Genomic DNA, 41,940 nt, shown 5'->3' with positions numbered 1-41,940 from the left:
GCGGCATCGCACTACAGGAAAAGAAAAAAGTTCTCCAGCGCCCTGTCTTGAGCGATGCCCAAAGCACTGCCTCTGCGTTTTTCAACGAAATCAACCCGTTGCGGCTGTCGGAGACGTCCGCATCCCGGCCCTCGGCCGGCCAGGAACCTCGCGGTCTGGGCCGGTGAATGTGCGATGGTGCGCTCCCGGGCGGGTAGAATGCGGACTCCGGCGCCGTCGGTCCGGCTTTCTCTACGGCTTGATCACTGCGAGAACGGCTATCGCGATCACGGATGGGACGACGAGAGCGGCAGCCCACACGGGCTTGAAGTCCGTCCCCTCGGCAAGCCTTCGGATCTGTCCCGATTGCAGGCCGTGGATGGCGGACAGAAGCACGACCAGAGCCAGCTTCGTCTGAAGCCAGCCGTAAGTGAACCAGCCGCCCGAGATCGCAAGGCCGATACCGAAGGCCCAGACGCCCAGCATCGCCGGCACTGTGACCGTGCGATCCCATCGCCCCAGGACCGGCGCGGTCCGGGCTCCTGCCGCACGCCCTGCGGCAAGGAGCAAACTGTTCGCGAAGACACCGCCGACGAACAGTAACGCGCACGCGACATGCAGCGCCTTGAGCCATGGGTAGGCGTGCAGCGGGATCATCTTGCCAAACCCCGATCCGGCTGTCCCGAGACACGGCGAGCGAGGAAGCGGGCCGCGAGGTAGCCAGCCAGGGGAACGAGCGCGGAGACGCCAAGCCGGGCCGCCTCGCCGCGCGACAGGAGGCCGGCACCGAGCAACCGGAGGAGCAGCCAGAGGTAGGCCACGAAGGCGAAGCCGTGGACCGGACCGAGGACACGGACCGCCAGGGGCCAGTCGCCGAGGTGCTTCAAGGGGACTGCCACGCCGACGAGGAGCAGCAGCGTCGTCGCCTCCACGAGAGCGGCGATCCCTAGCCATCGCAGCGACTTAAGGTCGGCATATCCCCTCTCCACGGTCGGGACGGCCGATCCAGTCGGTTTGAGTCCATCCAGCCATCTGTTTCGCCGACGATCCATGCTCACGATCTGTCCCTGCGTTCGATGCCGATCGTGGGTACTGGACGCGACGGACGCGCCGTGAGTGGCGGCAACGACGTTGACCGATCGCTTTCTGCCAACCGTCCGATCCGTTATGGACGGGAGGGAAGCGGAGAGGCATCGGTGTCATGGCTCACGTTGTCGGCGTGTTGGCGGTGGATGGGGTCGTCCCCGTCGACCTCTCGATCCCCTGCGCGGTCTTCGAGCGGGTCGAACGGGCGGATGGCCTCCCTTTCTACGAGGTCCGAGTCTGCGGTGAAGCACCGGAGGTTCGCGCCCGCGCGTTCGGGCTACGGGTTCGCTACGGACTGGACGCACTCTCTCAGGTCGATACGCTCGTTGTCCCTGGTATCGACGATCCGACCGCGCCAGTCGCACCGGCCGTGCTCGCGGCTATCCGCCAGGCCTGGGCAGCCGGCGCGCGGGTCGCATCGATTTGCTCGGGCGCCTTCGTGCTCGCTGCAACCGGCTTGCTTGACGGACGGCGTGCGACGACGCACTGGCTCGCCGCAGGTCTCCTCGCCGAGCGTTACCCCGCCATCGACGTGGACCCGAACAGGCTGTTCATCGACGAGGGGCGAGTCATCACGTCGGCCGGTGCCTCGGCAGGCCTGGACATGTGTCTGCATCTCGTGCGGCGCGACTTGGGACAGGCGGCGGCGGCTCAGGCTGCCCGGCTGGCGGTCGCTCCGCTCGACCGCGACGGCGGACAATCGCAGTTCATCCGCCACGAGCCACCCCGCACGAGCGCCTGCCTCGCCCCCGTGCTCGAATGGATGCGCGAGAACGTCGACCAGCCCCTGAGCATCGGAGCCATGGCTGCCCGTGCAGGCATGAGTAAGCGGACCTTCGCCCGGCGTTTTCAGGCGCAGACCGGCACCACACCGATGCAGTGGTTCCTCTCGGCTCGGGTCAGGCGTGGCCAGGAACTGCTGGAAAGCGGCAGCGCGTCGATCGATGACGTGGCGCTGGCGAGCGGCTTCGGATCGACGGTCACCTTCAGGACGAGCTTCCGCAAGCTGACCGGGGTCAGTCCGGCAGCCTATCGCGCACGCTTCAATGCCGGGCGCGGGCTGGAGCAGTAGGCGCCGGGGGCCGGCCATTGCGAGAGGCCGTTCGGGAGATCGCTGGCCGATGGGGTGGAAATAAAACGTCCGCTTCAGGGCGAAAGGTCAGGGGCCGCTCTCGACCCTCAGCAGGCCCTCACAGGGTCTGCTTACCGGCCGACCATTTCAGCGGGAGCAACGGAGCTTTGTCTAAAGCGGTCTGTCAGGTTTGGAGCAGGTTGCTTGGGGAGGCGGACTAATGGTGGCCTGATTGTCGTTGGCTGCTCAAATGGCCCGAGCAGCAACGGTTTGCGCGAGCCACAGCTCCATCGCGCCCACACCTCACCTAGCATAGCACTTCGAAGCGCAAGAGGCGGGCGATCAGGCGATTGACGTACAGGCCGATTCTGCTCCCCGTGTCGAGCTGGTCGAGCTGACAGCATGTTGAACGGTAGTCCGGCGGTGAGATGCCGCCGAACTAAAGCTGTTGGACAGGATCTACATGAAATCCGAGCCATGCCGAAATGAGCGCTGTCTCCGCCGCCGGCTTGGCGACCGAAAGCTGCTAGGCATCAGAAGCGAGCCTGCAATCGGACGCTGCCGTTGTGGGAGAAGAAGTGATCCCCAACCTGCGACTGATATTCGCCTAGCAGTTCGAGCCCGTTGCCGAATTTGACCTGCACACCGAGGCCGGCGTCTCCCACGAGGTCCGGGATGCGTGAGGCCGTCGAGAATAGTCCGAGGCCATTGCTGCCCTGGAAGCTGGCTCGCCCGATAAACCTGTCGTCGGAGAACATCGTGACGCCGAACTTGCCGTAGGGTCGGATCCAGCTCTCCGCGTCGATGTCGTAGCGGCCGCCGATCTCCACGTTGGGGCTGAAGGCAAAAAGCGTCTTGTGCGACTCGCGGACATCGAGGTTCAAGGCCTGCGCGCCGGTCTCCGAATAGCCGGGGCTATGGGTGTAGAGCACGTCGACCTCAGCATAGGGTCTGATGTACCAGCCATCGAACAGGAACTGGTAGCTTGCTCTCAGCCGGCCGGCTGCCGTCAGCACTTCAGACTTGCTGCGGGCGAGCCAGCTGCTGTTGCCGATGTTGATTGATCGACGGTTGTCCGACCAAGCGTAGCCGACATTCGTCGAGGCGGCGAACAGCCAGGGGCCCACCTGATGCTTGAGGGCGACGGCGATGTCGGCTGCATCCGCCATCGAACCGCTGACCTGATCGGCATCGCGTAGATACGCGCGGGTGTAGGCGCCCGTCAGTCCAAAGAACCAGTCACGGGCGAACTCGGTCTGCATGCCGCCCTGGTAGCTCAGTGAACTCTGCCGGAAGCCGCCGTCGTCTGGCGTGCCGAACATCGCGGTGTGACCCGCGGCCACCCGGCCCCACACGCAGTCGCCTTCCTGTTGCAGGGTGCCGGTCCCCGTGAAGGTGGGGCAGCTGTTCGCGCGGTGCAGTCCGGCTCGGGCGTCGGACGCGCGGCCATGTAGTACGTTCTGAATGGATTCGGGATTGAGGGCGTCGAGAGCGGCGGCGTAGCTGGACTTGCTACGGACCGAAAGGAAGTCGGCGAACACTGTGGCCTGCGGGCGCGAGCCCACGTTCCACAGCTCCTGTAATGCCCCGGCTGCTGCCCGCTGGTCGCTGGTCAAGGTCATGCCAAGGGGGGAAACGAAGTTTGCGCTCGGCCGGAGGGCCACACTTTCTCCGGTCCGCACGATCGCCCAAGACACCGGTACGGAGTCGGACTGGATCGCCGTATTCGGAGCATCGGCACTCAGCGCCTGGATCTTGCCGGCGGTCAGGAAGGTGTAGTCACCCGGAAGTAGGCTGCCCATCACGTTCGGGCGCACCGCTCCTCCCAGGTCGACTGAGCCGCTCACGTTCAAGCGGTCGTTCCGCAATGCGCCGTCGGACGCCAGGGCATCGATATCAATGAGCAGTTGGCCGCCCTGCGATTGGGTGAAGTTTCCGGTCACTTTCAGATCGGCGACCCTGCCGGCTCCGCCGATATCGATGACGCCGTGGTTCGTCAGACGGCCGGCCGAACCGAGATCGATGATTCCGTGCAATCCCGTGAAGAGGAGCGCCCCGCTCTGGCCGGGAGCGCCGTTCACGAAGATGTCGCCCGCGCCCGGACCTGCGCCTCTCAGATCGATGTCTCCTACGATAATGCCGCGGTTGGTCAGCGTATCCTGTGTCTGCGATCCGACAATTGCACGTCCCGACCGAGCGCTGACGTTGCCGTCCTCGGAGACGGTGATCGTGTTGTTCACGCCGCCGTCGAGCCGGATGCCAGCACCGCTGGCGCTGCCGCCGCTGACGATACCGTTGACCATAATCTTGATCGTGTCACTCGTCCTGCCCGGATCGATCGAGCCGTCGGTGCGCTGCACCCCGCTTTGTGCAACGATTGCGTAAGCGTCCGCCCCCAGGGCCGCGATCGACCCGTTCGAGGTGATGTCGATCGTCCCGCCCTTGCCGGAGGCCTGAGCGCGGCTCGTTCCCGCTGTGGTGAAGTCGGCCCGATCGGACAAATCGGTGACCCAACCTCCGCCGCCGCCAAGACTTTGCGCGAAGACGCCGTGCGCCTTGGTGCCGCGCGTCATCACGATCGAACCCTCGGAAAGTTTGATCTCGACCTTGCCGCCGTCGCCGGTCGTCTTGTCGACCGTCACGAAAGCTGGCGTGTTCGGCGTCGTGCCGCCATACCCGCCACCGCCGCCGATCGACTGGGCGAAGATGCCGTGGGAACCGAAACCGCGGGTATTGATCGAAGCGCTTCCGTCCAGGTTGACGGACACCGTGCCTCCATTGCCGTTTGTGTCGTCGATTCCGCCGATGCGCCCGGCTACCATGGCAACGTCCGCCCTCCCGCTGGTCGAAAGACCGCCGCCGCCGCCGATCGACTGGGCCAGGACAGCGAAGGCCGCTTCACCATCGGTCGAGATCGAGCCGGTGGCATCGACCTTGACGGCGCCGCCATTGCCGATTGCCCCCTTGCCGCCAAGGCGGGCGTCAAGTTTTGCCTGCGGCGTCTCTCCGCTCTTGGCCTTCTGCTCGTCCTTGGCCTTCTTGGAGGTTTCGAGAGCGGACACCTCCTTGTCCACGTCGATTCCGAACGCGTCGAGTATCGCCGCTTTCTCTTCGACCGTGAGCGCGCCCTTCAGGCTGAGCATGTCGTAAGGATCGTTGACGTTCAGGAGAGAGAGACCACCGCCGCCGCCGATAGATTGGGCGAGGATGCCGTGGGATTCCTTCCCGTGCGTCGTGATCGATCCGGAATTCGTGACCTGAACCTCGCCCCCGACGCCCTTCGCCCCGTTCTGGCCACCCACCACCGTCTGGTATCCGGCGAATTCGCTGACGAGGGTCACGGGATCCCAGCTCTCGGATTTGTCGGCGCCAGTGGTGGCCTTCCCGCCGCCGCCGCCGATCGACTGGGCGAGGATGCCGAAGGACGATGCTTCGTTCGTGATGATCGATCCGCTGTGCCGGACTTCGATCTTGCCGCCGTCTCCGTTGGCGCCGCCGTCGCCACCCGTCACGCTCTTCAGATTGATGATCTTGCCGCCCGACACATTGGAGTTGCCCGCGTCGCCACCTCCTCCGCCGATTGATTGCGCGAAGATGGCCGTTGCGGATGCTCCATAGGTCGTGAGGTTTCCGGTGTTGGAGATGGTGACGGCACCGCCCGTGCCCGCGGCTCCGCCGTTTCCGCCGATCGTAGTGTTGTACGAGACGGAGAACGGGATTTCAGGCTTGAGATTCAGCTTGCTGAGAAGCTTCGGCATGATGCCTCGGCCGCCTTCGGAGACTAAGCGGTAATAATTGTCGATGAACTTCCAGGCCTGGAACGTATGGGCGCCAACATATTTGCCTGTGCCCTTGAGAAGTTCGTTCTGGAAAGAATTGCCTGCCGAACTGGAGGCGGAGCCGCCGCTGCCTCCGCCACCGCCGACGGATTGAGCCTGGATCGCGTAGGCGCCGTCACGGAAAGTCTCGACGGTGCCCGTGTTGCGCACGACCACGTCACCGCCCTTGCCGGCCGCGCCACCCTTGCCACCGACGACTTGGCTCAACTGCACCTTGTTCGACAGTTCTGCGTTGCCAGCGGGGGCCGCGCCGCCGCCGCCGCCGATGCTCTGGGCGAAAATGCCCCGGGCATCGGCGCCCCAGGTCTCGATACGTCCCGCGTTCATGACCTCGACGCGGCCCGCGTCGCCGCCCGTGCCGCCGTCGCCACCGACGATCCCGTTGATGGACAGGGTCTTGGGCTTGACCGGGATGTAGCCGGTCACTTTGTCTGCATAAGTCTCCGCATTGCCCCCAAGGCCGAGGTTGGCCGCCTTGATGCCGGTAATCGTCTTGATCTCGCCCGATCCACCCGCGCCGCCGCCGCCGCCGACGCTGAGCGCATGAACGCCGTTCGCCGCGTAGCCCTCGGTCGTAATGGAGCCGCCATTGATGACGTTGACACCGCCGCCCTTGTTGCCGGTCCCGCCCTTGCCGCCGAGGACGGCGTTGACCGCCATCCCGTAGCCCTTGCCGGCCGCTTGCTGCACCACGTCGGCGCTTCCGCCCACACCGCCGCCGCCGCCGATGCTGTAGGCGGCGATGCCAGCAGCTTGGGCCTTGGCCGTCGAAATCTGGCCAGAATTGGTCACGGTTACCTTGTCCGCGGAACCGCCGGTCCCACCGCTTCCGCCGAGGCCGGTATTGACCGAAATCGACACGACCTCCGGCCCCGTAATCGACAGGCTGGACGTGTCCGCGAAGCCGCCGGCACCGCCGCCGCCGCCGATGCTCATGGCCAGAATGCCGGACGCATCGCTGCCGGTTGTCTTGACCGAGCCTGAATTCTTGACATCGACCGGGCCGCCCTTGGCGCCGTCCCCGCCGACGCCGCCCTGAGCTGAGGCAACGATGATGTTGATATCCGCAACGTAGGCGGCGGAGGCGCCGATGGCGGTAGCGATGGAAGTTCCCCCGGCACCGCCTCCTCCGCCGATGCTCACCGCCTCGATGCCGTAGGATCGGGATCCCTGAGTGGTGACTTCGGCGGCGTTGTCGACATCAACCTTGCCGGCGCTGTTGCCCTTGCCGCCGGACCCGCCGTTCGATGTCGCGACGGTGATGACGAGGCCAGCTGCACGCGACACGGCATCGCCGCCGATTCCGCCGCCACCGCCGATCGATTGCGCCAGGATGGCGGCAGCCTCGTTGCCCCGTGTCTCGATCGTGACGGGATCGCCCTTGGCCGTCCTCGCCCTCGTCGCGACACTGACGTCCTGCCCCTTCCCGCCGATTCCGCCGTCACCGCCGAGCGCGACGTCGAAGAAGAAGCCGAACGCCTGGGCCTTCCCTCCGCCACCGCCGCCGCCGCCGATGCTCTGGGCCAGAACGCCGTAGGCCTTGTTGCCAGCTGTCAGAATGGATCCGTCGTTGACGACATCAACCCTGCCGCCGACGCCGCCCTGCCCACCGACTCCGCCCGATCCGAAGAACAGGCCGCCGCCGAAACCGCCGGCCCCGCCGCCGGTACGCTCCTTCACCGGAACGACTTGGAGCGCGTCGAGGGGTTTGCCGCCGCCGATGCTCTGCGCGATCACGCCAATTGCGCCGAGACCGCCGGTCTCGATCGATCCATGGTTCGTGACATTGACGGCGCCGCCGTCGCCGGCATCACCGCCGTCGCCTCCGCTGAAGCTTGCGCCGCCGCCCTGGCCGCCCTTGCCGCCGACGGATTGAGTCAGCACGCCGAAGGCGTACTCGCCGCCCGTCTTAATGCTGCCGTTGTTGGTCGAAGCGACGGAGGCTGCATCGCCACCTCTCTCCCCGGGCCGACCGCCCCCGGTCGTATTCTGCGCACCGCCGGTTCCGCCGACGCTCTGAACGAGAGCGCCGATGGCGTGATCGCCTGTCGTCTTGATGTGCCCGCCATTTGTGAAGGTGGCACTGCCGGCCGATCCGCCCTTCGTCACGAAGGGGTTGCTGTAGAAGGTTCCATCGCCGCGGACGGAGCCCGCCCCGCCGAGGGACTCAACAATGACGGCCGTCGCGCCCTTGCCCGTTGTGGACACGCTGCCGGACTGCAGGATGTCCAGGGTCACGTCGCCGCTGGCGCCGCCCTTCTTGGCCTCTGTTTTCGAAGCGTCGGTTCCACCATAGCCTGCGTTTCCGCCGATTGAGCTGACACGAACCCCGAGGAAGGAAGCTCCCTCCGTCGAAATGGTGGACGACAGCGTCAGGCCGACAGATCCGGCTGCCCCGCCAGCCCCAACATCTTTCTGTGCTCCGCCGCCATTGCCACCTTGCGAATAGATCCAGATGCGAGGAGCAGCCGACTTCTGATCGCCGCGGCCGGACACTTGATCGGTGAGCGAGACGGTAACGTTGCCGGCAGAGCCGCCATCGGCTCCAGGTACCGAAGCGGTCCCACTGGCGTCGCCTGAGCCGCCGCTGCCACCTTTCGATCCCATCTCGATAGTGCTTGCTGGATTTTTCTGGGCGGCACTGACATCGACGTTGGCGAGATCGACGTTGCCACCCGGCCTGCCGGCGACTGCATCTCTTGTCCAGAAGCCGAAGATGCCGGCGCTTCCTCGCGGCCCGTTCTCCCCTTTAGCCACGAACGGGGTCGGCCGATCTGCTGCAACTGCCGGCAAGACGACGGCCATCGCGAGCATGCTCACGCCGCCGAGCAGAGTCAGACGCTTTCTATAGGAGATCAGCGAAGACTGCGACGACGACGTCGACGGGAAAACGGATGACATTTTTGCGACTCTTGAGACCGCCGCTCGCGCAACTGCAAATCAGCCGACGAGATGAGGAGAGGTTGTTCCCGGGGATCGGGACCGGATCGCCGCTCAAATCCGGCAACGTTGGTTAACCGATAATTAATTCGAAGAAGGTCCTTTAACTAAGAAGCGCGTCTTGTCGCCAAAAAAGCACATCCAAGCGCGTAGATGTGGCGCGAGGCTCCGGCTAGCAGTTAGAGATGTGCGTCTGGTGAGATCGAATAGCTTGAGTTTCCGAATCGAGGCTCATGTCGCCCATCCCGTATCAACAGATGGGCGGTGGAGCGTCCGCTTGCGGCCCCACCATTAAAACTCGCTACCTACCCATTGCGGGCCAAAAACAGGCCGTAGGCGTCCAATCCTCATTAAACCTTCCCAACGGAACCAACCTCCAGATAACTTTCGACAATCGTTCTTCTCGAAAGTTTTGGACAGCCCTGTTCGAAATTGATGTGAAAGAGTAGAGCTAGGGCTATATCGTTTCAAAATGCACGCCGGGAGCCGTTCTGCCGGCGCGGTCGCTTCACTCGGCGCTCTGGCTTAGCGAGGGGAAACGATGGACCCAGAAGCTGACGACCGCAAAACGAAGATGGCACAACGGGCAGGTTGGCTGAAGCCGCAGCCGGAGATCGTCAGACTCGTGCGCTCTCTCGCGATCGACGACGCGCGCCGTGATCATGAGGCAGCGATTGAAGCCCTGCGCCGTCAGCGGAAGATCGACGATGGCGGCAGCAGTTGACGCCATGCCGGCGGCGATTTCCACCGGACCGGGGGAGAACCTGCCGGCGGAGGCGGCCGAGATTGTTCGGGCCTATCAGCGCGCCAGCAAGGCCGATGTGACGGTGCGGGCCTACAAGTCGGACTGGCGGGAGTTCCAAGCGTACTGCGCCCGCACAGGCTTTCCATCTGCGCCGGCCAGCCCGGAGGCGGTGGCAGCCTTCCTCGTCGCCGAAGCCAAGGTGGGTCGCTCTGCCTCGACCATCGGCCGGCGGTGCGCCGCGATCTCCTACGCGCACAAGCTCGCGAAGCAGCCCGACCCCACCGGCGACGAGGAGGTGAGGGCGACCATGAAAGGAATCCGGCGACGGATCGGCGTGGCTCCGAAGCGGAAGGCTGCGGCAACGGACGAGATCGTCGCAGCCATGTTGATGCGGATGCCCGACACAATGACGGGCAAGCGCGATCGGGCGCTGCTGGCGCTCGGCTTCGCGGGCGCCTTCCGCCGTTCTGAGTTGGTCGCGCTCGATGTCGCTGATCTGGTCGGGCATGCTGACGGCCTGCGCGTGATGGTGCGGCGCTCGAAGACCGACCAAGAAGGGCAGGGGATCGAGAAGGCCATCCCGCACGGGCGCTTCATTCGACCGGTCGCCCTGATCCGCGAATGGCTCGACGCGGCAGGAATCACCGAGGGGGCAGTGTTCCGGCCGGTGTCCCGTTCGGGTCGGGTGAGAGGGCTTTCACTCAAAAATGAGCGAAAGGGTACGCCCGCCTCGCTCGCGGCGGGGGAGCGGCCAGAGCTTCAGAAAACTTCAGTCCCGTCCCGCCTCACGACCCAGGCCGTTGCAGACATCATCAAGCGGTACACCGCGGCGGCTGGGCTCGATCCGGCGCTGTTCGGGGCGCATTCGCTGCGGGCCGGCTTCATCACCACCGCGGCCGAGCGCGGCGCCGATCTCGCCCGTATCATGGACGTGTCGGGCCACCGCGATCCGCGTACCGTCGTCGGGTACATCCGCCGGGCCAACGCCTTCAAGGATCATGCAGGCGGGGGGGCCTATAATGGCGACGGTGCGGCTGACGTTCTTGGTTGATACCGCTGAGGATGCCAGCGCCGTTGAAGGCTCGGCCTATGCAACGGGCGGATGGGTAACCGTGGAGGTTCATCCCTTCTGGACCGCGAGCCCGGTTCCCGCCGTAGTCGTCGCGAAGTGGGACAAGGATACAGAGGCGCGCGTTCGCCAAGACATGTCCGATTTTCTGCCAAAGCACATCCGCCCCATTTGAGCGGAGGAACGGCGCCGAGACTGAGTTTGGGGACCAGTACGCGTGCACGCGCGAGATCCGGCATTCGGCCAGCCTGGGGATGCTGTCAGATGTAGACATCGCCGAGCCCTGCGGATGATGACATCCTCGACCATGTTCGCTTCCCGGCCGAACCTTAGAAAACCTGAAGCCGGATGCGTTCGAATGAACGGAAATGAGATGGCTCGCCCCCTCTTAGCGCCGGGTTCGGACCTGACAAAACCTGACATCACTTCGCGATCTGCGCCTATTGCGCAGCGGGTGATGGCATCGCGTCAGACGCCAAGCCGCTGCCGCCGCGCCTGTTATGGAATGTTATGATCAGGAGAGTTTCCAGACATACTATGCGAGCACTATCCGAGCATCTTCTAATCGCTTTGGGCGGTTTTGGTTCGCTTTAAGCGGCTGATCTGGCCTTTGCTCGGGGATATCCCGCAAAATAGGTCGAGGAATTTTCGGTAGCGCTATAGACGAGGGCCACAAATCCGATCCGCACACTCCGCACTAGTCCACGCGCGGGAGAAGCAGACCGCGGCTTGCAAGGAGATTTTCGGGAGAAGTACCCGCGCCGGCGGGGGCTGACCTGTTGAGAAATGTTTAGATCTGCGGGAGGTTTCTCGTAGCCGCATAGGGGCGGGCGGTTGTTAGCAAATGCTAGCACGCGCGGCACTGGCCTGTGGGGTTTTGTCAGGCCCTAAAGGACGGCACATCTCGGACAATTCGGACGACTTCACGCGCGGGCGGGGCTGTCTGCCGATCGCGGTAGGATCGTCGGGGGTTCGTAGGCCGGTCGCAGGCCCCTCGCCAGGGGATCGAAGCGCTTTTGATTGGCGACGATCTGCGGGCCAGTCCGAGTTTCCGGGAGCGGTATCGCGCGCAGGGCCTGTTGGTGAATGTTGGTCCTCGGCTTTGATTTCCGAAGGGGTTTCTGCCAGCGAGCCAGACCTTTGATTGTTTTCAAAGCGGTCGCGGCATCGAGCCTCAGGAATTTCCGGCAACCGCCTGCGGCACCCTGTCCGTACAATCCGTACCACTCCACGCGCGCGAGGGGCGCCTCGCTACTTCTGGTCAGCCTCTATCTCAGCACCCTCACTTTTGATCGCAAGTCTACGCTGCTCAACTTGTTCATCGAAATATCTAATCAAGGCAGCCTGCGCATCCTCTTCACTTGGACCTTCGACCTTCAACCCAAGTCGAGCAGCAAACTCTTGGGGTGTTTCTGTCTGAACTTTAATCCTATGCAAGACCATATCAATCACTACGTCTGGAGCACGCCTTAACCTAAGGCGCATTTCTTCTATGCCGCTCGCGTCTTTATGCCATGGCTTGCCGCAAAGCCGTTCTTCCACAATTTTTGCGGCAAGACTGAACCCCTTACCGAACTCCTCACCCGCGAACCGGCCATGTTCGCCGCCAAACATTTCTGTTGTTTGACGATCAAGTTGAAAGACGATGCTAGATATCGTCTGCTCTGTTGTCGCGTGAATGATTGTCGGATCACGAAAGCTGGTTTCTAGACGAGCCTCGATCTCCTCACTTACAGGTTTACCTGCCTCTGCTGCAGCGGCCTCAAGCTTCGCGCGCAGTTCCGCCGTGACGCGGAATGAGAAGGTGCCTCGCTTTTTGCTCGGGGGCCTGCCGCCTCGGCGCTTCACGACGCTGTTCGGTGCTTCTTCTGTCATCTATCGGCCCTCAGATCTCAATCGTAGTCCATACAAGCGACGATGGGTTGACGCAAGCATCCTCTCTCTTCTACAACGGCAATCGTCGCGTAAATGGATGACGTTTGGCGGGGTCGAGATGAGCGAAGACATCCTTCGGGTACTGACGCAGCCAACTGTCGATCTACCTCTGGCCGGTCGGGTTCTTGGGATTGGGGAAGCAGCCGCTCGCCGTGCGGCTAAAGCCGGAGAGATCCCAACGATCAGGGTTGGGCGGCTCTACCGCGTCCCGACTGCAAAGCTTCGCGAAATGCTGGCGCTACCGCCTGCACAGCCCTCGGCGCCCGTCGCGGCCTGAGGGTTCCCGCCGCTGGCGGGCTGATGCCCGTCGGCTTCCGCAATGCCCCAAGCAAAAAACGGCCCCGCACAAGCGGAGGCTTGCCGGGGCCGAAAAGGTCAAACTTGCATGACCGTCAATAAGCGAAATGTTCGTCGTCGGCAATCCGTCCCAACGCTTCCGCCTGATCTTCCTTCTCCCGAGAGTCAGCGCACCCGCGCCGTTCTTGGTCGGGTTCGGAGTCCAGAGCTTGCCGCCGTCATCGCAGGGCACGCGTTCGGGGTGCCCGAGCACTGGAGCGTTGCCCGATGAGCACCGCTTCTGACTTCATTCGCGAGGAAATCGCGCAGCAACTCTCCCAGGTCGCGGCATTCGCCGCGGCCGGCTCTGCCCAGGCTCAAGTCGGCAACGATCACGCCCTTGCCTTCGAAGTAAGATGTGCCGCCGCCGCGCTGATAGCTGTGGCTAGCTTGGTCGAACACCTTCGGCCCTCCCGCCAGCAGCGCGGAGAGCGGGCAGCATGAGTGGCACCGTCCTCACTTTTCCCCGTAACGAGTCGCGGATCGATCGCCCCCGGCCAGCCGCGCTTCTCGGCGGTGACGTGTTCATCCTCGATACCGAGGACGGCTGCTTCGGTGTTTTCGATGAGAGCCCGAGCGGCGGTTCCGCTGGTTGCCACGGCTACTTCGAGGACCATGCCGAGGCGATCGCCCGAGGTCGGGAGATCGCGGAGCGGATCAACGCCCGCAGCTTCGCGGACCTTTCGAAGGGAGGCGCATGAACAATGGCGCGCCGTCCTCCCTACCGCGACCAGGGGTTGTTCCCCTCGGAGGCCGAGATCGCTCGCCGTCTCAGCCAAGATCCGACCGATTGGATGGCCAAGGCCATCGTGCTGGAGCGTGATGGACTCCCGCGCATCGATCCGTTGATGGGTGCCCGCTACTGGCCGGCTGTGCTGGGTTACTGGAATCGGCGCTACGGTCTCTCCCACGTCGAGGCGTCCTGCCTCGACGGACAGGAGAACCTCGATGCCCTCTGAACTCAACGCACCCGGCCTCAAGCGCCGCAAGCGCAAGAACGGCCCCGATGTCGGCTACTGGGTCGCTCGTGCCGACCTCGTGAAAGCCGGTTACCGGCCGGAGACCGTGCGGCTGCCCTACAGCCTCGACGATCCGGCGCAGCACACGCTCATCACGGCGACTTGCATGCGCCTGCAGGCCGAGATGCTGGAGTGGTCCTCCGGACGTGGGCGCGAAACGAACCGCTTCGATGGCACGATCCGCGGCCTCTCGCGCCGCTATCAGGTCGATGAGGCGAGCCCGTTCCGCCGGCTCAAGCACACGACGCGGGAGAAGGACGTTCACGTCCTCCGCATTATCGAGAAGGCATTCGGTGACCGGGCGCTCGATGCCCTGAAGCTGGAGGACTTCTGGCGCTGGTACAACGCGGCCAAGCGGCCGAAGTCGCCAGGCGGACCTGAGCGGGTGCGTCGTGCCTGGGGCATCATGAAGAAGCTGCGGGAAATGGTCTCCTACGGCGTGTCGGCCGAGTTGGCTGGATGCGCCAGGGTGAAGGCGATCCTGACCGAGGTGCGCTTCCCGCAGCCGGCCCGACGGCGCGTTACGCTCGATCTTGCCCATGTCGAGGCCTTCATCCCGAAGGCTATTGAGATGGAGCGGCTGTCGCTGGCTCTCGCTACAGCCCTGCAGTTCGACACGGCGCTTCGGCAGAAGGACGTGATCGGGGAGTGGGAGCCGATCCCGGCCGGACATGCCGCCACCGGCATCGTCCTCAACGGCCATCGTTGGGTTGGTGGCCTGACGTGGGCCGACGTGGTCCTCGACGGCATCACGCGAAAGGTGACGTCGAAGACGGGCGCCATCGCGGCTCACGATCTGACGCTCTGTCCGCATGTCCAGACAGTCGCCGCGCAAATCCCAGCCGAGCGCAGGGTTGGACCTCTGATCGTCGATGAGAAGGCTGGTCGGCCCTACGCCGGAGACGCCTTCGGTCGCGAGTGGCGGGTCGTAGCACGCGCAGCCGGCATTCCGGACGCGGTCTGGAACATGGATGCGCGGGCTGGTGCCATCACGGAAGCCGAGGATGCGGGCGCCGATCTCGACGATGCCCGAGCCGCGGCAGCTCACACACAAGCTTCGACTACGGCGCGCTACTCGCGCGGCGCAGTCGGCAAATCACGCAAGGTGGCGACGCTTCGCATCGCCCATCGAGGCGTGAAGAACGGCGCCTGAACAGACCATAGGGAACGCGGTGGGGAACATGGGGAACGCGAGGTCAGCGGTAGAGCGTTAAAAAGGCTGACGCTTCAGCAGGTTAGTTGGAGCGGGCGATCGGGATCGAACCGACGACATTCAGCTTGGGAAGCTGACGTTCTACCACTGAACTACGCCCGCATCCGGCCGCTCGCGGAGCGGTGACGCGCCCTCGAGCCGGAGGGTGCTTTCGGAGCGGCAAGGCTTCGAAAAGCACCCCATTTTCATAAGCGATGGCGGGCGCCTGTCCACCCCTAAAATGCGTCCGCGCCGCGGTCCGGCGCCCGCGCGCCGACGCTGCGGCCGGCGATCAGCCAGTAGACGAACCCGGAGACGGCGCCCGCCGCGAGGAGGATCGCGGCGAGCCGCGCTTCCGCGCCCGCGGCCGCGGAGCCGGCGGCTGGCGGCGGGCCGCCGCGGACGAGCCAGGGCAGGAGCGCCGTGGAGAGGCCCGTCGCGCCGCCGTACCAGACCGGGGAGCGCAACCGAAGCGTCTCGCCGACGAGGGCGGCGAGCGTTGGCGGCAGGATCAGCAGGAGGCCGAGCGCCTGGGCGAAGAGGATCACGGCCATCGCCGCCATGTCCGGCGGAAGACCCTGCGCGAGATCCGACAGGCCGGACAGCAGCCCGACGAGGCCGAGCCGGCCCAGCGTCTCGCGGAAGCTCGGATCGAGGAGCACCCCGGCGGCGAGCGTCAGGGCGCCGGCCGGAATGGCCAGGATCAGGGCGAAGGCCGCGAGCAGGAGGCGTCCCAGCAGCCGCATCGGCAGGTCGGATCCCTGTCCCGCGGCGGGTGCCGGCGGGGCGGGGCGAGCGATAGGTCGCCGGGCCGGAACGGGCAAGCCGCCGGCCGCGGATCGCGCCGATCCCCTACGCCCCGCGCCCCGCGCCGTCCGGTTCGGCCCTCAGCGCCGCCGCCTCCGCCGCGAGGTTGGCGCGGGCGCCGGCCTCGAACCGCTCGCGGAAGAGGTCGGTCTGATAGAGCTGCGGGCGGGCGAGGAAGCGCTCCAGCACCAGCGCCCGCCCGACCCGCCAGACCGAATCGGGCACGGCGGCGTATTCGCGCCGGATCGCCGCGGCGTAGGTCTCGTAGTCCGGGCGCGGCGCGCCGAGGATCGCCAGATCGAGGTCGAGCATCAGCCGCACCGCCGGATCGGCCTGCGGCGCGTGGTCGGCGGTCGCGCGGATCATCGCCTCCGACCGGGACAGGAGGTCCGGATCCGCGGCCGTCCCGGCGCAGGTTCGCAGCAGGGCGGCGCTGCGCGCCTCGTTGTCCGGCCGGGCCGGATCGTAGATCGCGTCGTGGAAGACGATCGCGAGATCGATCGCGTCGTGGACCGGGCCGGCGAAGGACGCGTGCGGGCGTACGGCGTCGTGCCCGTCGAGCAGCGCCGCGACGTGGCGCCAATCGTGGTAGTGGCGCGCGGCCCCGCCGTAGCCGGCATCGAGCGCCCGCCACGCCTCGTCGATCCCGACGGGACCGACCGCACGGGTCCACAGGGCCTGGAAGCGGCCGCGAAGGTCGGCGGGCACGGTGGGGGTCTCCGTCCGGACAATCGCCGTGCCCTTACCCCGGCCGGGGGTGGGGGCTCAACAGTCGAGGGTCGTGTCGCGCTCCCACTGGGTCAGGTGGCGGCAGTAATCGTCCCATTCCGAGCGCTTGAGCTTGAGGTAGCTCGGCACGAAGGCGCCGAGCGCCTCGTTGAGAACGGGGCTCGCCTCCAGCGCGCGCAGGGCGTCGAGCAGGTTGAGCGGCAGGCGCTTCACGCCCTCCACGCTGTGCCCGTCGGTGTACATGTTGATGTCGAGGCGCTGACCCGGATCGCGCTTCTGACGGATGCCGTCGAGGCCGGCGGCGAGGATGCCGGCCTGGAGCAGATAGGGATTGGCCGCCCCGTCGGCGAGGCGGAACTCGAAGCGCCCGCCGTCGGGGATGCGGATCATGTGGGTGCGGTTGTTGCCCGTATAGGTCACGGTGTTGGGCGCCCAGGTCGCCCCCGAGGTGGTGCGCGGCGCGTTGATGCGCTTGTAGGAGTTCACGCACGGATTCGTCAGCGCTGCGAGCGCATCGGCAGAGTGGATCAGGCCGCCGATGAAGTGGTAGCCGATCTGCGACAGGCCGATCTCGTCCGAGCGGTCGGCGAAGACGTTCTGGCCGTCGCGCCAGAGCGAGACGTGGGCGTGGCAGCCCGAACCGGTCAGGTCCATGAAGGGCTTGGGCATGAAGGTCGCGCGGAAGCCGTGCTTCTCGGCGATCGAGCGGGTCATGTACTTGAAGAAGGCGTGCCGGTCGGCGGTGATCAGGGCGTCGTCGTAGTCCCAGTTCATCTCGAACTGGCCGTTCGCGTCCTCGTGGTCGTTCTGGTAGGGCTTCCAGCCCAGACCCAGCATCGCGTCGCAGATCTCGGTGATCACCTCGTAGCGGCGCATCAGGGCCGACTGGTCGTAGCAGGGCTTGGTCTGCTTGTCGGCGGTGTCGGCGGGCTCCGAGCCGCAGGGCGTGATCAGGAAGAACTCGCACTCGACGCCGCTCTTCATCTGCAGCCCCTCGCGGGCCGCCTCCTTGATCAGGCGCTTGAGGATGTTGCGCGGGCCCTGCTCGACCGCCTGGCCGCCCATGACGAGGTCGGCGGGCAGCCAGCCGACCTCCGGCTTCCAGGGCAGCTGGATCAGCCCCTCGGGATCGGGCATGGCCAGGAGGTCGGCGTCGGCCGGGCTCATGTCGAGCCAGGTGGCGAAGCCGGCGAAGCCCGCGCCGTTGCGGCAGGTGCTGGCGATGGCGGCCGCCGGCACCAGCTTGGCGCGCTGGGTGCCGAACAGGTCGGTGTAGGAGACGAGGAAGTACTTGATGCCGCGTTCCCGGGCGGCGACTTCGAGTTCGTGCGTCATTGCAAGAATCCTCCCGGCTTGGTGGTTCGGCCCCATCGCCACAAAAGAAACAGGGCCGCCCTCGACGCCTCGGGAGCAGCCCTCGCAGATCACATGCCGGTCTTGCCGGGAATCCAGCCGGTGCCGGCGAGCGGCACCTGCGCCATCGCCGCGGCCTCGATGGTGAGCGCCACCAGATCCTCCGGTTCGAGGTTGTGCAGGTGGCTCTTGCCGCAGGCGCGGGCGATGGTCTGGGCCTCCAGCGTCATCACCGCGAGGTAGTTGGCGAGGCGGCGGCCGGCGAGTTCCGGATCGAGGCGCTTCGAAAGCTCCGGATCCTGGGTCGTGATGCCGGCCGGGTCCTTGCCCTCGTGCCAGTCGTCGTAGGCGCCGGCGGTGGTGCCGAGGGCCTCGTACTCCGCCTGCCAGCGGGGATCGTTGTCGCCGAGCGCGATCAGGGCGGCGGTGCCGATGGCGACCGCGTCGGCGCCGAGCGCCAGCACCTTGGCCACGTCGGCGCCGGAGCGGATGCCGCCGGAGACGACGAGCTGCACCTTGCGGTGGAGGCCGAGATCCTGAAGCGCCTGCACCGCGGGGCGGATCGCGGCCAGCGTCGGGATGCCGACATGCTCGATGAACACGTCCTGGGTCGCGGCGGTGCCGCCCTGCATGCCGTCGAGCACCACCACGTCGGCGCCGGACTTGGCCGCGAGCGCGGTGTCGTAATAGGGGCGCGAGGCGCCGACCTTGACGTAGATCGGCTTCTCCCAGTCGGTGATCTCGCGCAGCTCCTCGATCTTGATCGCGAGGTCGTCCGGCCCGGTCCAGTCCGGGTGGCGGCAGGCGGAGCGCTGATCGACGCCCGGCGGCAGGCAGCGCATGCCGGCGACGCGCTCGGTGATCTTCTGGCCGAGCAGCATGCCGCCGCCGCCGGGCTTGGCGCCCTGGCCGATGACGACCTCGATGGCATCGGCCTTGCGCAGGTCGTCCGGGTTCATGCCGTAGCGGGACGGCAGGTACTGGTAGACCAGGGTCTTGGAGTGGCCGCGCTCCTCCGGCGTCATGCCGCCGTCGCCGGTGGTGGTGGAGGTGCCGGCGATGGTGGCGCCGCGCCCGAGGGCTTCCTTGGCGTTGGCCGAGAGCGAGCCGAAGCTCATGCCGGCGATGGTGACCGGCGTCTTCAGGTGGATCGGCTTCGAGGCGAAACGGGAGCCCAGCACCACCTCGGTGCCGCAGCGCTCGCGGTAGCCCTCCAGCGGGTAGCGGCTGATCGAGGCGCCGAGGAACAGGAGGTCGTCGAAATGGGGCAGCGCGCGCTTCGCGCCGGCGCCGCGGATGTCGTAGATGCCGGTCGCCGCGGCGCGGCGGATCTCGGACATCACGTCGGGGGTGAAGGTCGCCGACAGGCGCGGCTTGGTGCGCGGCGTGTCCTTGCGGTGCTCGGCCATCAGTAGGCTCCGGCGTTGTCGACGTGGAAGTGGTAGAGGGTGCGGGCCGAGCCGTAGCGGCGGAACTCGCTCGGGTTCACCTCCCCGGCGAGGCCGGCGGCGGCGAGCTTGTCGGCGATTTCCCGGAGGTGCTCGTCGCGCATCTCCTTCTCGACGCAGTCGGCGCCGAGGCTTTTGACCGAGCCGCGCACGTAGAGCTTCGCCTCGTAGAGGGAGTCGCCCAGCGCCTCGCCCGCGTCGCCGAGCACGGTGAGCGTGCCGGCCTGGGCCATGAAGGCCGACATGTGGCCGATCGAGCCCTTCACGACGATATCGACGCCCTTCATCGAGATGCCGCAGCGGGCGCCGGCATTGCCGTCGATGATGAGCATGCCGCCATGCGCCGTGGCGCCGGCCGACTGGCTGGCATCGCCCCGCACGTGGACGAGGCCGGAGATCATGTTCTCGGCCACCCCCACGCCCGCATTGCCGTTGACGAGAACGGTGGCGAGCTTGTTCATGCCGGCGCAATAGTAGCCGACATTGCCCTCGATCTCGACCGAGACCGGCGCGTCGAGACCGGCGGCGATGGCGTGGCGCCCGTCCGGACCGGTGACGGTCCAGTGGGTCTCGTTGGTGTCCGGCCGCAGGGCGTGGAGCGCTCGGTTCAGCTCGCGCAGGGGCGCGGATCGCAGGTCGAAGCTCGGCATTACTGGCGCTCCCCGGAGGCGTGATCGGCGCCGCTGCGCTCCCACGCGTAGACCTTGGCCGGCTCAGGTTCGAACACGCGGGCGGTGTCGATGCCGGGCAGGCCGACCAGCGCCCGGTACTCGGAGCCGAAGGCGACGTAGTCGTCGGTCTCGGCCATCACGGCGGGCTTGCAGGCGATGGGGTCGCGCACCACGGCGAAGCCGTTCTCGGTGCCGACCACGAAGGTGAAGAAGCCGTCGAGGTCGGTCAGGCTCGATTCGAGTGCCTGCTTCAGCGAGGCGCCCTCGCGCATGCGCCAGCTGAGGTAGCCGGCGGCGACCTCGGTGTCGTTCTGGGTGGCGAAGCTCAGGCCCTCGTGCCGGAGGCGGCGGCGCAGGTCGTTGTGGTTCGACAGCGAGCCGTTGTGGACGAGGCACTCGTCGGTGCCCGTCGAGAACGGGTGGGCGCCGTTGGTCGTCACCGCGCTCTCGGTGGCCATCCGGGTGTGGCCGATGCCGTGGGTGCCGGACATGTTCTCCAGCGCGAAGCGCTCGGCGACGGAGGCCGGCAGGCCGACTTCCTTGTAGATCTCCATGCGGCGGCCCGCGCTCACCACGTCGATGCCGGGGGCGTTGGCCTTGAGCCAGGCGCGGATGTCGTCCTCGCGCTCCGCGGGCACGGCGAGGACGGTGTGGGTGTCGCGCTCGGTCGCGTCGGCCGAGAGGGACAGCGCCGCCTCCATCTTCGCGACCGCCTCGCGCAGGGCCGCCGGGCCGGGGCCGCGCAGGGTCAGCTTCACCGAAGCCGAACCCGGGACGCCGTCCGAGCCGTAGACCGCGAAGCCCGCGCTGTCGGGGCCGCGATCGGTCATCGTCTCCAGCATCTTGGACAGCATCGCGCCGAGCTGCGGCTCAAGCTTCGGATTCTTGAGGAATAGTCCGACAATACCGCACATCGGCGTCGCCCCGTCCGTTCGTTCCCTTGGGAAAGTGATCGCACGGGGACGCGGCGGCGTCAACTTTCAAGCACGAAAATTTCCTCTCATGAAACGATCCAGGGTCGGCCGCGCCGAGGCTGCCCCGTCTCGGGTGCCGCGACGCGCTGGTTCACATCAGCCATCCGCCGTCATCGCGAGACGACGCCGAAGCGACCCAGGGCGCGGCCTGTCCGGACAGCTCGCGCCGTCTGGATGGCTTCGCTTCTGCTCGCCATGACGGTGTGAGACGGACGAATCGCTCGACCGGCGCTCAAGCCTTCGCCCGCCGCTGCCGTCGCCGCTCCGCCCGCGACAGCTCGTCCGCGCTGGCAAAACCCGTCGCGGTGGCGATCTCGGCCCGGCTCAGCGCGCTCTCGCGGCCGAGCTGGTGCGCCCGGTCGAGGCGAAGGTGCAGGTAATGCCGGTGGAGCCCGCGCCCGAGTCCGTCGCGGAACAGGCGCTCCAGCTGCCGCACCGAGACGCGGGCGAGATCGGCCAGGGCCTCGCGGGTGAGCGGGGTTTCGAGATTCGCCTCCATCGCCGCGAGCACCCGCAACAGGCGCGGGTCGCGCACGCCGAAGCGCTGGCGCAGATCCATCCGCTGCGGGCTCAGGCCCTCGCGGATCTGGTTGTGCAGGAACCAGTCGCTGACGCCCGCGGCGAGCCCGGCGCCGTGGTCGCGGCCGATCAGGTCGAGCATCAGGTCCAGCGCCGCGATGCCGCCGGAGCAGGTGATTCGGTCGCCCTGGATCTCGAACAGCGAGCGGACCACGTCGATCTCGGGGTAGCGCTCCTCGAAGGCCGGGACGTGCTCCCAGTGCAGCGTGCAGCGGCGCCCGGCGAGAAGGCCGGCACGGGCCAGCAGGTAGGGGCCGCCGGAGATGCCGCCGAGGGTCACGCCGTGGCGGGCGAGGCCGCGCAGCCACGCGAACAGGGACGAATCGTCGAACGCCGCCGGGTTGCCGCCGGCGCAGACGAAGACGCGGTCGGCGGGGATTCCCTCCGCGCCCACGGTGACGTCGGTGAGGATGCCGAGCCCGTTCGAGGCCTGCACCAGCCCGCCATCGGGCGCGGCGTGCCACCAGCGATAGAGCTCGCAGCCCGACAGGGTGTTGGCGGCGCGCAGGGGCTCGACCGCCGCGGTGTAGGCCATCAGCGGAAAGTCCGGCACCAGCACGAAGCCCACCGTCCGCGGCGCGGGGGTTTCCGCCCGCGGAGGTTTTCGCCCGGGCCGGGTGCGTCCGGTCGGTTCGTCAACGTCACGCATTTCTGCGCGATCTGCCGGAATCATGTCGCGAAATGCAAGCCCGCCGTTTGCGCCGTCGGCTAACTCTGGAGCGGCAGACGCGAGAATCCTTCGGCGAAGAGCGGATCACCCCATGCGCTATTCCCTGTTCAGTGTCCTGGGGCAGGCCCTGCGCGGCCAGCGGGACTGGACGCCGCAATGGCGCGACGCCGCCCCGCAGGAGGCCTACGACGTGGTGATCGTCGGCGGCGGCGGGCACGGGCTCGCCACCGCCTACTACCTCGCCAAGGAACACGGGATCACCAACGTCGCGGTGCTGGAGAAGAGCCACGTCGGCTCGGGCAATGTCGGGCGCAACACCACCATCGTGCGCTCGAACTACGGCCTGCCCGGCAACATCCCGTTCTACGAGCGCTCCATGAAGCTCTGGGAGGGGCTGGAGCAGGACATCAACTACAACGCCATGGTCAGCCAGCGCGGCGTGCTGAACCTCTACCACTCGGACGCGCAGCGCGACGCCTACGCCCGCCGCGGCAACGCCATGCGGCTCGCCGGGATCGACGCCGAACTCCTCGACCGCGAGGGCGTGCGGGCGATGGTGCCGTTCATCGATTTCGACAACGCCCGCTTCCCCGTGAAGGGCGGCCTGCTCCAGCGCCGCGGCGGCACCGTGCGCCACGACGCGGTGGCCTGGGGCTATGCCCGTGCCGCCAGCGACCGCGGCGTCGACATCGTCCAGAACTGCGCCGTCACCGGCATCCGCCGCGAGAACGGCCGCGTCACCGGCGTCGAGACCAGCCGCGGCGTCATCCGGGCCAACAAGGTGGCGATCTCGGTCGCCGGCTCCTCCTCGCTGCTCGCCGGCATGGTCGACATGCGCCTGCCGATCGAGAGCCACGTGCTGCAGGCCTTCGTCAGCGAGGGCGTGAAGCCGCTGATCGACTGCGTCATGACCTTCGGGGCCGGCCACTTCTACGTCAGCCAGTCGGACAAGGGCGGCCTCGTCTTCGGCGGCGACATCGACGGCTACAACTCGTACGCCCAGCGCGGCAACCTGCACACCATCGAGGACGTGATGGAGGGCGGCATGGCCCTCTGGCCGGGCCTCGGGCGCCTGCGGCTGCTGCGCCACTGGGGCGGCATCATGGACATGTCGATGGATGGCTCGCCCATCATCGACCGCACCGATATCGGCGGCCTCTACCTCAACGCCGGCTGGTGCTACGGCGGCTTCAAGGCGACGCCGGCCGCCGGCTTCTGCTTCGCCCACCTGATCGCCCGCGACGAACCGCACGCGGATGCGAGTGCCTACCGCCTCGACCGCTTCGCCACCGGCCATCTCATCGACGAGAAGGGCATGGGCGCCCAGCCCAACCTGCATTGAGGCTCTCTTCCCTCCCCCTTGCGGGGAGGGACCGAGGGTGGGGGTGGTGCAGGACGAGGCGCAGCGGTGCCTTCTGCGCGACCCCCACCCCTGACCCCTCCCCGCAGGGGGGAGGGGACATCTCCGGGACAGGACGACACGCCATGCGCATCCGATGCCCCTTCTGCGGCGAGCGCGACAACGGGGAGTTCAGCTACCTCGGCGACGCCGCGCCCCGGCGCCCCGACGGGATGGAGGCCTCGGCCCAAGCCATGCACGACTACGTCTACCTGCGCGACAACCCCGCCGGGACGATCCGCGAGCTCTGGTACCACGCCGCCGGCTGCCGCTCCTGGCTGGTCGTGACCCGCGACACCCGCACCCACGCCATCGAATCGGTCGAGCCGGCGCGCGACGTCGCGCGGGCGCGGAACACCGCCACGCTCACCGGGAGTGCAGACCATGCTTGATCGCGAGCCGCAGCAAAGCCCTCCCCCCTCCGCGGGGGAGGGTGGCCCGCGCGTCAGCGAGGGTCGGGAGAGGGGAGCGCCCTTTCCGGAAACGTCGCCCCCTCACCCGCCCGCTCCGCGGGCACCCTCCCCCGCGGCGGGGGGAGGGATATCCGGCGGCGACACCCAGCCCTTCCGCACCGCCACCGGCGGCCTGATCGACCGGCGGCGCCCGCGCGACTTCACCTTCGACGGCAAGCGCCTCACCGGCTGCCACGGCGACACACTCGCCTCGGCGCTGCTCGCCAACGGCGTGCGCCTCGTCGGCCGCTCGTTCAAGTATCACCGGCCCCGCGGCATCCTCTCGGCCGGCTCGGAGGAGCCGAACGCGCTGGTGGAGCTGCGCTCGGGCGCCCGGCGCGAGCCCAACACCCGCGCCACCATGGCCGAGCTCTACGAGGGGCTGGAGGCGACGAGCCAGAACCGCTGGCCCTCGCTCGCGCTCGACGCGCTCTCGGTCAACGCGCTGCTGAGCCCCGTCTTCGCCGCGGGCTTCTACTACAAGACCTTCATGTGGCCTTCCGCCCTCTGGGAGAAGCTGTACGAGCCGATGATCCGGCGCGCTGCGGGCCTTGGCCGGGCCGCCGACGCCCCCGATCCCGACACCTACGACCACGCCCACGCCCATTGCGACGTGCTCGTCATCGGCGGCGGCCCGGCCGGCCTCTCGGCGGCGCTCGCTGCCGGCCGATCCGGCGCGCGGGTCATCCTCGTCGACGAGGACTTTTCGATCGGCGGCCGCCTGCTGGCCGAGCGGCGCGAGATCAATGGTGAGAGCGGGGCCGACTGGGCCGCCCGCGCGGTGGCCGAGCTGGAGAGCCTGCCCGAGGTGCGCATCCTGTCGCGCACCACCCTGTTCGGCGTCTACGATCACGGCGCCTACGGTGCGGTCGAGCGCGTCTCCGACCATCTCGCGGTGCCGGCCGCCCACGCCCCGCGCCAGCGGCTGTGGCGGATCGTGGCGCGGCGCGCGGTGCTCGCCGCCGGCGCGATCGAGCGCCCGCACATCTTCGGCGGCAACGATCGCCCCGGCGTGATGCTGGCCGGCGCGGTGCGGACCTACCTCAACCGCTACGGCGTGCTGCCGGGGCGCCGCCTCGCCGTGTTCACGTCGAGCGACGACGGCTGGCGCACCGCCGCCGACATCCTGGCCGCGGGCGGCGGGCTCGCGGCGGTGATCGACAGCCGCGCCGCCGTTCCCCCGGCCTTGCGCCGGATGGCGGAGGCCGCCGGCGCGCGCGTCGTGACCGGCGGATACGTCGCCGGCACCAAGGGCCATCTCGGCCTCAGCGCGATCGAGGTCGTGGACGGCTACCACAGCACCGAGACGATCGCCTGCGACGGCCTCGCCATGGCCAATGGCTGGAACCCGATCGTCCACCTCGACTCGCATCTCTCGCGTCGGCCTGTCTGGGACGAAGCGATCCACGCCTTCGTGCCGGGCGCCCTCGCCTCCGGCATGCAGGCGGCGGGCGCCGCCGCCGGGCGCTTCACCCTCGCCGAATGCCTGGAGACCGGCGCCCAGGCCGGCGCCGAGGCGGCGACCGAATGCGGCTTCACCGCCACGACCGAGACCACTCCGAAGACCGATCCGGAGAGCGTGGATCACACCCCGCTCTGGCGCGTCCCGAAACCCCGCGGAAAAGCCTTCGTCGATTTCCAGAACGACGTGGCCGCCTCCGACGTCGAACTCGCCCACCGCGAGGGGTTCCGCGCCGTCGAGCTGCTGAAGCGCTACACCACGCTCGGCATGGCGACCGACCAGGGCAAGACCTCGAACCTCGCCGGCCTCTCGATCATGGCCGAGCTGACGGGCAAGGACATCCCGAGCGTCGGCACCACGGTGTTCCGCCCGCCCTTCACCCCGGTGGCCATCGGCGCGTTCGCCGGCCACCACCGCGGCAAGGCGTTTCGCGCGACCCGCCACCTCCCGTCCCACGCCTGGGCCGAGGAGAATGCTTGCGTCTTCGTCGAGACCGGCCTGTGGCTGCGCCCGGCCTACTTCCCCCGCGCCGGCGAGACCGACTGGCTCGACACGGTGGTGCGGGAGGTCGAGACCGTGCGCGCCCGCGTCGGGGTCTGCGACGTCACCACGCTCGGCAAGATCGACATCCAGGGCCGCGACGCGCTGGCCTTCATCGAGCGGGTCTGCGCCAACCCGTTCGGCACGCTCCCCGTCGGCAAGGCCCGCTACGCCGTGCTGCTGCGCGAGGACGGCCACGTCATGGATGACGGCACCATCGCGCGGATCGGCGAGACGCACTACGTCATGACCGCCTCGACGGCGAACGCCGCCCGCGTCATGCAGCACCTCGAATTTTGCCGGCAATGGTTGTGGCCAGAACTCGACGTGCAGCTCGCCTCGATCAGCGAGCAATGGGCGCAGTACGCCATCGCCGGCCCCCGCGCCCGCGACACCCTGCGCCGCGTCGTCGATCCCGGCTTCGACATCGGAAACGAGGCGTTTCCGTTCCTCGCGGCCGCCGAGATCACCGTCGGCGGCGGCATTCCGGCGCGGCTGTTCCGCATCTCGTTCTCGGGCGAACTCGCCTACGAGCTGGCGGTGCCCGCACGCTACGGCGACGCGGCGTGGCGGGCGATCATGCAGGCGGGCCTGCCCTACGGCATCACCGCCTACGGCTCGGAGGCGCTCTCGGTGATGCGCATCGAAAAGGGCCACGCCGCCGGCGCGGAGATCAACGGCCAGACCACCGCCCGCGACCTCGGGCTCGGCGGGATGCTCGCCAAGAAGAAGGACTATGTCGGCCGCCTGATGAAGGAGCGCCCGGCGCTGACCGATCCGGACCGGCCGATCCTGGCGGGTTTCCGGCCGGTCGATCCGAGCGACCGGCTGCGGGCGGGCGCGCATTTCCTGCGCCTCGACGCGGAGCCGAGCCTGGAGGCCGACGAGGGCGTGATGACCTCGGTCGCCTACTCGCCGAGCCTGCGGAGCTGGATCGGCATCGGCCTGATCCGGCGCGGGACCGAGCGCCACGGCGAGCGGGTGCGGGCCTACGATCCGGTGCGCGGCGCCGACATCGCGGTCGAGATCTGCTCGCCGGTCTTCGTCGACCCCAAGGAGGAGAAGCTGCGTGTCTGAGGCGGCAACGACCCAAACGCCCATATCCGCTTGGCGTCCCCGCGGCGCCTGGGAGGGTGCGGCGACGGCCGGACGGCACGGCGCGGCGGAGGGGCCGGCGGGCATCCGGCTGACGCTCCGCGACGGCATCGGTCTCGCCACGCTCGTCGCGGCGGACGGAGGGGACGCCGACTTGCGGGCGGCTCTGGCGGAGCGCTTCGGCCCCTCCCTGCCAGGGGCCGGCGAGGCCGTCTTCGTCGGCGAGACCGGTCTGGTCTGGTCCGCGCCGGGCCAGTGGCTCGCGGTGGCGCCGACGCCGCAGGCCCTTCGGGACCTGCCCGAGGCCCTGCGCGGCATCGCCGCCGTCACTGACCAGAGCGACGGCCGCGCCCTGGTGCGGATCTCGGGCCCCAAGGCACGCGCCATGCTCGCCAAGGGCGTGGCGATCGATCTGCATCCCCGCGCCTTCGGCCCGGGCCGGGCGGCGGTGACGAGCATCGCCCATATCGGCGTGCAGCTCTGGCAGCGCGATGCCGGCCCGACCTACGAGATCGCGGTGGCCCGCAGCTTCGCCGGCAGTTTCTGGCACTGGCTGGAGCACGCCGCGGCCGAGTTCGGCATCGAGGTCGAGGGCGCGTAGGGGCCGGATCAGCGCCGGCCGAAGAAGCGGTCGGCGGCGCGCCCTGTCCGGAGATGGCGCGTCCTGGATCGCCACGGCTTCGCCTCGCGATGACGGCAGCGACCGCTACCCCACCCCGGTCGGCCCGTCGATCACCCGCCGCACCCGGCGTGCCAGCTCCATGCGCTTGTAGGGCTTGTTGATGATCTCGAACTCGGTGCCGCCCGCGTCGGTGCGCTCCAGCGAGGCCTCGGCGTAGCCGGTGGTGAGCAGCACCTTGATCTTGGGCTGGCGCTCCCGCGCGGCGCGGGCCAGCATCACGCCGTTCATGCCGCCGGGCATGATCAGGTCGGTGAACAGCAGGTCGATGCGCGCCTCGCCGTCCAGGATCTCGAGCGCCGCCCTGGGCGTGTCGACCACGGTGACCTTGTAGCCGAAATCCTCCAGGATGACCCCGGCGGTGGCCGCCACGTCGGGCCGGTCGTCCACGACGAGCACCGTCTCGGTGCCGTGCCGGTCGGCGGCGCGGATCGACGGCTTGGTCTCCTCCTCGACCTTCTGGTCGGAGGCGGGGAACAGGAACCGCACCGTCGTGCCGTGCCCGACCTCGGAATAGATCCTCACCGCGCCGCCCGACTGCTTGGCGAAGCCGTAGACCATGGCGAGCCCGAGCCCGGTGCCCTTGCCCTCCTCCTTGGTGGTGAAGAACGGCTCCATGACGCGGGCCAGGATCTCGGGCGGCATCCCGATCCCGGTATCGGTCACCGAGATCATCACGTAGGCGCCGGGCGGCACCGTCTTGGTCAGCGCGGTGTCCTCGTCCTCGACCAGCAGGTTCTCGGTCTTGACCGTCACCGTGCCGCCGTCCGGCATGGCGTCGCGGGCGTTGATGAGGACGTTGAGCAGGGCGACTTCGGCCTGGGTCGGGTCGATGCGCGTCGTCCACAGGTCCGGCGCCGGCATCACCCGCAGCACCACCTGCTCGCCGAGCGTGCGCTCGGCCATCTCGCCCATGTTCTGGACGAGGCCGTTGAGGTTCAGAAGCCGCCCTTCCAGCCGCTGCTTGCGGGAGAAGGCGAGGAGCTGGTGCGTCAGCTTGGCGGCCCGCTCGCTGGCATCCCGCACCGCCTCGCCCGCCCGGCGCAGGCGCGCGGCATCGATCGTCGGATGATCGAGCAGCGCCAGCATTACCTCGTTGTGGCCGGTGATGACCTGCAGCAGGTTGTTGAAGTCGTGGGCGATCCCGCCGGTGAGCTGGCCCAGGCTCTCCATCTTCTGGGCCTGATGCAGCGATTCCTCCGCATCGCGGCGGCGGGAGACGTCGAGCTGCGAGCCGAAGAAGTAGACGAGGTCGCCCGAGCGGTTGAAGACCGGGCTCACGAACAGCGCGTTCCAGAACGAGGAGCCGTCCTTGCGGTAGTTCAGCACCTCGGTGGCGTGTTCCCGGTGCTCCTGGATCGCGTCGCGCACCTCCGCGATCGTCTCGCGGTCGGTCTCCGGCCCCTGGAGGAAGCGGCAATTGTTCCCGATCAGCTCGTCGATCGAGTAGCCGGTCATCCGGATGAAGGCCCGGTTGGCGAAGATGATCGGATTGTCCGGCTGGTGCGGATCGGTGACGATCATCGGCATGCGCGTGCGCTCGACGGCCGCGAAGAAGATGTCGTGATGCTGATCGATGACGCCGGTCGGCCCGCTGCCGCTCACCGGCGTGTTGGGGCCGGGTGCGTTGGGTTTCTCGGGCGGGCTGGGCATGAAGGCAGAGATCCCGTGGATGTGACCCACGGGACCGGATCACGCATCGCAACACGATGGCACCGGACGAGGTTCCCAGGAAAGCCGGGCGGGGCGTGATCGTCTAAGACAGAGAGTCGCATGCACAGTCATGCACAGGCGTTTGCGATCACCTTTTCGTTTCTTCGCCGCCGACTGCTTTGTATCGTTTCATACAATATAACGTAGAGCATTGTCCCGAACGGCGATTGCCGGCTTGTCTGGAAAGACGGTGCTCCGAGGGGCGCGGCACCGAAGCGGCGATGCCGCCCCTCCCCGGTCTTCCTCCGCGTCGAGGGCGTCTCCGCCGTCCTTGCGCGGCTCAGCGAAAGCAATCCAGTCCGCGACATCTCCGAAAAGGTCGCGCCCTGGATCGCTTCGGCTGAAGCCCCGCGATGACGGAGACCGGCAACGCGCGAAGCGATCGGCCGGAGGCGGTCTCAGACGTGGATCGCCCGCTTGTCGACGGCGAGCGCCGCTTCCTTGACCGCCTCGGTCAGCGTCGGGTGGGCGTGGCAGGTGCGGGCGATGTCCTCGGCGGAGGCGGCGAACTCCATCGCCACGGCGACCTCGGCGATGAGGTTGCCGGCATCGGCCCCGACGATGTGTACGCCGAGCACGCGATCCGTCTTCTCGTCGGCGAGGATCTTGACGAAGCCGTCGGTGGTGCCGTTGGCCTTGGCCCGGCCGTTGGCGGTGAAGGGGAACTTGCCGGCCTTGTAGGGGATGCCGTCCTTCTTCAGCTCCTCCTCGGTCTTGCCGACCGAGGCGACCTCCGGGAAGGTGTAGACCACGTTCGGGATCACGCCGTAATTCACGTGGCCCGACTGCCCGGCCAGGATCTCGGCGACCGCGACGCCCTCGTCCTCCGCCTTGTGGGCGAGCATCGGCCCGGCGATCACGTCGCCGATGGCGTAGATGCCGGTGACGTTGGTGGCGTAGTGGCTGTCGGTCTCGATGCGGCCCTTGTTGTCGGTCGCCACGCCGACCGTCTCCAGCCCGAGCCCCTCCGTGTAGGGCACGCGGCCGATGGCCACGAGCACCACGTCGGCCTCGATCTTTTCCGCCTCACCGCCTTGAGCCGGCTCGACGGTGACGGTCGCGCCGCCCTTCTTGCCGATCTCGACGCCGGTCACCTTGGTCGAGAGCTTGAAGACCATGCCCTGCTTGGCCAGGATGCGCTGGAACTGCTTGCCGACCTCGCCGTCCATGCCCGGCAGGACGCGGTCGAGATACTCGATCACCGTCACCTCGGCGCCGAGCCGGCGCCAGACCGAGCCGAGTTCGAGCCCGATCACCCCGGCGCCGATGACGACGAGGCGCTTGGGCACCGCGCCGAGTTCGAGCGCGCCGGTGGAGGAGACCACCGTCTTCTCGTCGATCGCGACGCCGGGCAGCCGCGTCACGTCGGAGCCGGTGGCGATGACGATGTTCTTCGTCTCCAGCATCTGGTTGCCGCCGTCGTCCGAGATCACCTCGACCCGGCCGGCGCCGGCGATGCGGCCGCGGCCGTGATAGGCATCGACCTTGTTCTTCTTGAGCAGGAACTCGACGCCCTTGGTGTTGCCGTCGACGCCGCCCTGCTTGAACGCCTGCATCTTCTTCAGGTCGAGCTTGGGCGTGCCGACATCGATGCCGAGCTCCGAAAAGTGCTTGTTCGCCTCCTCGAAGGCTTCGGAGGCGTGCAGCAGGGCTTTCGACGGGATGCAGCCGATGTTGAGGCAGGTGCCGCCGTGGGTCGCCCGCTTCTCGACCACCGCGGTCTTCAGCCCGAGCTGGGCCGCCCGGATGGCGCAGACATAGCCCCCGGGGCCGGTGCCGATGACGACGAGATCGTAGCTCATGGAAGGGTCTGTCCTCGTGATGGCGTGTCGGTTGAGCCGGTGCGCTCCCAGGCCTCGATCAGGCTGAGGAGTTGCGGCGAGCGGGGTGGGGTGAGGTCGCGGGCGTAGGCGGGATAGGTCTTCCGCTCGTCGCCGATCTGCAGGTAGGGCGGCATCAGCAGCGTCGCGCCGCGCCGGACGAGGCGTTCGAGCGCCTCCGGCTTGTCGAGGCGGATCGCCTCGAAGGTGAAGGTGCCCTCGGCCGCTTCGATCGGCGTCTCGGGCGCGATCCGGCCCTCGTCGAGCAGCGCCGAGAAGGCGGTGAGATCGTCGCTCTTCAGCGCCGCGTAGCCCCGCGCGCTGTCGCGGCGCTGCTCCGGGGTCAGGGCGGCCAGGGCGGCGGCGACGGCGACCTCCCGCGGATCGCGCCCGTCGCCGTTCTCGATCACCCCGAAATCGGTGACGAGCCGGAGCACCCGCCCGCCCGCACCGAGGCCCCAGTAGGAGGCGTAGACGCCGTCGCCCCAGCCGCTGGAGAAGACCGCGACCCGGGCCGGCTCATCCGGCAGCGGCCGGTGCATCACCCAGTTCAGGTTCGAGTCCTTCAGCGCGTCCGCGAGCACGTCGTCGTAGTAGTTGCTGTAGCCGGCCCGCTTCTGCTCCTGCGCCTCGCGGCGATCCATGGCGGCGCGCGCGTCCGGGTCCATGAAGCAGCCGAGGCCGGCATCGACGGGATAGCCGAAGATCTCGCCCGCCTTCAGGGCGGCGACGTCCTGACCCGGCACGAGGGCGAGCTCCCAGCGTTCCGGCTCCGTGTCCGCGAAACGCAGTTCGGCCAGGGCGACGCGGCCCTGGGCGAGATAGAGCGTGACGGGGTGGGTTCCCGGCTCGACCCTACGGGTGAAGGGCGCCCGGTCGGGCTGAACCAGGGGATCGGTCGCGATCACCGCACCGGTCGGGAGCGGCAGGTCGCCGAGCGCCATCCGCGTGATGCCCCGCGCGCGCAGCGCGTCGTCCGCGAGTCCGGTCACCGACAGGGTGGGCTCGCTCTCGCGGATGTCGAAGGGTCCCTCGGCCATCGGCCTGTCTCCGTCGCGCGCCGCCCGCTGCCACGGGAAGAGCTTGGCGAGCGAGGCCGCCAGCCCGGCGCCGACCGCCGCGGTCGCGAGCCACAGCGCGGCGCGCCGGGTCGGTTCGGGAAGTCGGGGCACGCTCATGCGATCGTTCGGCGCTCACGGGTGCCGGCCGCGCGGTCCCGTTCCCGGAGGAGCGGGACCGCGGGCGGCGTGAAGGGCGCGTCGATCAAAGATCCAGCACGAGGCGGGCCGGATCCTCCAGGGCCTCCTTGACCCGCACGAGGAAGGTCACGGCCTCCTTCCCGTCGACGATGCGGTGATCGTAGGAGAGCGCGAGGTACATCATCGGCCGCGCCTCGATCTTGCCGCCCCGCACCACCGGCCGCTCCTCGATGCGGTGCATCCCCAGGATGCCCGATTGCGGGGCGTTGAGGATCGGGGTCGACATCAGCGAGCCGTAGATGCCGCCGTTGGTGATGGTGAAGGTGCCGCCCTGCATCTCGTCGATGGACAGCTTGCCCTCACGGGCCTTCTTGCCGAAGCCGGCGATCGTCTTCTCGATGCCGGCGATCGACAGGTCGTCGGCGTTGCGCACCACCGGCACGACGAGGCCCTTATCGGTGCCGACCGCGATGCCGATGTGGTAGTAGTTCTTGTAGACGAGGTCCTGCCCGTCGATCTCGGCGTTGACCGCCGGCACGTCCTTGAGCGCGCCGATCACCGCCTTGGTGAAGAAGCCCATGAAGCCGAGCTTCGTCCCGTGCTTCTTCTCGAAGATGTCCTTGTACTGCGCGCGCAGGGCCATCACCGCGCCCATGTCCACGTCGTTGAACGTGGTCAGCATCGCCGCCGTGTCCTGGGCGCTCTTGAGCCGCCGGGCGATGGTCTGGCGCAGCTTGGTCATCCGCACGCGCTCCTCGCGCGCGGCGTCGTCCGGCGCGGAGGGGGCGCGGGGCGGGGTCGGAGCCTTCGCTTCGCTCTTAACGTCCTGGCTCTTGGCGTCCTGACCCTTCGGAACGCCCTTGTCGATCGCGGCGAGCATGTCGCCCTTGGTGACGCGGCCGTCCTTGCCGCTGCCGTTGAGGCTCGCCGGATCGATGCCGGATTCGCGGGCGAGCTTGGCCACCGCCGGGCCGCTCTCGTCGGCGCCGCGGCCCCCTGCGGGCGGGGCGTCGCCGTGACTGCCGTAGGAGGCGGAGGATTCCTGGGCCGGCGCCTCCTCCTTGGCGGGCTTGCCCTCGCCCTTCTCCTCGCGGCTCTGCGCCTTGGTCTCCGCCGGCTCGGCGCTCTTCGGCGCGGGCTTGCTCTCCGCCTTGCCCGCGCCCTTGTCGGCCCCTTTGCCGCCCTCGACGATCGAGCCGAGAACCGCGCCGGGCTCCACCGTCTCGCCGTCCTTGACCAGGATCTCGCCGAGCTCCCCCGCGGCCGGCGCGTTCACCTCGAGCGTGACCTTGTCGGTCTCGAGTTCCACCAGCGGCTCGTCGGCGGCCACCGTGTCGCCGGGCTTCTTGAACCAGCGGCCGATCGTGGCCTCGCTCACGGATTCGCCGAGCGTCGGGACGAGGATGTCGGTTGCCATGGTCTTGTCGCACCCCCGAGCCGGGGGCCTCCTCTTCAGGATCTCAGGACGGCGGCCTCACGGCTGCCGCAGAATCAGGGACGGAACGGGCGCGGCGGCGTAGCGGAAGCCGGCCTCCGCACGGATCACCGGGTCGGCCGCGCCGAGCGAGACGGCCTCCGCCGCGTCGGCGGCCTCGACCAGGGCGAAGCCCCAGGTCTTGGCGGGCTGCTTGACCGGCCCGGCGTCGTCGCCGGGTTCGAAGACCGGGCCCACGGCGATGGCCCTGCCGTCCTGCGCCCGCGCCATCCAGTAGGCTGCGTGCTCCTGGAACAGCGCCTTCTCGGCCTCCGTCGCGTCGAACGGGAAGGTCGGGCGCGGCGGTTCCAGGCGGAGCAGGAAGTAGGGCATCGGAGCCTTCAGTTCGCCAGAGCCTCGTTGAGGAAGGCCTGGAGCTGGGCGAGGTGCTTCGACATCTGGCCGACCGCGGTCGAGGCGGAGGCCGGACGCCCGACGTAGCGGGGCCGCTTCGAGGCGGAGCCGGCCTGGCCCAGCACCCAGTCGAGATAGGGCTCGACGAAGGACCACGAGCCCATGTTCTTGGGCTCTTCCTGGCACCACACCACCTCCGCGTTGCGGAAGCGGCTCATCTCGTTGGCGAGCGCCTTCAGCGGGAACGGGTAGAGCTGCTCGACGCGCATCAGGTAGACGTCGTTGACGCCGCGCTTCTCCCGCTCCTCGTAGAGGTCGTAGTAGACCTTGCCGGAGCACAGCACGACGCGGCGGATCTTGTCGTCGCGGGTGAGCTTCACGCCGCTGTCGTCGTGCTCGGCGTCGTCCCACAGGATGCGGTGGAAGGTCGAGCCTTCCGCGATCTCCTCGATCTTGGAGACCGCCCGCTTGTGGCGCAGCAGCGATTTCGGCGTCATCAGGATCAGCGGCTTGCGGAAGTCGCGCTTCAGCTGGCGGCGCAGGATGTGGAAGTAGTTCGACGGCGTCGAGCAGTTGGCGACCTGCATGTTGTCCTCGGCGCACATCTGGAGATAGCGCTCCAGACGGGCGGAGGAGTGCTCCGGCCCCTGGCCCTCGTAGCCGTGCGGCAGGAGCATCACGAGGCCGGACATGCGCAGCCACTTGCGCTCGCCGCTACTGATGAACTGGTCGATGACCACCTGCGCGCCGTTGGCGAAGTCGCCGAACTGCGCCTCCCACAGCACCAGGGAGTTCGGCTCGGCCAGCGAGTAGCCGTACTCGAAGCCGAGCACCGCCTCCTCGGAGAGCATCGAGTTGATGACCTCCAGGCTCGCCTGCCCCTCGCGCACGGAGTTGAGCGGCGTGTAGCGCTGCTCGTTCTCCTGATCGATCACCACGGCGTGGCGCTGCGAGAAGGTGCCGCGCTCCACGTCCTGGCCCGAGAGGCGGACGCGGTGGCCCTCGATCAGCAGCGAGCCGAAGGCGAGCGCTTCCGCCGTCGCCCAGTCGATGCCGACACCGGTCTCGACCGCCTTAGCGCGGTTGTCGAAGAAGCGCTGGATCGTGCGGTGGAGGTGGAAGCCCGGCGGCGGCGTGGTGATCCGCGTGGCGATGTCGCGCAGGGTCTCCACCGGCACGCCGGTGCGGCCGCGGCGGGGATCGTCCACGTCCTCGCGCACCGCCTTGAAGCCGGACCAGCGCCCATCGAGCCAGTCGGCCTTGTTCGGCTTGTAGCCGCCGGCGACGTCGAGCTCGCCCTCCAGCATCGAGCGGAACTCGGCCTTGCGCGCGTCGAGCTGCTCCTGGGTGACGTCGCCCTGCGCGACGAGCTTCTTGCCGTAGGTCTCCAGCGCGGTCGGATGCTTGCGGATCCGCTGGTACATCTTCGGCTGGGTGAAGGCCGGCTCGTCGCCCTCGTTGTGGCCGAAGCGGCGGTAGCACAGCATGTCGATCACGACCGGCTTGCCGAACTTTTGCCGATACTCGGTCGCGACCTTGGCGGCGAAGGTCACGGCCTCGGGGTCGTCGCCGTTGCAGTGGAAGATCGGCGCCTCGACCATCTTCGCCACGTCGGACGGATAGGGCGAGGAACGCGAGAACCGCGGGTCGGTGGTGAAGCCGATCTGGTTGTTGATGATGAAGTGGATCGAGCCGCCGGTGCGGTGCCCTTTGAGGCCCGACAGGCCGAAGCACTCCGCCACCACGCCCTGGCCGGCAAACGCCGCGTCGCCGTGGATCAGGAGCGGCAGCACCTTGCGGCGCTCGACGTTCGGCTTGGCCTTCTGGTCCTGCTTGGCCCGCACCTTCCCCAGCACCACCGGATCGACGATCTCGAGGTGGGACGGGTTGGCGGTGAGCGAGAGGTGGACGGTGTTGTCGTCGAAGGCGCGGTCGGAGGAGGCGCCGAGATGGTACTTCACGTCGCCCGAGCCCTCGACCTCCGCGGGAGAGGCCGAGCCGCCCTTGAACTCGTGGAACACCGCCCGGAACGGCTTGGCCATCACGTTGGTGAGCACGTTCAGCCGGCCGCGATGGGCCATGCCGAGGACGATCTCCTCGACGCCGAGCGCGCCGCCGCGCTTGATGATCTGCTCCAGAGCCGGGACCATCGACTCGCCGCCGTCGAGGCCGAAGCGCTTGGTGCCGGTGTATTTCAGGTCGAGGAACTTCTCGAAGCCCTCGGCCTCGATCAGCTTGTTCAGGATCGCGCGCCGGCCTTCCGGCGTGAACGAGATTTCCTTGTCCTTGCCCTCGATGCGCTCCTGGATCCACGCCTTCTCCTCGGGATCGGAGATGTGCATGAACTCGACGCCGAGCGTCTGGCAGTAGGTGCGCTCCAGGATGCCGACGATCTCGCGGATCGTCGAGAATTCCATGCCGAGCACGTTGTCGAGGAAGATCTTGCGGTCCCAGTCGCTCTCCTGGAAGCCGTAATGCTGCGGGTGCAGCTCCTCGTGGTCGCCGCGGGGCGCGAGCCCGATCGGGTCGAGCTTGGCGTGCAGGTGGCCGCGCATGCGGTAGGCGCGGATCAGCATGATCGCGCGCACGGAATCCTTGGTGGCCTGCTCGACCGAGACGCCGGTGGCGGCGACGATCGCCGCGCCCTTGGCCGAATCGCCGGGCTTGCCGGGCTGGGCCTTGGCCTGGATCTTCTCGCCGAGCGCCTTTTCCAGGGCGCCCCAATTGCCGTCGAGCGCCGAGACGATCTCGCCGTTGAGCGGCACCGGCCAGTTGGGCTTGGCCCAGGAGGCGCCCTCGGCGTTCTTCTTCACCAGGGCGTCGTCCTCGCCCAGCTCCTTGAAGAAGCGCTGCCACTCGGGATCGACCGCGTTCGGGTCGCGGGCATAGGCCGCCTGCAATTCCTCGATCCAGGCGGCGTTCGCGCCGTAGAGGAAGGAGGTTTGGAGAAGCGCTTCGTTCGCGTCCTGGCGTGCCATCGCTGCCTGTCCTACCGCTCGGGCGGCGCCGTCTCGGGCCTGCCGCCGCGTCGTGTCCGATCCGGCGCGCGTCCCGAGCGGAGCGTCAGAGCCCCGCTTCGCGCCGCCGGATCCGGCCGGGGCGCGGACGCGTCCCGGCATCGTCTCCCATATGGGTCGCCCGAGCGTGCGTGCGGTGCAACACAGCCGCGCGGATCCCGGTTACAGACCGGCTCAACCCTTCAGCACCTCGACCAGGGTGCGGCCGAGCCGGGCCGGCGACGGCGACACGCGGATGCCCGCCGCCTCCATCGCCGCGATCTTGTCCTCGGCGCCGCCCTTGCCGCCGGAGATGATGGCGCCGGCATGTCCCATGCGGCGGCCGGGCGGAGCCGTGCGGCCGGCGATGAAGCCGACCATCGGCTTCTTGCGGCCGCGCTTGGCCTCGTCGGCCAGGAACTGCGCCGCCTCTTCCTCGGCCGAGCCGCCGATCTCGCCGATCATCACGATCGACTGGGTCTTCTCGTCGGCGAGGAACAGTTCGAGCATGTCGATGAACTCGGTGCCCTTGACCGGGTCGCCGCCGATGCCGACGGCGGTGGTCTGGCCCAGCCCCTCGACCGTGGTCTGGAACACCGCCTCGTAGGTCAGCGTGCCGGAGCGCGAGACGATGCCGACGGAGCCCGGCTTGAAGATGTTGGCCGGCATGATGCCGATCTTCGATGCGCCCGCGGTGACGACGCCGGGGCAGTTCGGCCCGATCAGGCGCGACTTCGAGCCCTCCAGCGCGCGTTTCACCCGCACCATGTCGAGCACCGGGATGCCCTCCGTGATGCAGACGATCAGCGGGATCTCGGCCTGGATCGCCTCGCAGATCGCGTCGGCCGCGCCGGGCGGCGGCACGTAGACGACGGAAGCCGTGGCGCCGGTGGCCTCGCGGGCCTCGGCCACGGTGTCGAACACCGGCAGGCCGAGATGGGTCGCGCCGCCCTTCCCCGGGCTCGTGCCGCCGACCATCTTGGTGCCGTAGGCGATGGCCTGCTCGGAGTGGAAGGTGCCGTTCTTGCCGGTGAAGCCCTGGCAGATGACCTTGGTGTTGGCGTCGATCAGGATGGACATCGGTCAGCTCAGCCCTTCTTCACCGCGGCGACGATCTTCTGCGCGGCGTCGTCGAGATCGTCCGCGGGGATCACGTTGAGGCCGGAGTTCCGGATGATCTCCTTGCCCTCCTCGACATTGGTGCCCTCGAGCCGCACCACGAGCGGCACTTCGAGGCCGACCGCCTTCACCGCCGCGAGCACGCCGCGGGCGATGACGTCGCACTTCATGATCCCGCCGAAGATGTTGACCAAAATGCCCTTCACCTGCGGGTCGGCGGTGATGATCTTGAACGCCGCCGTGACCTTTTCCTCGGAGGCGCCGCCGCCGACGTCCAGGAAGTTCGCCGGCTCCTCGCCGTAGAGCTTGATGATGTCGAGCGTCGCCATGGCGAGCCCCGCGCCGTTCACCATGCAGCCGATGGTGCCGTCCAGCGCGATGTAGGCGAGGTCGTATTTCGAGGCCTCGATCTCCTTGGCGTCCTCCTCGGTCTCGTCGCGCAGGGCGACGATGTCGGGGTGGCGGTAGAGGGCGTTCGAGTCGAAGGAGATCTTGGCGTCGAGGCACTTGAGATGGCCGTCGCCGGTGAGCACCAGCGGGTTGATCTCCAGCATGCTCATGTCCTTGGCCGTGAAGGCCGCGTAGAGCTTCTCCGTCAGCGCGCCGGCTTCCTTGGCCTGGGGACCGGAGAGGCCCAGCGCCTTGGCCACCGCACGGCCGTGATGGGGCATGATGCCGGTGGCCGGATCGACCGAGAAGGTGACGATCTTCTCAGGGCTGTCGTGGGCGACCTGCTCGATGTCCATGCCGCCTTCCGTCGAGACGACGAAGGCGACGCGGCCGGTCTCGCGATCGACCAGCATCGACAGGTAGAACTCGGCGGCGATCGAGGCGCCTTCCTCGATGTAGAGGCGGTTGACCTGCTTGCCGGCCTCGCCGGTCTGCACCGTCACCAGCGTTGCACCGAGCATCTCGGAGGCGAACTGCACCACCTCGTCCTTGGACTTGGTGACGCGCACGCCGCCCTTGGCGCCCGCGGGCGCGCCCTTGAAAGTGCCCTTGCCGCGCCCGCCCGCGTGGATCTGCGACTTCACCACCCAGACCGGCCCGCCGAGTTCGTCGGCTGCCGCCGCCGCCTCGTCCGGCTTGAAGATCGCCACGCCGCGGGAGACCGGCAGGCCGAATTCCTTGAGGACAGCCTTTGCCTGGTATTCGTGGATGTTCATCGAGACCTCGTCGGACGGGCAAGGAAGGGGGCCGAGCGGGCGGCGTCAGCCCCCCGCCGCCGAACCGGACGGAGCGTTAGGCGAGCTTGTCGTTGATGCCCTGGCAGGCCGAGATCAGGCCCTTCACGGAGTTGACCGACTTCTCGAACATCGCCTTCTCGTCATCGGTGAAGGTCACTTCGAGGACGCGCTCGACGCCGTTCTCGCCGATCACCACCGGCACGCCGACATAGAGGCCATCGATGCCGTACTGGCCGTCGAGATAGGCGGCGCAGGGCAGGACCCGCTTCTTGTCGCGCAGGTAGCTCTCGGCCATGGCGATGGCGGAGGCGGCGGGCGCGTAGAAGGCCGAGCCGGTCTTGAGGAGGTTGACGATCTCGCCGCCGCCCTTGCGGGTGCGCTCGACCATGGCGTCGAGCTTCTCCTGGGTGGTCCAGCCGAGCTTGACCAGATCGGTCAACGGCACGCCGGCCACCGTCGAGTAGCGGGTCAGCGGCACCATGTCGTCGCCGTGGCCGCCGAGCACGAAGGCGGTGACGTCCTCGACCGAGACCCCGAACTCCTCCGCCAGGAAGTGGCGGAAGCGGGCGGAGTCGAGCACGCCGGCCATGCCGACGACCTTGTGGGTGGGCAGCCCGGAAAACTTCTGCAGCGCCCAGACCATGGCGTCGAGCGGGTTGGTGATGCAGATCACGAAGGCGTCGGGGGCGTGCTCCTTGATGCCGGCGCCGACCGCCTCCATCACCTTCAGGTTGATTCCGATCAAATCGTCGCGGCTCATGCCCGGCTTGCGCGGCACGCCCGCCGTCACGATCACCACGTCGGCACCGGCGATCGCGGAATAGTCGCTGGCGCCCGCATACTTGGCGTCGAAGCCGTCGACCGGCGCGGACTCGGCGATGTCGAGCGCCTTGCCCTGGGGCACGCCGTCGACGATGTCGAACAGCACCACGTCACCGAGTTCCTTGAGGCCCGCGAGATGGGCGAGCGTTCCGCCGATCTGCCCGGCTCCGATGAGCGCGATCTTGCTGCGTGCCATGGATGGTCTAGCCTCCGGTCGGAATTCGCGACGGTTCGGAAAAACGTGTCAGCGACGTCACGGATGGTGCGCTGCGGCCGAACCTTCGCCGATCAATTCTGATGGGGGCGGTGTTTGGCGGAAAAGCCACAGGGCTTCAACCCGACGAAGGTCCGGGTCGGCGGGGCCGGATCGAGGCCGGAGAACCTTCTGAAGCGGGGAGCTTTTCAGAAAAAACGATTGGTCACAGACGGTTGAAGGCCCTATCGGCGGCAAAGGACAGCCGGCAAGGGGTTGGTGACAGGATTTTCAATCTGTCATTGGATGTGAACCGTGCCGCGCCGCGACGCAGCAGCTGGACCGTATCCGGTATTCAGAATGTGCCTGTCCGAAGGGCTCGCTGGATCGACTGGATCACCGCCCCGAGCCGTGCGTCGAGGAGGTCGCGCGGCACGTCCGCGTCGTGCTGGATCGCCACCGGGTGGGTGAAGCGGTAGCTCGCGTCGAAGATGACGGCGATGGCCCGCTCCCGGTCGCGGGCGGCGAAGACGCCGGTGCCGATCCCCTCCTCGACCACGCGCTCGACGAGGGCGCGCAACCGCACGCGATGGCGGCGGGCGATCGGGCGCGAGGCGACGGTGGCATCGAGATGCACGGCGAACAGGTTGGGCTCGCGGGTCAGCATCTCGCTCTGCGCGTTGGCCAGCGCGCTGATGAAGCGCTCGATCTTGTCGTCGGCCGGATCGGGCGCGTCGGCGATGCCGGCGAGCTCGGTCTCGAGGTCGCGCAGCCAGCGCCCGGCGACCGCGTCGAGCAGGGCGTCCTTGGAGGGGAAGTAGCGGTAGACGTTGGCATGGGTCATGCCGGCTTCCGCCGCGACCGCCACCACCGTCACCCGTTTGGGGCCGAGCCGGGTCAGGTGCTCCGTGGCGATGGCCAGCAGCCGCGCATCCGTCGAGACCGGCGTGGGCCTGGCGCGGGCGGCGGGGCCGCTGAGCCGCGGGGTGCGGG

32 protein-coding genes and 1 tRNA gene are annotated in these 41,940 nt (G+C 68.1%); 11 read left to right on the top strand and 22 right to left on the bottom strand.

The window, feature by feature from the left end:
• Window positions 1-231: 231 nt before the first annotated feature.
• Window positions 232-636 carry a CopD family protein gene (locus tag ABS772_RS13835; RefSeq protein WP_350395410.1) on the bottom strand — a complete coding sequence of 135 codons (405 nt, stop codon included), beginning with the start codon at window positions 634-636 and terminating at the stop codon, window positions 232-234.
• The gene (locus ABS772_RS13830) at window positions 633-1,031 is read right to left on the bottom strand and encodes a DUF3817 domain-containing protein (RefSeq protein WP_407942989.1); all 399 of its coding nucleotides are present in this window, start codon (window positions 1,029-1,031) and stop codon (window positions 633-635) included. Before ABS772_RS13830 ends, ABS772_RS13835 begins: the two co-directional genes overlap by 4 nt.
• 149 nt (window positions 1,032-1,180) lie before the next feature.
• Here ABS772_RS13830 and ABS772_RS13825 point away from each other — a divergent pair, with 149 nt between their 5' ends.
• On the top strand, window positions 1,181-2,137 hold the full coding sequence (locus ABS772_RS13825; RefSeq protein ID WP_350395407.1) for a GlxA family transcriptional regulator: 957 nt from the start codon (window positions 1,181-1,183) through the stop codon (window positions 2,135-2,137).
• Window positions 2,138-2,670: 533 nt separating this feature from the next.
• Here the strand turns inward: ABS772_RS13825 and ABS772_RS13820 are convergent.
• On the bottom strand, window positions 2,671-8,877 hold the full coding sequence (locus ABS772_RS13820) for an autotransporter outer membrane beta-barrel domain-containing protein (RefSeq protein WP_350395405.1): 6,207 nt from the start codon (window positions 8,875-8,877) through the stop codon (window positions 2,671-2,673).
• 580 nt (window positions 8,878-9,457) lie between these two features.
• Between ABS772_RS13820 and ABS772_RS13815 the strand changes: the two genes are divergently transcribed.
• On the top strand, window positions 9,458-9,640 hold the full coding sequence (locus ABS772_RS13815; RefSeq protein ID WP_350395404.1) for a hypothetical protein: 183 nt from the start codon (window positions 9,458-9,460) through the stop codon (window positions 9,638-9,640).
• Window positions 9,624-10,712 carry a site-specific integrase gene (locus ABS772_RS13810; RefSeq protein ID WP_350395403.1) on the top strand — a complete coding sequence of 363 codons (1,089 nt, stop codon included), beginning with the start codon at window positions 9,624-9,626 and terminating at the stop codon, window positions 10,710-10,712. The genes ABS772_RS13815 and ABS772_RS13810 overlap by 17 nt, the downstream gene beginning before the upstream one ends.
• A 1,269-nt stretch (window positions 10,713-11,981) precedes the next feature.
• Here the strand turns inward: ABS772_RS13810 and ABS772_RS13805 are convergent.
• Window positions 11,982-12,605 carry a hypothetical protein gene (locus ABS772_RS13805; protein WP_350395401.1) on the bottom strand — a complete coding sequence of 208 codons (624 nt, stop codon included), beginning with the start codon at window positions 12,603-12,605 and terminating at the stop codon, window positions 11,982-11,984.
• 624 nt (window positions 12,606-13,229) lie between these two features.
• Between ABS772_RS13805 and ABS772_RS13800 the strand changes: the two genes are divergently transcribed.
• Genes ABS772_RS13800 through ABS772_RS13785 form a run of 4 tightly spaced genes read left to right on the top strand, consistent with a single transcriptional unit; the run spans window position 13,230 to window position 15,173 of the window.
• The gene (locus ABS772_RS13800) at window positions 13,230-13,445 is read left to right on the top strand and encodes a hypothetical protein (protein WP_350395400.1); all 216 of its coding nucleotides are present in this window, start codon (window positions 13,230-13,232) and stop codon (window positions 13,443-13,445) included.
• Window positions 13,442-13,702: a hypothetical protein gene (locus ABS772_RS13795; RefSeq protein WP_350395398.1), complete on the top strand. Its 261-nt coding sequence runs from the start codon at window positions 13,442-13,444 to the stop codon at window positions 13,700-13,702. The genes ABS772_RS13800 and ABS772_RS13795 overlap by 4 nt, the downstream gene beginning before the upstream one ends.
• A gap of 3 nt (window positions 13,703-13,705) precedes the next feature.
• Entirely contained in the window at window positions 13,706-13,960 is a 255-nt protein-coding gene (locus ABS772_RS13790) for a hypothetical protein (RefSeq protein WP_350395397.1), read from the top strand.
• A complete protein-coding gene (locus ABS772_RS13785) occupies window positions 13,950-15,173 on the top strand; it encodes a site-specific integrase (RefSeq protein ID WP_350395395.1) in 1,224 nt (407 codons plus the stop codon). Before ABS772_RS13790 ends, ABS772_RS13785 begins: the two co-directional genes overlap by 11 nt.
• An 87-nt stretch (window positions 15,174-15,260) precedes the next feature.
• On the opposite strand, the gene ABS772_RS13780 is transcribed toward ABS772_RS13785, so the two are convergent.
• The 8 genes from ABS772_RS13780 to ABS772_RS13745 all read right to left on the bottom strand — a co-directional run bounded on the left by ABS772_RS13780 (window position 15,261) and on the right by ABS772_RS13745 (window position 22,422).
• A tRNA-Gly gene (locus ABS772_RS13780) sits at window positions 15,261-15,335 on the bottom strand.
• 113 nt (window positions 15,336-15,448) lie between these two features.
• Complete coding sequence (locus tag ABS772_RS13775; RefSeq protein ID WP_350395394.1) at window positions 15,449-15,958, bottom strand: hypothetical protein; 510 nt, start codon at window positions 15,956-15,958, stop codon at window positions 15,449-15,451.
• Between the two features lie 106 nt (window positions 15,959-16,064).
• Window positions 16,065-16,727, bottom strand: a complete 663-nt coding sequence (locus tag ABS772_RS13770; RefSeq protein WP_350395393.1) for an HD domain-containing protein — start codon at window positions 16,725-16,727, stop codon at window positions 16,065-16,067.
• Between the two features lie 57 nt (window positions 16,728-16,784).
• Complete coding sequence (gene glnT, locus ABS772_RS13765) at window positions 16,785-18,083, bottom strand: type III glutamate--ammonia ligase (RefSeq protein WP_350395392.1); 1,299 nt, start codon at window positions 18,081-18,083, stop codon at window positions 16,785-16,787.
• 89 nt (window positions 18,084-18,172) lie between these two features.
• Window positions 18,173-19,510, bottom strand: a complete 1,338-nt coding sequence (locus tag ABS772_RS13760; RefSeq protein ID WP_350395390.1) for an FMN-binding glutamate synthase family protein — start codon at window positions 19,508-19,510, stop codon at window positions 18,173-18,175.
• A complete protein-coding gene (locus tag ABS772_RS13755; protein ID WP_350395389.1) occupies window positions 19,510-20,199 on the bottom strand; it encodes a GltB/FmdC/FwdC-like GXGXG domain-containing protein in 690 nt (229 codons plus the stop codon). Before ABS772_RS13755 ends, ABS772_RS13760 begins: the two co-directional genes overlap by 1 nt.
• Complete coding sequence (locus ABS772_RS13750; RefSeq protein ID WP_350395388.1) at window positions 20,199-21,134, bottom strand: class II glutamine amidotransferase; 936 nt, start codon at window positions 21,132-21,134, stop codon at window positions 20,199-20,201. The genes ABS772_RS13755 and ABS772_RS13750 overlap by 1 nt, the downstream gene beginning before the upstream one ends.
• Before the next feature lie 292 nt (window positions 21,135-21,426).
• Entirely contained in the window at window positions 21,427-22,422 is a 996-nt protein-coding gene (locus tag ABS772_RS13745) for a GlxA family transcriptional regulator (protein WP_350395386.1), read from the bottom strand.
• A 112-nt stretch (window positions 22,423-22,534) separates the two neighbouring features.
• Between ABS772_RS13745 and ABS772_RS13740 the strand changes: the two genes are divergently transcribed.
• From ABS772_RS13740 to ABS772_RS13725, 4 genes are all read left to right on the top strand, one after another.
• The gene (locus ABS772_RS13740) at window positions 22,535-23,785 is read left to right on the top strand and encodes a sarcosine oxidase subunit beta family protein (RefSeq protein ID WP_350395385.1); all 1,251 of its coding nucleotides are present in this window, start codon (window positions 22,535-22,537) and stop codon (window positions 23,783-23,785) included.
• Between the two features lie 143 nt (window positions 23,786-23,928).
• Window positions 23,929-24,234, top strand: coding sequence for a sarcosine oxidase subunit delta (locus tag ABS772_RS13735; RefSeq protein WP_350395383.1), 306 nt, complete (start codon window positions 23,929-23,931; stop codon window positions 24,232-24,234).
• The gene (locus ABS772_RS13730; protein WP_350395382.1) at window positions 24,227-27,373 is read left to right on the top strand and encodes a sarcosine oxidase subunit alpha family protein; all 3,147 of its coding nucleotides are present in this window, start codon (window positions 24,227-24,229) and stop codon (window positions 27,371-27,373) included. The genes ABS772_RS13735 and ABS772_RS13730 overlap by 8 nt, the downstream gene beginning before the upstream one ends.
• Window positions 27,366-27,992 (top strand): sarcosine oxidase subunit gamma, encoded by a 627-nt coding sequence (locus tag ABS772_RS13725; protein ID WP_350395380.1) that lies wholly within the window; start codon window positions 27,366-27,368, stop codon window positions 27,990-27,992. The genes ABS772_RS13730 and ABS772_RS13725 overlap by 8 nt, the downstream gene beginning before the upstream one ends.
• A gap of 105 nt (window positions 27,993-28,097) precedes the next feature.
• Here the strand turns inward: ABS772_RS13725 and ABS772_RS13720 are convergent, their stop codons facing one another.
• The 10 genes from ABS772_RS13720 to ABS772_RS13675 all read right to left on the bottom strand — a co-directional run.
• Window positions 28,098-29,723 (bottom strand): hybrid sensor histidine kinase/response regulator, encoded by a 1,626-nt coding sequence (locus tag ABS772_RS13720; RefSeq protein ID WP_350395379.1) that lies wholly within the window; start codon window positions 29,721-29,723, stop codon window positions 28,098-28,100.
• Window positions 29,724-30,181: 458 nt separating this feature from the next.
• Window positions 30,182-31,585: a dihydrolipoyl dehydrogenase gene (gene lpdA / locus ABS772_RS13715; protein ID WP_350395377.1), complete on the bottom strand. Its 1,404-nt coding sequence runs from the start codon at window positions 31,583-31,585 to the stop codon at window positions 30,182-30,184.
• On the bottom strand, window positions 31,582-32,781 hold the full coding sequence (locus tag ABS772_RS13710; protein WP_350395375.1) for a DUF4241 domain-containing protein: 1,200 nt from the start codon (window positions 32,779-32,781) through the stop codon (window positions 31,582-31,584). The genes lpdA and ABS772_RS13710 overlap by 4 nt, the downstream gene beginning before the upstream one ends.
• Window positions 32,782-32,866: 85 nt before the next feature.
• Window positions 32,867-34,219, bottom strand: coding sequence for a 2-oxoglutarate dehydrogenase complex dihydrolipoyllysine-residue succinyltransferase (gene odhB / locus ABS772_RS13705; RefSeq protein ID WP_350395374.1), 1,353 nt, complete (start codon window positions 34,217-34,219; stop codon window positions 32,867-32,869).
• Window positions 34,220-34,276: 57 nt separating this feature from the next.
• Window positions 34,277-34,609 carry a YciI family protein gene (locus ABS772_RS13700; RefSeq protein WP_238257148.1) on the bottom strand — a complete coding sequence of 111 codons (333 nt, stop codon included), beginning with the start codon at window positions 34,607-34,609 and terminating at the stop codon, window positions 34,277-34,279.
• Window positions 34,610-34,617: 8 nt separating this feature from the next.
• Entirely contained in the window at window positions 34,618-37,608 is a 2,991-nt protein-coding gene (locus tag ABS772_RS13695) for a 2-oxoglutarate dehydrogenase E1 component (protein WP_350395372.1), read from the bottom strand.
• 213 nt (window positions 37,609-37,821) lie between these two features.
• Window positions 37,822-38,706, bottom strand: a complete 885-nt coding sequence (gene sucD / locus ABS772_RS13690; RefSeq protein WP_350395370.1) for a succinate--CoA ligase subunit alpha — start codon at window positions 38,704-38,706, stop codon at window positions 37,822-37,824.
• Window positions 38,707-38,714: 8 nt separating this feature from the next.
• A complete protein-coding gene (gene sucC, locus ABS772_RS13685; RefSeq protein ID WP_350395369.1) occupies window positions 38,715-39,911 on the bottom strand; it encodes an ADP-forming succinate--CoA ligase subunit beta in 1,197 nt (398 codons plus the stop codon).
• Window positions 39,912-39,987: 76 nt separating this feature from the next.
• Window positions 39,988-40,950: a malate dehydrogenase gene (gene mdh / locus ABS772_RS13680; RefSeq protein ID WP_350395367.1), complete on the bottom strand. Its 963-nt coding sequence runs from the start codon at window positions 40,948-40,950 to the stop codon at window positions 39,988-39,990.
• A 352-nt stretch (window positions 40,951-41,302) separates the two neighbouring features.
• A partial coding sequence (locus ABS772_RS13675; protein ID WP_350395364.1) for a TetR family transcriptional regulator occupies window positions 41,303-41,940 on the bottom strand: 638 nt, incomplete at its 5' end.

Origin of the sequence: Methylorubrum podarium (assembly GCF_040270385.1) — a bacterium.
Lineage (GTDB): Bacteria > Pseudomonadota > Alphaproteobacteria > Rhizobiales > Beijerinckiaceae > Methylobacterium > Methylobacterium podarium.
This window is presented reverse-complemented; position numbering and strand designations above follow the sequence as displayed.

Bases quoted from the DNA above. Each gene is read 5' to 3' on its own strand.
- ABS772_RS13835 (WP_350395410.1), bottom strand. From the start codon at position 636: ATGATCCCGCTGCACGCCTACCCATGGCTCAAGGCGCTGCATGTCGCG.
- ABS772_RS13830 (WP_407942989.1), bottom strand. From the start codon at position 1,031: ATGGATCGTCGGCGAAACAGATGGCTGGATGGACTCAAACCGACTGGA.
- ABS772_RS13825 (WP_350395407.1), top strand. From the start codon at position 1,181: ATGGCTCACGTTGTCGGCGTGTTGGCGGTGGATGGGGTCGTCCCCGTC.
- ABS772_RS13820 (WP_350395405.1), bottom strand. From the start codon at position 8,877: ATGTCATCCGTTTTCCCGTCGACGTCGTCGTCGCAGTCTTCGCTGATC.
- ABS772_RS13815 (WP_350395404.1), top strand. From the start codon at position 9,458: ATGGACCCAGAAGCTGACGACCGCAAAACGAAGATGGCACAACGGGCA.
- ABS772_RS13810 (WP_350395403.1), top strand. From the start codon at position 9,624: ATGGCGGCAGCAGTTGACGCCATGCCGGCGGCGATTTCCACCGGACCG.
- ABS772_RS13805 (WP_350395401.1), bottom strand. From the start codon at position 12,605: ATGACAGAAGAAGCACCGAACAGCGTCGTGAAGCGCCGAGGCGGCAGG.
- ABS772_RS13800 (WP_350395400.1), top strand. From the start codon at position 13,230: ATGAGCACCGCTTCTGACTTCATTCGCGAGGAAATCGCGCAGCAACTC.
- ABS772_RS13795 (WP_350395398.1), top strand. From the start codon at position 13,442: ATGAGTGGCACCGTCCTCACTTTTCCCCGTAACGAGTCGCGGATCGAT.
- ABS772_RS13790 (WP_350395397.1), top strand. From the start codon at position 13,706: ATGGCGCGCCGTCCTCCCTACCGCGACCAGGGGTTGTTCCCCTCGGAG.
- ABS772_RS13785 (WP_350395395.1), top strand. From the start codon at position 13,950: ATGCCCTCTGAACTCAACGCACCCGGCCTCAAGCGCCGCAAGCGCAAG.
- ABS772_RS13775 (WP_350395394.1), bottom strand. From the start codon at position 15,958: ATGCGGCTGCTGGGACGCCTCCTGCTCGCGGCCTTCGCCCTGATCCTG.
- glnT (WP_350395392.1), bottom strand. From the start codon at position 18,083: ATGACGCACGAACTCGAAGTCGCCGCCCGGGAACGCGGCATCAAGTAC.
- ABS772_RS13760 (WP_350395390.1), bottom strand. From the start codon at position 19,510: ATGGCCGAGCACCGCAAGGACACGCCGCGCACCAAGCCGCGCCTGTCG.
- ABS772_RS13755 (WP_350395389.1), bottom strand. From the start codon at position 20,199: ATGCCGAGCTTCGACCTGCGATCCGCGCCCCTGCGCGAGCTGAACCGA.
- ABS772_RS13750 (WP_350395388.1), bottom strand. From the start codon at position 21,134: ATGTGCGGTATTGTCGGACTATTCCTCAAGAATCCGAAGCTTGAGCCG.
- ABS772_RS13745 (WP_350395386.1), bottom strand. From the start codon at position 22,422: ATGCGTGACGTTGACGAACCGACCGGACGCACCCGGCCCGGGCGAAAA.
- ABS772_RS13740 (WP_350395385.1), top strand. From the start codon at position 22,535: ATGCGCTATTCCCTGTTCAGTGTCCTGGGGCAGGCCCTGCGCGGCCAG.
- ABS772_RS13735 (WP_350395383.1), top strand. From the start codon at position 23,929: ATGCGCATCCGATGCCCCTTCTGCGGCGAGCGCGACAACGGGGAGTTC.
- ABS772_RS13730 (WP_350395382.1), top strand. From the start codon at position 24,227: ATGCTTGATCGCGAGCCGCAGCAAAGCCCTCCCCCCTCCGCGGGGGAG.
- ABS772_RS13720 (WP_350395379.1), bottom strand. From the start codon at position 29,723: ATGCCCAGCCCGCCCGAGAAACCCAACGCACCCGGCCCCAACACGCCG.
- lpdA (WP_350395377.1), bottom strand. From the start codon at position 31,585: ATGAGCTACGATCTCGTCGTCATCGGCACCGGCCCCGGGGGCTATGTC.
- ABS772_RS13710 (WP_350395375.1), bottom strand. From the start codon at position 32,781: ATGAGCGTGCCCCGACTTCCCGAACCGACCCGGCGCGCCGCGCTGTGG.
- odhB (WP_350395374.1), bottom strand. From the start codon at position 34,219: ATGGCAACCGACATCCTCGTCCCGACGCTCGGCGAATCCGTGAGCGAG.
- ABS772_RS13700 (WP_238257148.1), bottom strand. From the start codon at position 34,609: ATGCCCTACTTCCTGCTCCGCCTGGAACCGCCGCGCCCGACCTTCCCG.
- ABS772_RS13695 (WP_350395372.1), bottom strand. From the start codon at position 37,608: ATGGCACGCCAGGACGCGAACGAAGCGCTTCTCCAAACCTCCTTCCTC.
- sucD (WP_350395370.1), bottom strand. From the start codon at position 38,706: ATGTCCATCCTGATCGACGCCAACACCAAGGTCATCTGCCAGGGCTTC.
- sucC (WP_350395369.1), bottom strand. From the start codon at position 39,911: ATGAACATCCACGAATACCAGGCAAAGGCTGTCCTCAAGGAATTCGGC.
- mdh (WP_350395367.1), bottom strand. From the start codon at position 40,950: ATGGCACGCAGCAAGATCGCGCTCATCGGAGCCGGGCAGATCGGCGGA.